This is a genomic window from Streptomyces sp. NPDC000151 (assembly GCF_040301705.1).
GTDB lineage: Bacteria > Actinomycetota > Actinomycetes > Streptomycetales > Streptomycetaceae > Streptomyces.
Genome location: NZ_JBEPFC010000031.1, coordinates 1 through 55,119 on the forward strand (window position 1 = coordinate 1; position 55,119 = coordinate 55,119).

At 73.6% G+C, this 55,119-nt stretch carries 51 protein-coding genes and 1 pseudogene; 19 read left to right on the forward strand and 33 right to left on the reverse strand.

Annotated features, from left to right (window positions below; genetic code table 11):
• The coding region (locus ABT381_RS12225) for a helix-turn-helix domain-containing protein (RefSeq protein WP_351591741.1) at window positions 1–341 on the forward strand (341 nt) is incomplete at its 5' end.
• Window positions 342–382: 41 nt separating this feature from the next.
• Here the strand turns inward: ABT381_RS12225 and paaE are convergent.
• From paaE to paaN, 9 genes are all read right to left on the reverse strand, one after another.
• Window positions 383–1,498, reverse strand: coding sequence for a 1,2-phenylacetyl-CoA epoxidase subunit PaaE (gene paaE / locus ABT381_RS12230; RefSeq protein ID WP_351591744.1), 1,116 nt, complete (start codon window positions 1,496–1,498; stop codon window positions 383–385).
• On the reverse strand, window positions 1,498–2,046 hold the full coding sequence (gene paaD / locus ABT381_RS12235; protein ID WP_351591747.1) for a 1,2-phenylacetyl-CoA epoxidase subunit PaaD: 549 nt from the start codon (window positions 2,044–2,046) through the stop codon (window positions 1,498–1,500). Before paaD ends, paaE begins: the two co-directional genes overlap by 1 nt.
• Before the next feature lie 2 nt (window positions 2,047–2,048).
• Entirely contained in the window at window positions 2,049–2,936 is an 888-nt protein-coding gene (gene paaC / locus ABT381_RS12240; RefSeq protein WP_351591752.1) for a 1,2-phenylacetyl-CoA epoxidase subunit PaaC, read from the reverse strand.
• A 36-nt stretch (window positions 2,937–2,972) separates the two neighbouring features.
• Window positions 2,973–3,299, reverse strand: a complete 327-nt coding sequence (gene paaB / locus ABT381_RS12245; RefSeq protein WP_351591755.1) for a 1,2-phenylacetyl-CoA epoxidase subunit PaaB — start codon at window positions 3,297–3,299, stop codon at window positions 2,973–2,975.
• The gene (paaA, locus tag ABT381_RS12250) at window positions 3,296–4,303 is read right to left on the reverse strand and encodes a 1,2-phenylacetyl-CoA epoxidase subunit PaaA (protein ID WP_351591757.1); all 1,008 of its coding nucleotides are present in this window, start codon (window positions 4,301–4,303) and stop codon (window positions 3,296–3,298) included. Before paaA ends, paaB begins: the two co-directional genes overlap by 4 nt.
• A gap of 206 nt (window positions 4,304–4,509) precedes the next feature.
• Window positions 4,510–5,409 carry a 3-hydroxyacyl-CoA dehydrogenase family protein gene (locus ABT381_RS12255; RefSeq protein WP_351591759.1) on the reverse strand — a complete coding sequence of 300 codons (900 nt, stop codon included), beginning with the start codon at window positions 5,407–5,409 and terminating at the stop codon, window positions 4,510–4,512.
• On the reverse strand, window positions 5,406–6,305 hold the full coding sequence (locus ABT381_RS12260) for an enoyl-CoA hydratase/isomerase family protein (RefSeq protein ID WP_351591761.1): 900 nt from the start codon (window positions 6,303–6,305) through the stop codon (window positions 5,406–5,408). The genes ABT381_RS12255 and ABT381_RS12260 overlap by 4 nt, the downstream gene beginning before the upstream one ends.
• Window positions 6,302–7,537, reverse strand: a complete 1,236-nt coding sequence (locus ABT381_RS12265; RefSeq protein ID WP_351591763.1) for a thiolase family protein — start codon at window positions 7,535–7,537, stop codon at window positions 6,302–6,304. Before ABT381_RS12265 ends, ABT381_RS12260 begins: the two co-directional genes overlap by 4 nt.
• Before the next feature lies 1 nt (window position 7,538).
• Window positions 7,539–9,326 carry a phenylacetic acid degradation protein PaaN gene (gene paaN, locus ABT381_RS12270; protein ID WP_351591765.1) on the reverse strand — a complete coding sequence of 596 codons (1,788 nt, stop codon included), beginning with the start codon at window positions 9,324–9,326 and terminating at the stop codon, window positions 7,539–7,541.
• Window positions 9,327–9,426: 100 nt separating this feature from the next.
• On the opposite strand from paaN, the gene paaI reads away from it, so the two are divergent.
• The 5 genes from paaI to ABT381_RS12295 all read left to right on the forward strand — a co-directional run bounded on the left by paaI (window position 9,427) and on the right by ABT381_RS12295 (window position 13,092).
• The gene (gene paaI, locus ABT381_RS12275) at window positions 9,427–9,831 is read left to right on the forward strand and encodes a hydroxyphenylacetyl-CoA thioesterase PaaI (protein ID WP_351591767.1); all 405 of its coding nucleotides are present in this window, start codon (window positions 9,427–9,429) and stop codon (window positions 9,829–9,831) included.
• A 5-nt stretch (window positions 9,832–9,836) separates the two neighbouring features.
• Window positions 9,837–11,186: a phenylacetate--CoA ligase PaaK gene (paaK, locus tag ABT381_RS12280; RefSeq protein ID WP_351591873.1), complete on the forward strand. Its 1,350-nt coding sequence runs from the start codon at window positions 9,837–9,839 to the stop codon at window positions 11,184–11,186.
• Window positions 11,187–11,258: 72 nt separating this feature from the next.
• Window positions 11,259–11,876: a TetR/AcrR family transcriptional regulator gene (locus ABT381_RS12285; RefSeq protein ID WP_351591769.1), complete on the forward strand. Its 618-nt coding sequence runs from the start codon at window positions 11,259–11,261 to the stop codon at window positions 11,874–11,876.
• Between the two features lie 243 nt (window positions 11,877–12,119).
• Complete coding sequence (gene trxA, locus ABT381_RS12290; protein WP_467754662.1) at window positions 12,120–12,503, forward strand: thioredoxin; 384 nt, start codon at window positions 12,120–12,122, stop codon at window positions 12,501–12,503.
• Window positions 12,496–13,092: a histidine phosphatase family protein gene (locus tag ABT381_RS12295; RefSeq protein WP_351591774.1), complete on the forward strand. Its 597-nt coding sequence runs from the start codon at window positions 12,496–12,498 to the stop codon at window positions 13,090–13,092. The genes trxA and ABT381_RS12295 overlap by 8 nt, the downstream gene beginning before the upstream one ends.
• A 134-nt stretch (window positions 13,093–13,226) precedes the next feature.
• Here ABT381_RS12295 and ABT381_RS12300 read toward each other — a convergent pair whose 3' ends face one another.
• The 10 genes from ABT381_RS12300 to pgfA all read right to left on the reverse strand — a co-directional run bounded on the left by ABT381_RS12300 (window position 13,227) and on the right by pgfA (window position 26,110).
• Window positions 13,227–14,258 carry a rod shape-determining protein gene (locus ABT381_RS12300; protein ID WP_351591777.1) on the reverse strand — a complete coding sequence of 344 codons (1,032 nt, stop codon included), beginning with the start codon at window positions 14,256–14,258 and terminating at the stop codon, window positions 13,227–13,229.
• Window positions 14,259–14,388: 130 nt separating this feature from the next.
• A complete protein-coding gene (locus ABT381_RS12305; RefSeq protein WP_351591780.1) occupies window positions 14,389–15,033 on the reverse strand; it encodes a hypothetical protein in 645 nt (214 codons plus the stop codon).
• Window positions 15,017–15,850, reverse strand: a complete 834-nt coding sequence (locus ABT381_RS12310) for an FkbM family methyltransferase (protein ID WP_351591783.1) — start codon at window positions 15,848–15,850, stop codon at window positions 15,017–15,019. The genes ABT381_RS12305 and ABT381_RS12310 overlap by 17 nt, the downstream gene beginning before the upstream one ends.
• A complete protein-coding gene (locus ABT381_RS12315) occupies window positions 15,847–16,107 on the reverse strand; it encodes a Trm112 family protein (protein ID WP_351591786.1) in 261 nt (86 codons plus the stop codon). Before ABT381_RS12315 ends, ABT381_RS12310 begins: the two co-directional genes overlap by 4 nt.
• 88 nt (window positions 16,108–16,195) lie before the next feature.
• Window positions 16,196–16,978 carry a class I SAM-dependent methyltransferase gene (locus ABT381_RS12320; protein ID WP_351591788.1) on the reverse strand — a complete coding sequence of 261 codons (783 nt, stop codon included), beginning with the start codon at window positions 16,976–16,978 and terminating at the stop codon, window positions 16,196–16,198.
• On the reverse strand, window positions 16,975–18,414 hold the full coding sequence (locus ABT381_RS12325; RefSeq protein ID WP_351591791.1) for a condensation protein: 1,440 nt from the start codon (window positions 18,412–18,414) through the stop codon (window positions 16,975–16,977). The genes ABT381_RS12320 and ABT381_RS12325 overlap by 4 nt, the downstream gene beginning before the upstream one ends.
• Window positions 18,415–18,437: 23 nt before the next feature.
• On the reverse strand, window positions 18,438–23,039 hold the full coding sequence (locus tag ABT381_RS12330) for an alpha-(1->3)-arabinofuranosyltransferase domain-containing protein (protein ID WP_351591794.1): 4,602 nt from the start codon (window positions 23,037–23,039) through the stop codon (window positions 18,438–18,440).
• The gene (locus tag ABT381_RS12335; protein WP_351591797.1) at window positions 23,036–23,761 is read right to left on the reverse strand and encodes a class I SAM-dependent methyltransferase; all 726 of its coding nucleotides are present in this window, start codon (window positions 23,759–23,761) and stop codon (window positions 23,036–23,038) included. Before ABT381_RS12335 ends, ABT381_RS12330 begins: the two co-directional genes overlap by 4 nt.
• An 8-nt stretch (window positions 23,762–23,769) precedes the next feature.
• Window positions 23,770–24,954, reverse strand: coding sequence for a glycosyltransferase family 4 protein (locus ABT381_RS12340; protein WP_351591800.1), 1,185 nt, complete (start codon window positions 24,952–24,954; stop codon window positions 23,770–23,772).
• 106 nt (window positions 24,955–25,060) lie between these two features.
• The gene (gene pgfA, locus ABT381_RS12345; RefSeq protein WP_351591803.1) at window positions 25,061–26,110 is read right to left on the reverse strand and encodes a cell envelope lipid trafficking protein PgfA; all 1,050 of its coding nucleotides are present in this window, start codon (window positions 26,108–26,110) and stop codon (window positions 25,061–25,063) included.
• Window positions 26,111–26,313: 203 nt separating this feature from the next.
• Here pgfA and ABT381_RS12350 point away from each other — a divergent pair, with 203 nt between their 5' ends.
• Complete coding sequence (locus ABT381_RS12350; protein WP_351591876.1) at window positions 26,314–26,526, forward strand: hypothetical protein; 213 nt, start codon at window positions 26,314–26,316, stop codon at window positions 26,524–26,526.
• Window positions 26,527–26,604: 78 nt separating this feature from the next.
• On the opposite strand, the gene ABT381_RS12355 is transcribed toward ABT381_RS12350, so the two are convergent.
• Entirely contained in the window at window positions 26,605–27,228 is a 624-nt protein-coding gene (locus ABT381_RS12355) for a mycothiol-dependent nitroreductase Rv2466c family protein (protein WP_351591805.1), read from the reverse strand.
• Window positions 27,229–27,232: 4 nt separating this feature from the next.
• Window positions 27,233–27,730, reverse strand: coding sequence for a MarR family winged helix-turn-helix transcriptional regulator (locus ABT381_RS12360; protein ID WP_351591808.1), 498 nt, complete (start codon window positions 27,728–27,730; stop codon window positions 27,233–27,235).
• 96 nt (window positions 27,731–27,826) lie between these two features.
• Here ABT381_RS12360 and ABT381_RS12365 point away from each other — a divergent pair, with 96 nt between their 5' ends.
• The 6 genes and pseudogenes from ABT381_RS12365 (at window position 27,827) to ABT381_RS12390 (ending at window position 35,596) form a co-directional block, all read left to right on the forward strand.
• Window positions 27,827–28,846, forward strand: coding sequence for an NADP-dependent oxidoreductase (locus tag ABT381_RS12365; protein ID WP_351591811.1), 1,020 nt, complete (start codon window positions 27,827–27,829; stop codon window positions 28,844–28,846).
• Between the two features lie 160 nt (window positions 28,847–29,006).
• A complete protein-coding gene (locus ABT381_RS12370) occupies window positions 29,007–29,435 on the forward strand; it encodes an organic hydroperoxide resistance protein (RefSeq protein ID WP_103834187.1) in 429 nt (142 codons plus the stop codon).
• A gap of 497 nt (window positions 29,436–29,932) precedes the next feature.
• Window positions 29,933–31,006 (forward strand): LacI family DNA-binding transcriptional regulator, encoded by a 1,074-nt coding sequence (locus ABT381_RS12375; protein ID WP_351591815.1) that lies wholly within the window; start codon window positions 29,933–29,935, stop codon window positions 31,004–31,006.
• On the forward strand, window positions 31,003–32,616 hold the full coding sequence (locus tag ABT381_RS12380; protein ID WP_351591818.1) for a sugar ABC transporter ATP-binding protein: 1,614 nt from the start codon (window positions 31,003–31,005) through the stop codon (window positions 32,614–32,616). The genes ABT381_RS12375 and ABT381_RS12380 overlap by 4 nt, the downstream gene beginning before the upstream one ends.
• Window positions 32,606–34,575 (forward strand): annotated as a pseudogene (locus tag ABT381_RS12385) (ABC transporter permease/substrate-binding protein). Before ABT381_RS12380 ends, ABT381_RS12385 begins: the two are co-directional and overlap by 11 nt.
• Window positions 34,576–34,672: 97 nt before the next feature.
• Window positions 34,673–35,596, forward strand: coding sequence for a ribokinase (locus ABT381_RS12390; protein ID WP_351591821.1), 924 nt, complete (start codon window positions 34,673–34,675; stop codon window positions 35,594–35,596).
• 28 nt (window positions 35,597–35,624) lie between these two features.
• Here ABT381_RS12390 and ABT381_RS12395 read toward each other — a convergent pair whose 3' ends face one another.
• The 4 genes from ABT381_RS12395 to ABT381_RS12410 form a co-directional block, all read right to left on the reverse strand.
• Window positions 35,625–36,986, reverse strand: coding sequence for a nitrilase-related carbon-nitrogen hydrolase (locus tag ABT381_RS12395; protein WP_351591824.1), 1,362 nt, complete (start codon window positions 36,984–36,986; stop codon window positions 35,625–35,627).
• A 7-nt stretch (window positions 36,987–36,993) separates the two neighbouring features.
• Window positions 36,994–38,304 (reverse strand): PA0049 C-terminal domain-containing protein, encoded by a 1,311-nt coding sequence (locus ABT381_RS12400; RefSeq protein WP_351591827.1) that lies wholly within the window; start codon window positions 38,302–38,304, stop codon window positions 36,994–36,996.
• Between the two features lie 61 nt (window positions 38,305–38,365).
• A complete protein-coding gene (locus tag ABT381_RS12405; protein WP_351591830.1) occupies window positions 38,366–39,412 on the reverse strand; it encodes an aldose epimerase family protein in 1,047 nt (348 codons plus the stop codon).
• Window positions 39,413–39,468: 56 nt separating this feature from the next.
• On the reverse strand, window positions 39,469–40,392 hold the full coding sequence (locus tag ABT381_RS12410; protein ID WP_351591833.1) for an SGNH/GDSL hydrolase family protein: 924 nt from the start codon (window positions 40,390–40,392) through the stop codon (window positions 39,469–39,471).
• Window positions 40,393–40,718: 326 nt separating this feature from the next.
• Here ABT381_RS12410 and ABT381_RS12415 point away from each other — a divergent pair, with 326 nt between their 5' ends.
• Both ABT381_RS12415 and ABT381_RS12420 read left to right on the forward strand, forming a co-directional pair.
• Entirely contained in the window at window positions 40,719–41,213 is a 495-nt protein-coding gene (locus tag ABT381_RS12415; RefSeq protein WP_031055108.1) for a DUF3145 domain-containing protein, read from the forward strand.
• A gap of 51 nt (window positions 41,214–41,264) precedes the next feature.
• Window positions 41,265–42,140, forward strand: a complete 876-nt coding sequence (locus tag ABT381_RS12420; protein ID WP_351591837.1) for an NAD(P)-dependent oxidoreductase — start codon at window positions 41,265–41,267, stop codon at window positions 42,138–42,140.
• Window positions 42,141–42,228: 88 nt separating this feature from the next.
• Here the strand turns inward: ABT381_RS12420 and ABT381_RS12425 are convergent, their stop codons facing one another.
• The 5 genes from ABT381_RS12425 to ABT381_RS12445 all read right to left on the reverse strand — a co-directional run bounded on the left by ABT381_RS12425 (window position 42,229) and on the right by ABT381_RS12445 (window position 47,232).
• Entirely contained in the window at window positions 42,229–43,512 is a 1,284-nt protein-coding gene (locus ABT381_RS12425) for a beta-ketoacyl-[acyl-carrier-protein] synthase family protein (RefSeq protein ID WP_351591839.1), read from the reverse strand.
• A 76-nt stretch (window positions 43,513–43,588) separates the two neighbouring features.
• Window positions 43,589–43,837 (reverse strand): acyl carrier protein, encoded by a 249-nt coding sequence (locus ABT381_RS12430; protein ID WP_351591842.1) that lies wholly within the window; start codon window positions 43,835–43,837, stop codon window positions 43,589–43,591.
• 103 nt (window positions 43,838–43,940) lie between these two features.
• Entirely contained in the window at window positions 43,941–44,987 is a 1,047-nt protein-coding gene (locus tag ABT381_RS12435; RefSeq protein WP_351591845.1) for a ketoacyl-ACP synthase III, read from the reverse strand.
• A 14-nt stretch (window positions 44,988–45,001) separates the two neighbouring features.
• The gene (locus ABT381_RS12440; RefSeq protein ID WP_351591848.1) at window positions 45,002–45,958 is read right to left on the reverse strand and encodes an ACP S-malonyltransferase; all 957 of its coding nucleotides are present in this window, start codon (window positions 45,956–45,958) and stop codon (window positions 45,002–45,004) included.
• Window positions 45,959–46,047: 89 nt separating this feature from the next.
• Window positions 46,048–47,232: a PucR family transcriptional regulator gene (locus tag ABT381_RS12445; protein ID WP_351591851.1), complete on the reverse strand. Its 1,185-nt coding sequence runs from the start codon at window positions 47,230–47,232 to the stop codon at window positions 46,048–46,050.
• 168 nt (window positions 47,233–47,400) lie between these two features.
• On the opposite strand from ABT381_RS12445, the gene ABT381_RS12450 reads away from it, so the two are divergent.
• Entirely contained in the window at window positions 47,401–48,093 is a 693-nt protein-coding gene (locus ABT381_RS12450) for a pirin family protein (RefSeq protein ID WP_351591854.1), read from the forward strand.
• Window positions 48,094–48,117: 24 nt separating this feature from the next.
• Here ABT381_RS12450 and ABT381_RS12455 read toward each other — a convergent pair whose 3' ends face one another.
• A complete protein-coding gene (locus ABT381_RS12455) occupies window positions 48,118–48,942 on the reverse strand; it encodes a serine hydrolase domain-containing protein (RefSeq protein WP_351591857.1) in 825 nt (274 codons plus the stop codon).
• A gap of 113 nt (window positions 48,943–49,055) precedes the next feature.
• Here ABT381_RS12455 and ABT381_RS12460 point away from each other — a divergent pair, with 113 nt between their 5' ends.
• The 3 genes from ABT381_RS12460 to ABT381_RS12470 all read left to right on the forward strand — a co-directional run bounded on the left by ABT381_RS12460 (window position 49,056) and on the right by ABT381_RS12470 (window position 52,973).
• Window positions 49,056–49,535: a MerR family transcriptional regulator gene (locus ABT381_RS12460; protein WP_351591860.1), complete on the forward strand. Its 480-nt coding sequence runs from the start codon at window positions 49,056–49,058 to the stop codon at window positions 49,533–49,535.
• Window positions 49,528–50,544: an aldo/keto reductase gene (locus ABT381_RS12465; protein WP_351591863.1), complete on the forward strand. Its 1,017-nt coding sequence runs from the start codon at window positions 49,528–49,530 to the stop codon at window positions 50,542–50,544. The genes ABT381_RS12460 and ABT381_RS12465 overlap by 8 nt, the downstream gene beginning before the upstream one ends.
• Before the next feature lie 179 nt (window positions 50,545–50,723).
• Complete coding sequence (locus ABT381_RS12470; RefSeq protein ID WP_351591866.1) at window positions 50,724–52,973, forward strand: ATP-binding protein; 2,250 nt, start codon at window positions 50,724–50,726, stop codon at window positions 52,971–52,973.
• Window positions 52,974–53,010: 37 nt separating this feature from the next.
• Here the strand turns inward: ABT381_RS12470 and ABT381_RS12475 are convergent, their stop codons facing one another.
• Window positions 53,011–54,303 (reverse strand): acyltransferase family protein, encoded by a 1,293-nt coding sequence (locus ABT381_RS12475; protein WP_351591868.1) that lies wholly within the window; start codon window positions 54,301–54,303, stop codon window positions 53,011–53,013.
• A 26-nt stretch (window positions 54,304–54,329) separates the two neighbouring features.
• Window positions 54,330–55,119: alpha/beta hydrolase (locus ABT381_RS12480; protein WP_351591871.1), on the reverse strand; the 790-nt coding region annotated here is incomplete at its 5' end.

Genomic DNA, 55,119 nt, shown 5'->3' on the forward strand with positions numbered 1-55,119 from the left:
CCGGCGACGGGCCCGCGCGCCCGGCGGCCACGGCCGGCGACGTCCGCCACCGCATCCTGCTGGACCGCCTCGGGGACGAGCTGGACCGGGACCCCTGGCTGCGGCTGCCGGGCGTCACCGCGCTGCTGGCGCACGACCGCGAGCAGGGCACGGACTACGCGGCGACCCTCACGGCGTGGCTGGCCGCGGTCGGCGACGTGGCCTCGGCCGCGGCCCGCCTCACGGTGCACCCGAACACCCTGCGCCACCGCCTGCGCCGCATCCGCGAGCTGTTCCCGCTGGACCTGGACGACCCGGACGTACGGCTGGCGGCGTGGCTGGAGCTGAGAGCCTCTGTCTAGACACAGGCTCCGGGAGCCGCTCCGAGAACCGCTCCGAGCGGTCAGCTGTCGAAGTCGACCGTCAGGGTGTCGGAGGCCGGGAAGGTCTGGCAGGTGAGGACGTAACCGGCCTCGACCTCGGAGGTCTCCAGGGCGAAGTTGCGGCGCATGTCGGCCTCGCCATCGCGGATCAGCGCGCGGCAGGTGCCGCAGACGCCGCCCTTGCAGGCGAACGGGACGTCCGGGCGGACCTGTTGGGCGCCGTCCAGTATGGCGCGGTCGCGGGAGAGCGGCTGGGTCGTCGTCCGGCCGTCGAGGGTGATCGTGACCTCGCTGACCGGGCCGTCGGCCGCGGCCTCTTCGTGCCGCGCCTCGCGCACCGGCTCGTCGTCGGCGTAGAACAGCTCCTGGTGTACGCGGTCCTCGGGCACGCCGAGGCCGGCCAGTACCTGCTGGGCGTCGCGGACCATGCCGTGCGGGCCGCACAGCCACCAGTGGTCGGCGTCCGCGACGTCCACCAGCGAGCCGATGAGCGCGGACAGGCGGTCGGCGTCCAGGCGCCCGGAGAGCAGTTCGGCCTCGCGCGGCTCCCGGGAGAGGACGTGGCCGAGCTGGAAGCGGGTGGGGTAACGATCCTTCAGGTCGGCGAGCTCGTCCGCGAACATCACCGTGGCCGTGCGGCGGTTGCCGTAGAACAGCGTGACGCGCGAGCTGTCGTCCGCCGCCAGCACGGAAGCGGCGATGGAGAGCATCGGCGTGATCCCGGAGCCGGCCGCGATCAGGACGTGGTGGCCGGGGACGGTGAGGTCGGGGGTGAAGAAGCCGGTGGGCGCCATTACCTCGACGGTGTCCCCCGGGCGCACCTCCTCCACCAGCCAGGACGAGAAGAGGCCGCCGGGCACGACGCGGACGCCGATGCGCGGGGTGTCGCCCACGGGCGCGCAGATGCTGTACGAGCGGCGCTCGTCGCGGCCGTCGATCTCCCGGCGGAGGGTGAGCGACTGGCCGGGCGCGAACGCGAACTCCTCGGCCAGCTCCTCCGGTACCTCGAAGCCGACGGCGGCGGAGTCGTCGGTCAGCGGCTCGACCGCGGCGACGCGGAGGGAGTGGAACGCCGGACGCCGGCGGGCCGGGGCCGCCGCCGGGGCGGGCGAGGCGGGCGCGGTGGGGGCGGTCATCAGATCTCCTTGACGTGCTCGTACGGTTCCCGGCAGCTGCGGCAGCGGCGCAGCGCCCGGCAGGAGGTGGCGCCGAAGCGGGAGAGCTCCTCGGTGTCGGCGGAGCCGCAGCGCGGGCAGGGCACGGTCCGGCGGGTCGGCGACAGGTCCAGCAGGACCGGGCCTTCGGTGCGGCGCGGGGCCGGGCCGGGCGGCGCGATGCCGTGCTCGGCGAGCTTGCGGCGGCCCTCCTCGGAGATCCAGTCCGTCGTCCACGGCGGGTCCAGCACCGTTTCGATACGGACATCCGTGTACCCGGCAGCGCGCAGCCGCGCCGCGAGCGTGGCCCGCATCTCGGCCATGGCCGGGCAGCCCGAGTACGTCGGGGTCATGGTGGCGGTGACCGAGCCGTCCGGCGCCACCTCGACGCCGCGCAGAACGCCCAGCTCGGCGAGGGTGACCATGGGCAGCTCGGGGTCGACGACCTCGGAGGCGATCCGCCGGGCGCGGGCCGCGGCGGTCTCCGGCGCAGCACCGTTGTCGTGGAGAGAGTGCAGGGTCGCGGTCATCGTCACCACGCGGCTTCCGGGTGGGCGCGGGCGAGGCCCTGCAGCTCGGCGAGGAGCGGCGCCAGGTGCTCCGTGCGGTCGCCGGCCCGGCCCGCGCCCGGCACGGCCGTGACCTGCGCGGGAGTCGTCAGCCCGGCCGCCTCGGCCACCTGGGCGAGCACCGCGCGGGTGGCTTCGGCGACCTCCTCGGCGGGCGCGCCGAAACCCTCGGCGGTCCGGTCCGCGTACAGCTCGTCCAGCCAGGGGGCGAGCTCCGTCCAGGCGGCCTGCATCCGGCGGTGCGACTCCGCCGTGCCGTCGCCGAGCCGGACGACCCACTCCGCCGCGTACTGCCGGTGGTACGTCAGCTCCTTGACGCCCTTCGCCGCCACCGCCGCCAGCACCGGGTCGGCGCAGCCGGCCAGCCGCTCGAACAGGGCCAGCCGCCACGCGGACTGTGCCAGCAGCCGCCCGACGCAGCACGCGAAGTCGCCGCGGGGCAGCTCCGCCAGACGTACGTTGCGGAAGTCCGCCGCGTCACGGAAGTAGGCGTACGCGTCCTCGCCGCGGCCCGTGCCGTCGGCCTGCCCGGCGCGGGCGTACAGCAGCCGGGCCTGGCCGAGCAGGTCGAGGCCGATGTTGGCGAGCGCCATCTCCTCCTCCAGCTCGGGGGCGCGGGTGCACCACTCGGCCAGCCGCTGCGCGCCGATCAGCGCATCGTCCCCGAGGGCCACGCACACCGCGGCCAGCGCGGCGGCGTCCACGCCCTCGGGCAGCGCCGTCGGCACGCCGTGCAGCGGGTCGGCGAAGCCCGTGCCGAAGGCCCAGCGGGCGTCACCGTCCGCACCCCCGGCCTCGGCCAGGGACATGTACACGTGATCGTCGAGATCGTCGTGGACGCCTTCACTCATTTCTGCTGCTCCTGGTCAGGCCGTGGGTGCCGTGGGCTAGATGTGCGGGACATCCGCCGGGATGTCGTAGAAGGTCGGGTGGCGGTAGACCTTGTCGCCGCTGGGCTCGAAGAACGGGTCCTTCTCGTCGGGCGCGGAGGCGGCGATGTTGTCGCTGCGCACGGCCCAGAGGGAGACGCCTTCGTTGCGCCGGGTGTAGAGGTCGCGGGCGTGCGTGAGCGCCATCCGGTCGTCGGCGGCGCGCAGCGACCCGACGTGCACGTGGTTCAGGCCGCGCTTGCTGCGTACGAAGATCTCGTACAGCGGCCACTGGCCCTTGGGGTGGTGCTGTGCCGCCTCCGGGTGGCCCTGGGTCTCGCTCATGCCGCGTGCTCCTTCTCGTCCTCACGGGCCCGCTCGGCCTGCTTGGCGGCGTGTGCCGCCGCCGCTTCGCGCACCCAGGCGCCTTCCTCGTGGGCCGTGCGGCGCCGGGTCATCCGCTCGGCGTTGCAGGGCCCGTCGCCCTTGATGACCCGCATCAGCTCGGTGAAGTCGGGGGTGCCGAAGTCGTGCTGGCCGCGCTCCTCGTTCCACTTCAGCTCGGGGTCGGGGAGGGTGACGCCGAGCTTCTCGGCCTGCGGGACGGTCATGTCGACGAACTTCTGCCGCAGCTCGTCATTGGAGTGGCGCTTGATGCGCCAGGCCATCGACTGCGCGGAGTTCGGCGAGTCGTCGTCCGGCGGGCCGAACATCATCAGGGACGGCCACCACCAGCGGTCCACCGCGTCCTGCACCATGTCGCGCTGCGCCTGCGTGCCCGCCATCATCGTCCGCAGCAGCTCATAGCCCTGCCGCTGGTGGAACGACTCCTCCTTGCAGACCCGCACCATGGCCCGCGCGTACGGGCCGTACGAACTGCGGCACAGCGGCACCTGGTTGCAGATCGCGGCGCCGTCCACGAACCAGCCGATCACGCCCACGTCGGCGAAGGTCGGGGTGGGGTAGTTGAAGATCGAGGAGTACTTCTGGCGGCCCTCGATCAGCCGGTCGGTCAGGTCGTCGCGGTCCGCGCCCAGGGTCTCGGCCGCGGAGTACAGGTACAGGCCGTGGCCGGCCTCGTCCTGGACCTTCGCGAAGAGGATCGCCTTGCGGCGCAGCGAGGGGGCGCGGGTGATCCACGCGCCCTCCGGCTGCATGCCGATGATCTCGGAGTGGGCGTGCTGGGCGATCTGCCGGATCAGCGTCCTGCGGTACCCCTCCGGCATCCAGTCCCGCGGCTCGACGCGCTGGTCACGGGCGATCGTGCGGTCGAAGTACGCCTGGAGCCCGGGCTCCGGGGGCGGCGCCGCCGCGGTGTCGCCCGGTGACGAGGATGCAGAGCTTGGCATGTCCATCCTTCCCAACCGACCGTTCGTTCGGTTACTCAGTCTCGTGTATTGCGGCGTGTATGGCAAGAGGCGGCCGTGAATCGGTTACGAGGGGCGGGTGCGCGCCTTCGGGGACGGGGCCGGCTTCCTGGGGGCGAGCCCCGCCCCGGCGGTGGGGGCCTCGGCCGTAGCCCCTCGCGCGGCGACCGTCACCGTCGCTCAGCGGCTCACTCCCATGTGTAGAAGCCCTGTCCCGTCTTCCGGCCCAGCTCGCCGCGGGCGACCTTCTCGCGGAGCAGCGCGGGCGGCGCGAACCGCTCGCCCAGCGTGGCCTGCAAGTACTCCGCTATCGCGAGGCGGACGTCCAGGCCGACCAGATCGGTCAGCTTCAGCGGGCCCATGGGGTGCTTGTATCCGAGGCTCATCGCGGCGTCGATCGCGGCGGGCTCCGCCACGCCCTCCTCGACCATCCGCACCGCCTCCAGGCCGAGCGCCAGGCCCAGCCGGCTGCTGGCGAAGCCGGGGGAGTCCTTGACCACGACGTCGGTCTTGCCGAGCGCGTGCGTCCAGGCCAGCGCCGACTGCAGGGTGGCGTCGGCGGTCTCCGGGGCGACGACCAGCTCGATCAGCGCCGAGGCGGGCACGGGGTTGAAGAAGTGCATGCCGAGGAAGCGGGCCGGGCGCCGGAGCGCGGCGCCGAGCTCGGTGACCGACAGGGAGCTGGTGTTCGTCGCCAGTACGGTGTCGTCGGAGACCGCCTGCTCGGCCGCGGCCAGCAGCTTCGCCTTGAGCGCGGCGTTCTCCGGTACCGCCTCGACGACCAGCTCGACGCCGGCGGGCAGCTCCTCGGGGGAGGCGACCGTGGCGACCCGGGCCAGCACCGCGTCCGCCGGCTCGGCGAGCTTGCCGCGCTCGGCGGCGCGCGCGAGCCCGGTGGCCACCCGGTCCAGCGCGGCGGCCGCGGCCTCGGCCCCGCTCTCGACGACCGTGACCCGCGACCCGATGGCCGCGAACGACTGCGCGATACCGGCGCCCATCCGGCCGCCCCCGATGACGGCCACGGCCGCCGGCGCGGCGGCACTCGGCACGGCGGCGCTCGCCGCCGCCCCCTCCACTCCCGAACTCACGACCGCTTTCCCTTCTTCTCCTGGCCCCTCTTCTCGAGGCCCCTCTTCTCCAGGCCCCTCTTCTCCAAAAAGTGCGTCATCCGGTCCCGCTTGTCCTGTCCTTCGAAGAGCACCGCCTGCGCGAGATCGTCGGCGACCGGATGCGCGCCGGGCGCGTCCATGACGAGCTTGGTCAGCCGCAGCGCGGTCGCCGAGGAGCGCGCCATGCGGTCCAGTACGGCATGTGCCCTGTCCAGCAGCTCGTCGGCCGGGACGACCTCCATGACCAGGCCCGCGGCGAGCGCCGCCGGCGCGTCCAGATTCCGCCCGGCGAGCAGCACCTGCTTGGCGACCGACTCGCCGACCAGCTCCGGCAGCCGCCAGGACGCGCCGGCCGCGGCGAGGATGCCCAGCCCCGGCTCCGGATTCCCGAACACCGCGTCCGGCCCGGCGATCCGGAGGTCGCAGGCGTAACTCAGCTCGGCGCCGCCGCCCAGCGCCCAGCCGTCCACCGCGGCCAGCGTCGGCATCGGCAGCCGCCGCACCCGCTCGAACAGCCGGCTGTTGATGCCGCGCAGCGCGTCGTCCCCGCCGCGGCGCAGCAATTCGGAGATGTCCGCGCCGCCCGCGAACACGCCGCCGTGCCCGGTGAGCAGCAGCAGCCTCGGGTCGCGCTCCAGCAGATCGCAGACGGCGTGCAGCTCGGAGATCATCCGGCCGCTGATGGCGTTGCGCGCCTCGGGGCGGTACAGCGTCACCACGACCCGGTCGTCCCGCTCCTCCACGCGCAGCGTCTCGTACGACGCGTCCACCACCGCGCCGCTCGCGCCGCCCGCGTCGGCCGCCGTGCGGTCCGGGGCCGTCGTCGTGCCGGGTCTCCCGGCCGCTGCCTCGTCGCTCATATCCGCTTCGCTCATATCCGCTCCACCAGCATCGCGACGCCCTGGCCGACGCCGACGCACAGCGTGGCCAGGCCCTTGCGGGCGTCCTCGCGCTCCAGGCGGCCCAGCAGCGTCAGCAGGATGCGGGCGCCGGAGCAGCCGAGGGGGTGGCCGAGGGCGATGGCGCCGCCGTCGGCGTTGACCTTGCCCTCGTCCAGGCCGAGCCGCCGGGTGACGGCCAGGGACTGGGCGGCGAAGGCTTCGTTCAGCTCGATCGCGTCCAGCTCCGAGATCTTCCAGTCCGCGCGGGCCAGCGCCTTCTCCGTGGCCGGCACCGGGCCCAGGCCCATCAGGTTCGGCTGGAGGCCCGCTGAGGCGGAGGTGACGATGCGGGCCCGGGGCGTCAGGCCGTACCGCCGCACCGCCTCGGCGCTCGCCACCAGCAGCGCGGCCGCGCCGTCGGAGAGCGGCGAGGAGGAACCGGCGGTCACGACGCCGTCCTTGCGGAAGATCGTGCGCAGCGTGCCGAGCTTGTCGAGGGTCGTGCCGGGGCGCGGGCCCTCGTCGCGGGTCACCTCGGTCTCCTCGCCGCGCTTGGCCTTGACCGGGACCGGAACGATCTCCCGGTCGAAGTGGCCGGCCTCCTGCGCGGCGACCGCCCGCTGGTGGCTGCGGAGCGCGAACGCGTCGGACTCGGCCCGCGTGATGCCGTCGAGCGCCGCGACCTCCTCGGCGGTCTCGCCCATGGAGAGCGTCAGCTTGGCGGTCTCCGGACCGGACCCGGCCACCTCCCGGTCGGCGGCCGTGAACGCCGGGTTGGTGAACCGCCAGCCCAGCGACGTGTCGTGCACCTCGCCCGGCTTGGCCCAGGGCGTGCCGGGCTTGGCCATCACCCAGGGCGCGCGGGTCATCGACTCCACGCCGCCCGCCACGACCAGGTCCGCCTCGCCCGCCCTGATGGCCTGCGCGGCCGAGGCGACGGCGGTCAGGCCGGACGCGCACAGGCGGTTGACGGTGTACCCGGGGACGGTGTGCGGGAGGCCGGCCAGCAGCACGGCCATCCGCGCCACGTCGCGGTTGTCCTCGCCGGCCTGGTTGGCCGCGCCGAGTATGACCTCGTCGACAGCCTCGGCCGGGGCGCCGGCGCGGCGTACCGCCTCGCCGACCACCAGGGCGGCCAGATCGTCGGGGCGCACGGAGGCCAGCGCGCCGCCGTACCGGCCCTGCGGCGTACGGGCGCCGTCGACCAGATAGACCTCGTCGGACACGTCAGCTCTCCTCGGTGGCGGTGGCGGTGGCGGTGGCGGTGGCGGTAGAGGTGGTGGTTTCCGGGGCGATGTGGCGGCGGGACTGGAGCACGTCGAACCGGCCGGTGATGAAAGCCGAGTCGGTGAGCGTGGCCGAGGCCGCCGGGTTCGCCGCGCTGCCGTGGAAGTCGCTGAACGCGGCGGTCTGATTGGGGAAGACCGCACCGGTGAGGTTCTCGGAGAGGTGGACCCCGGCCTCCAGGGCGGCGGCCCGGGCGGCCTCCAGTACGTCCTCGCCGGTGGCGTGCACGGTGGCGGTGAGCGCGCCGTGCGCCCGGACCGTTTCGGTGAAGAGCCGCAGGCTGTGCTCGGTGGAGTCGGTGGCGATCACGAACGAGACCGGGCCGAACCACTCGCGGGTGTACGTCCCCGCGTCGGCGGCCGCGTCCAGCAGCGCGACGTGCGGCGTGCTCAGCGTGGCGCCGTCGTACTCGGGGTGGTCAACGGTCTGCGAGGGATGTATGGCCTGCCCCAGGCCGGCCGCCTCCGAGAGCCGCGCCCGCACGCCGTCGTTGACGAGCGCGCCGAGCGTGCCGGCCGCCCGCTGCGGGTCGCCGAGCAGCTTGTCCAGCGCGCCCGCCAGGTCCTCGGCGAACTCGGCGGCGGTGCGGGCGCCCTGGTCCGTACGGATGCCGTCCCGCGGCACGAGGAGATTCTGCGGGGTGGTGCACATCTGGCCGCTGTACAGGGAGAGGGCGAAGGCGAGGTTGCGCAGCAGGCCCTTGTAGTCGTCGGTGGAGTCCAGCACGACCGTGTTCAGACCGGCCTTCTCCGTGTACACGACGGCCTGGCGGGCGTGCTCCTCCAGCCAGTTGCCGAATTCCTTGGAGCCGGTGAAGTCCACGACCCGGACGTCCGGGTGGAGCGCCAGCTCGGCGGCGGTGCGCTGGTCGGCGGTCTCGGCGGCGAGGAGCACCACGTCCGGGTCGAAGCCGGCCTCGGCCAGCACCTCGCGGGCGATCCGGACGGTGATCGCCAGCGGGAGTACGGCGCCCGCGTGCGGCTTGACGATCACGGGATTGCCCGTGACCAGGCCGGCGAAGAGGCCCGGATAGCCGTTCCACGTCGGGAAGGTGTTGCACGCGATGAGCAGGTTCACCCCGCGGCCCACGGGGGTGAAGGTCTTCTCCATGACCAGCGGCTCGCCCTTGCGCTGCGGCTTCGCCCAGCGCGTGACCGCCGGGAGCTTCTTCTGCTCGGCCCAGGCATACGCCACCGCCTCCAGGCCGCGGTCCTGCGCGTGCGGCCCGCCCGCCTGGAACGCCATCACGAACGGTTGGCCCGTCGTGTGGTGCACGGCGTGCGCGATCTCGAAACTCGCGGCGTTCAGCCGGGACAGGATCTCGGCGGCCACTCCCGCGCGGACGTCGGGCGTGGCCGCGCGCCAGGCCGGCGCCGCCGCCTTCGCCGCGGCCACCGCCTCCTCCGGCGTGACCCGCGGATAGTCGATGTCCAGCGCCGGGCCGTACGGAGAGCGCTCGCCGACGGCGACCGTGCCGCTCTGCGGATGGCCGGGGAGCTTGAAGGCGGCGCCGAGGTGGGCGCGGAAGGCGGCCTCGCCGCCGGGCGCCGCCTCCGGGCCGTACACCTTCGGGCTCGGCGACTCCGGGTGCGGCGACCAGTGGTCCCGGTCACCGGCCGCGGCGACGGCCCGCTCCAGCAGGTACTTGTGGCGGGCGAAGAAGTCGGCTCGGTCAGTGGCGCGACCGGAGGATCGGTCGTCGGCTCGGTCAGTGACGCTCTCGGACAAGGCAGTCCACCTCTTGACAGGCACTTCAGATGCTGATTGTTTAACCGCGTCGTAACGCTAACCGAATGTTCGGTCGGGCAGCAAGGGTGGTTGATGGCCTGTGGAAAACTCCGGACCTGCACAGCGGATCTTCGCCGCGGACCAGGCATCACAGCGGCTCGGCATCGAGCTGCTGGAGGCCGACGAGGGGTCGGCCCTGTTGCGTATGACCGTGTGCGAAACCATGGTCAACGGGCACGGCATCGCCCACGGCGGCTACCTCTTCCTGCTCGCCGACACGGCCTTCGCCTGCGCCTGCAACAGCCATGGCCCGGTGACCGTGGCCGCCGGTGCCGACGTGACCTTCGTGGCCCCGGCCAGGCAGGGCGACGTCCTCCTGGCACGGGCCGAGGAGCGCACGCGGTACGGGCGGAGCGGCATATACGACGTGAGCGTCCGGCGGGGCGAGGAAGTCATCGCGGAGTTCCGGGGGCGGAGCCGCGTGATCCGAGGTGTGGAGGAATGAGCAGCATGGGCAGCAATCCGACGGCCGCGGCGGCCGAGCGCCGGAAGACCGGCACCCCGCTCCCCGACGAGCTCCTGGACGCGGGCGAGCGGCTCAGCCGCGACGAACTGCGGGCGCAGCAGCTCAAGAACCTCCGAGCCACGCTGCGGCACGCGTACGACAACGTCGAGCTGTACCGCACGAAGTTCGACGCGGCCGGCGTCCGGCCCGAGGACTGCCGCAGCCTGGCGGACCTGGCGCGCTTTCCCTTCACCACCAAGGCCGACCTGCGCGACACGTACCCCTTCGGGATGTTCGCCGTGCCCATGGCGGACGTCCGGCGCCTGCACGCCTCCAGCGGGACGACGGGCCGCCCCACCGTCGTCGGGTACACCGAGGCCGACCTGGACATGTGGGCGGACGTGTTCGCCCGCTCGATCCGCGCGGCCGGCGGCCGCCCGGGCCACAAGGTGCACAACTCCTACGGGTACGGCCTGTTCACCGGCGGGCTCGGCGCGCACTACGGTGCCGAGCGCGCGGGCTGCACGGTCATCCCCGCCTCCGGCGGCATGACCGCCCGTCAGGTCCAGCTCATCCAGGACTTCCGGCCCGAGATCATCCTCGTCACGCCCTCGTACATGCTCACGCTCCTCGACGAGTTCGAGCGGCAGGGCGTCGATCCCCGTACGACCTCCCTGCAGATCGGCATCTTCGGTGCCGAGCCGTGGACCGAGGAGATGCGCCGCGAGATCGAGGAGCGGATGGACATCCACGCGGTCGACATCTACGGCCTGTCCGAGGTCATCGGCCCGGGCGTGGCACAGGAGTGCGTGGAGACCAAGGACGGGCTGCACGTCTGGGAGGACCACTTCTTCCCCGAGATCGTCGATCCGGTCACCGGAGAGGCGCTGCCCGACGGCGAGGAGGGCGAGCTGACGTTCACCTCGCTGACCAAGGAGGCGCTGCCGGTCATCCGGTACCGCACCCGCGACCTCACCCGGCTGCTGCCCGGCACGGCCCGCCCGAACTTCCGCCGCATCCAGAAGGTCACCGGGCGCTGCGACGACATGATCATCCTGCGCGGGGTGAACCTCTTCCCGTCCCAGATCGAGGAGATCGTGCTGCGCACCCCCGCGGTCGCCCCGCACTTCCAGCTGGAGCTCTCCCGGCGCGGCCGGATGGACCACCTGACCGTACGGGTCGAGGCGCGCGCCGACGCCGGTACGGATGCCCGCGCGGCGGCCGCGGCCTCGATCGCCAAGGGCATCAAGGACGGCGTCGGGGTGACCGTGGGCGTCGACATCGTCGACCCGGAGACGCTGGAGCGCTCGGTCGGCAAGCTCAAGCGCATCGTGGACCTGCGCGAACGGGACTGACGCCCCGCACGCCCCAGTACGGGGCGCCCGCCCGCCACCCGTAGCGGGCGCACCCCGTGCCACAGTGAGGGCATGATCAGACCACCCGACCGGAACCCGGGGGCACGGCAGGGCCGGACCACCTACGACCGCGACTCCCTCGTGGAGGTCGCGGTCGCGGTGTTCAACGAGCGCGGCTACGACGGCACCGGCATGGAGGAGCTGGCCCGCAGGCTGGGCATCAGCAAGTCCTCCATCTACCACCACGTGTCCGGCAAGGAAGAGCTGCTCGACCTGGCCGTCGGGCGGGCCCTGGACGCGCTCTTCGCGGTACTCGACGAGCCGTGCGGCGCGCACGCGGACGCCACGGCCCGTCTGGAGCACACCGTGCGGCGCAGCGTGGAGACGCTGGCCGCCGAGCTGCCGTACGTGACGCTGCTGCTGCGCGTGCACGGCAACAGTGCGGCGGAGAATCGGGCCCTGGAGCGGCGGCGTGAGTTCGATCACCGGGTCGCGGAGCTGGTGCGGCAGGCGGCGGCCGAGGGCGGGGTACGCGGTGACATCGACCCGGCGCTGATCAGCCGGCTGCTGTTCGGTACGGTCAATTCCCTGATCGAGTGGTACCGCCCGGACGGCGGGCTGTCCGTACCGACGATGGCCGGTGCGCTGGCCACGATGGTCTTCGACGGCCTACGGGCGCAGCGGGACTGACCACCCCAGGGCGCGGGGCCGACCATCCGGTGCCGGGTCCGCGACACGCCCGGGCGGCGGCCCGTTCCCGATCAGGCGGAATGTGTATGTCTAGGACGGCGCAACCTGGGCAGGGGTGCCGGACGGCCGCGTGGCGCGGGATGCGGAGCACGGTATGTGGGACACCCTGGTGGAATACGTCCCTCCGCGTCTCCCGTTGACGCGGCTGAACACCGACGACCGGACCGGAAGCAGGGAAAGCACATGAGCACGGTAGAGCTCACCAAGGACAACTTCGACGAGATCGTCTCCGGGAACGATTTCGTCCTCATCGACTTCTGGGCCGAGTGGTGCGGTCCGTGCAAGCAGTTCTCGCCGGTCTTCGAGAAGTCCTCCGAGAAGCACGAGGACCTGATTTTCGCCAAGGTCGACACCGAGGCGCAGCCGGAGCTGGCCGCGGCCTTCCAGATCCAGTCGATCCCCACGGTGATGATCGTCCGGGACAACATCGCGGTCTTCTCGCAGCCCGGCGCGCTCCCCGAGGAGGCCCTGGAGGACGTCATCGGCCAGGCCCGCAACCTCGACATGGACGACGTCCGCGCGTCCGTCGAGGAGGCCCAGAAGGAGCAGCAGGGCGGCGGTGAGTGAGCTCCTGCTGATCCGGCACGGTGAGACGGAGTGGAGCCGTTCGGGTCAGCACACCAGCTGGACCGACCTCCCCCTCACCGAGCGCGGCGTCGAGCAGGCCCGGGAGCTGCGCCCGCTGCTCGCCGGCCGGACCGTGGCGCTGACGCTGGTCAGCCCGATGGTCCGGGCCCGCAGGACCGCCGAGCTGGCCGGGCTCACCGACACCGAGGTCGATGCCGACCTGGTGGAGTGGGACTACGGCGGCTACGAAGGCGTGCGCACGGCGGACATCCACCGCACCCGCCCCGACTGGTTCCTGTTCACCGACGGCGTCACCCCGGGCCCCGAGGGGCATCCGGGCGAGACGCCCGAGCAGGTGGGTGCGCGCGCCGACCGCGTACTGGCCCGGCTCGCGCCGCGGCGGGCGGCGGCCGACGGGGACGTCGCGCTGGTCGGGCACGCGCACTTCCTGCGCGTGCTGGCGGCCCGGCAGCTGGGGCTGCCCGCGTCCGCAGGCGCGCTGTTCACCTTCGAGACGGGGGCGATCGGCGTGCTCGGCACGGAACACGACCGCCCCGCGGTGGTGGCCTGGAACACCCGGACGCCCTAGGGAGTGTCCGCGGACGCTCCCCAGAGGCCGACGGCGGCCTCTCCTACGGGGGCGATCCTTCCCGCATACGTACGGAGCCCGCGAGCCTTCCGGCTCGCGGGCTTCTTACGTATGCGCTTGAGGCCGTGTGCTCTTCAGGGGGTCAGCGGCGCCAGCTCCAGAGGGGAGACATGGCCCTCGATCATCGCGGCCAGCCCCTGTACGGCGCAGGTGTCCGGGCGCTCGGCCACCTGGACGGGCATCATCGTGCCCTGCCGGATCATCGGCTCCAGGCCCGGGATCAGCGCGCTGCCGCCGGCCAGCATGATGCCGCGCTCGGCGAGGTCGGCGACCAGGTCGGGCGGGCAGCGCCGCAGCACCTCACTGATGCCGTCGAGGACGCCGGTGAGCCGGGCGGCGATGGCGCGCCGTACGCGTTCGGGCTCCACGAGGACGCAGCGGGCCTCGCCGCTGGCCACGTCCCGGCCGTGCACCTCCACCGGGGCCGGCTCGGGCCCGTCGTCACCGGCGAGCGCCAGGTGCAGCGGGCGGATGTTCTGGCTGGCCACCATCAGCTCGTGGTGCAGCCGCAGATGCTGTACGACGGCGTGGTCGACGGCCTCGCCGCCCACGGGGACGGTCTCGGAGGCCACGATGGACCCGAGGGACAGCACGGCGACCTGCGTCGTGCCGGCTCCGCAGACCACGATCATCGTCGCTTCCGGCTGTTCGACCGGCAGCCCGCAGCCCACGGCGGCGGCCACCATCGTGTCGACCAGTTCCACCCGCCGGGCGCCGAGCCCGGTGAGCGTCTCCACGGCGGCCCGCTGGGTCAGCGGCTCGCTTCCCGCGGGCAGGCAGACCGCCGCCCGCATGGTGGGTTTGCGCCGCCACGCGCGGCGCAGTTTGTCGCCCACGAGCTGCCGCAGCAGCCGTTGGGCCATCTCGATGTCCACGATCGTGCCGTGGCAGACCGGGCGGACCACCCGGATGTGGTCGGGGGTCCGGCCCGCCATGTACTCGGCGCGGCCGCCGACGGCTATGAGCGCGCCGGTACGGCTGTTGACGGCTGTGACGGTCGGTTCGTCCACGATCAGGCCGTGGTTCTTCACGTACACCCGGGTGCGCGCCGCGCCGAGGTCGACGGCGACCGAGCAACGACGCAGCTGCCCAACGCTGGTGGTCATGGAGTTCCTCCGCGGGTGGGCCGGTAGGGGCAGGAGCGGCAGCACACCTCTCGACCGTCATCCTTCTGCCGCACGCGTCCGGCTGCCCGCTGAACGGGGCCGTGTGAGGGACCCACGGCCGTCCGCCGCCCTACTCGGTCACCCGTTGCAGCAGGCCCCAGGTGAACTCCGCGACCCGCGGTTCCGGGCCTCCGGACGGGCCGGGAGCGGTGAAGGCGAGGCGCCAGCGGGTGGGCGCAGAGCCCTCCATCGGGCGGGCCGGGGGGAACGCGCGTGCGACCTCGTCGACGGTGCAGGACCACGGCACCAGGTCGTCGGCCGTACGGAGTACCGGACCCGGCGCACCCGGGGCGCGGATCAGCCACTCGTTCCACACCGCGCCCCCGGGCGCGGCCAGCACCTCGAAGCGCAGACCCGGCCAGAGCGGTACCGGCCAGGTCAGCGCCCGGCACGTCAGGTCGCCCAGTCGGCGGGCGGTGTCGGTCTCCGGAGGGCCCAGGACCGAGCGGTACCGCTGCAGGGCGCCGCGCGACCGGGGCGAGCGGCTCATCGCCTGCCAGCGGCGGTTGGCCTCGCGCATCTCGGGGCGGGTCGCGCCCAGGGTGCGCAGCGCGTCCTCCACCAGGCCCGGCTGGTGATCGGCCATGCGGCGCAGCAGGACCAGCTGGAAGCCGAGCCGGCCCGGCACGCCGAGCGGGCCCTGCGGCCCTCCTCCGGGCTCCTCCAGCCGGCTCCGCGGTGCGCGGGGGGTTCCGGGCTCATCCGTAGGGCTCATGCCGCACATCGTCGCGCAGAACGGGTCGGGTGGCGGCCGGGTTCGTACGGTACGCGGGGTCCCCGGGGCCGCGGCCGCGCGGCAGGAACAGCACCGAGTTGACGTAGCGGCGGTGCGGCACCAGTGTGCGGCGCAGCAGGCCGTGCTCGGCCACGTAGGACGTGCGGGCCTGATGCCCCGGAAGGTCGAAGGCGGCCAGGGGGAGCCAGCGGTCGCCGGGCAGCACCCAGCCCCTGTAGTCGCGCGCCGCGATCCACTCCAGGACCGGCCCGAGCGGCTGGATACGGGTCTCCAGTTCCACGAAGAGGGCGGGCCGGTACCGCTCGACGGTGCGTTCGGCACCGCGCAGCACCGCCGGTTCGCCGCCGTCCACATCGATCTTGATGAGCGTCACGTCGGACAGCTCCAGATCGTCCAGGGCCAGGCAGCGCACCTCCAGGGCGCTGCGGTGCAGCCGGCGGCGCACCAGTGAGGAGACGCCGCGGTCGCCGCGCCCTCCAGAGGCCAGCCACAGCGTGGCGGTCCCCGAGCGGTCGCCGGCCGCGGCCCGGATCACCTCGACGTTGTCGGGCGTCACGGCCGCCAGGAGCCGCGCCAGGTGCGGCACCGGCTCCAGCGTGACGACCCGGTCGGAGCGGCGCGCCAGATGCCGCGCCCAGGGCCCGTACCAGCCGCCCACGTCCACGGCGGTGCCGCCGGGTCGGCAGAAGTCGGAGAGCCGGTGCAGCTCGGGCTCGAAGCGCGGGTAGAGCAGCGTCGCGGCGGCGGAGACCAGCCGTGGCGGCAGGTGCGGGGCGAGCCGCGCGGCGAGCGTCACGGCCGGGCCCCGCCTTCGGAGGGGCCCGCCGCGCCGTGCGCCCCGCCCGCCGCCTCCATACGGGACAGCAGCCGCTCGTGCTCTTCGGGGGAGACCTGCTCCCCCGAAGAGGGCAGCAGCTGCGGCACGCCGTCCAGGATCGGATAGCGGCGGCGTAACCGGGGGTTGTAGAGCACGCCCTCCGGGGCAATCAGGGCCAGCGGCCCCTTGTCGAGCGGGCAGGCGAGAATCCGCAGCAGCGGGTCGTCCGGCTTCATCCATCAGCTCCCTCGTACGAATGCGGTGGTGGGACGGCGCCGACCGTCGTCCGCCGGCGGATGCCGGTCCACGGCGCGCGCGGCACGGCTACCGCCCCGCCTTGCGGGCGTGCACCAGCAGGATGGACGCCAGCGACGGCACCCGGCAGGCCGCCCGGTCCAGTGGCCGCAGCGGGCGCGGCACGTCGTGGTACGGCGCCCCCGCCATCCGTACGACCTCGAACCCGGCAGCCGTCAGGAAACCGCGCAGCGCACGGGCGGTGTAGAGCCGCAGGTGGCCGACGACCTGGCTGCCCGGGCGGCCGTGGATGCCGCGCAGGCTCACCTCCGAGAACACCGGCTGCACGCCGGCCAGCAGTAGGCCGCGGTTGTACCAGGCGGCGAGGTTGGGCGTGGAGAGCAGCAGATGACCGCCCGGGCGCAGGACGCGGCGCAGCTCGTCGAGGGCCGCGTCGGGCTCCACGAGGTGCTCGACGACCTCGCTGAAGAGCACCGCGCCGGCCACCCCGTCCCCGAAGGGCAGCCCGGCACCGGTGAGTTCGCCGCGCACGGCATACGGGATGCGGGTCGCCGCGCGACGCAGCGCGCCCTGTGACCAGTCGACGCCCACGAGGCGGTGACCGGACAGGTACGGCGCGGCGGTGGCCGCGGCCGACCCGTCGCCGCAACCGACGTCCAGCACGGTGGCCGGGGCCCGCCCGCTGCCGACCTGTCCGCCACCGGCCTGCTCGCCGCCGGCCGGGCCGAGCGCCCGTGCCAGCATCTGCGCCTGCCGCCGGGCCCGTTCGGCCCCGGAGGCGACGGGCACCAACGGGTTCTCGTAGAAGGACCGCAGGCCCCCGGGGCCGTGCCGCGCGCCTGCCGTGGTCATGCGCCGCTCCAGGAGGTCGCCGCCAACGACTCCTCGAAGAGCGCGCACAGGGCCGCGCCCGCCGCGTCGTCCAGCAGCGCCCGGGACCACCGCAGCGTGAGCTGGATCCGGCCACCCTCTCCGCTGTCCCCGCCGACGGAGACGGCGGTGAGCGACAGTCCGCGCGGCATCCGGGCCGGCGCGGAGAACCACACCCCGGTGGCCCGGCCCGCGTCGCCGAAGTCGAACGGGTACGGCACCCGGCCCATGTTGGAGAGCAGGGCGGTGGAGGTCCAGGGCGCGGCGGCGGCACGCACGCGGCGGGTCACGGCGGCCCGTACGCCGACCGGCAGCACGGGGGCGGTCAGGACCGAGCCCGCGAGCCCCAGTTGGCGGCCGGGCGTGGCCTTGAGGACGCGGGTGCGGGCCGCGGTGCGGCGCAGCAGCCGGGCGACCGCCGCCGGGTCCGGCGTCCCGGAGACGGCGGCCGGCGCCGCGTCCCGGAGGTCCGCCGGCCCGAAGCACACCGATACCAGCCGTGTCCCGTTGCCCAGCGGCATCTCGGTACCGCGTGGCCGGTCGTCGACGGGCATGGTGAGCACCACGGGAGCGGCGCGGGCTCCGTGGAGGTGGTTCCAGCGGGTCACCATCAGGAAGGCGGCGACGAGGAGTTGGTCGTTGACCGTGTGCGCGGACCGGGCCGCCCCGGGAGCGCGGGGCGGCCGGTCCGGTACGGGCAGTTCGGTCAGGAGCATGCCGTTGCCATTGCTGCTGCTGTTGTTGCCGGGGGCCGCGTCACCGTGGTCGGCGGTGACACGGGCCGGATGGCGCAGCGCGGTGCTTACGTGCGCCGCGCTGCTCCTACGGGCGTGCCGGACGGCCGGCTCCGGGGCGCGTACGGGAGGCGGCGCGGGGGAGTTGTCCGCGCCGCCGTACAGCTCGGCGGTGGTCGCCAGCAGACGCAGGCAGGACGGGGCGTCCAGGGCCGTGTGGTGGGCGGTGAGGAGCAGCACGGAGCCGGTGCCCGTACCGGTGGCCCGTTCGATCACCGCCAGGCGTACGGGCGGGCCGGCGTCCAGGGGCGGGCACTCGGCAAGTGCCCGCTCCCGGTCGCGGCGCAGCGCCTCCGGACCCGGCCCAGGGAAGGACACCGGGGGCAGGCCCGGTGCGCCGGCCGGCTCCCATACGTACCGCCGGTGCCACCAGCGCACGGGGGCCTGCCGCAGTAGCGCCCTCGGGTGCCGCGCCAGCGCCCGCCCGAATGCGGCGCGCAGCCGCGGGTGGTCCACACGTTCCGGCAGGTGCACCTCCACGTGCACGGTCTCCGGTTCGGCCTCCTGGGCGCAGTGCCGGGCGATCTCGTCCACGAGGGGGAAAGGGACCGGGCGGGGAGGTGGAACGGTGGTGCGCAGCGCCGTGGGTGGGCGCAGGGGCGTCTTGGCTGGCGTGGGGGGCATGGGGGCCATGGGGGTCTTCGGAGTCATGGGCCGGGTTCCTCCCCGTCCTTCTCCTCGCGCGGCTCGCTGTCGCGCTTCTGGCTGTTGGGTTTCTCGTTGATGGGCTTGTCGCTGTTGGGCTTCCTCCGGCGCGGCAGCGGGGGCCGCGGCGTCTCTTCTTGGCGGGGCGGGGCCTCCTCCTCGGGAGGCGGTGTCTGCTCCTCGGGAGGGGGCGCCTGCTCCTTGGGAGGCGGTGCCTTCGTCTCGCGGGGCGGGGTCTCCGTCTCGGGAGGCGGTGCGGTCTCGCGGGGCGGTTCCTCCGCGGGTACGGGTGGCAGGACCGCCGTGTCGTCCTCGGAGCCGGGCGGGACGCCGCCGTCGGCCGGGAGCGGTCGCGTGGGGGCGGGTTCCTGGCCGGGCGCGGCCTCACCAGGAGCCCCCTCCTCAGCCACCCCTTCCTCCGGTGCCGGCTCCGGCGCCGTCCGCTTGCGTCGCAGTCGCCACGACGCCGGCCACAGCCGTCCCGGCGGTACTGTCACCAGCGCCGCCGCCAGGGCGAACAGGGCAAGGGCCTGGGCCGGGGCGCTGAACGGGCCGCGGCCGAGTGAGGCCGGGAGGCCCGCCCCGAAGGACGCGACGACGCCGGCCGCCGCCATCGAGAGGAAGGCGAGCGGCGCGAGGACGCCCGGGCGGGCGCGCGCGAGCAGCGCGAGCACCGGTACGGCCGCGGCGTACGGTCCGGTGGCGAGTGCCAGTACGGCGGTGAGCACGACGACGCCGAGCACCCAGGAGGGCGCGGGCGGCGCCACCGGTACCGGCGCCTCGCCCGCCCCGTTGCGCCGCCGTACCAGCGCGCACGCCGCCACCAGGAGCACGCCGACGGCCCCGAGGATCAGCCCCAGCCGGTACTGCGCGGCCGGCGCGTAGTACAGGTGGACCGTGCCGCCCCCGCCGGCCGGGATCAGGAACGCCTGCTGCCAGCCGTCCACCCGCAGCGGGGTGAGCCGGCGGCCGTCCAGGGTGGCGCGCCAGCCGTCGTTGGCGTTCTCGTACGTCTGGAGGTAGACGGCGCGCCCGGGGCCGACGTAGGCGTCCCGGCTGTCGCCGGACCAGTCCGCGCCCGCGATGACCCGGCGCGGCGCGACGACGGTCGGCGCCGCGGTGCCGCGGCGGAGCGTCACGTCGGTCAGCGCGAGCGGCCCGCGGTCACCGGCCTCCACGCGGTGCCGCCCGGCGGGCAGGGCGACCCGGCCGCCCTCCGGACGGCACAGCTCGACCCTGACGGGGCGGCGCTGCACCAGATCGCGGACCAGGCCGGAGGACTTGGTGGCGTGCGGGACGCCGTCGATGGTGAGGTCCGGGCCCCGGCCACAGGGCAGCGAGAAGCGCGCGTCCCGTTGGGGCGGCGGGGTGCGGTACTTCTTGAGCGCCGGTACGTAGATCTCGCTGAGTCCCACGGGCAGTTGGAGCGGCTGGCCGGCGACAGGGTTGTGCAGGGTCAGCGGCGCCACTCGGGAGACGGTGATGTCGAGGCGGTCGGTGGTGATCGGGTCGAAGCGGGCCGCGCCGTTCTCGTCGACCCCGGCGGTTGCCGCCCCGTAGGGCGAGTCGATCAGGATCTGTTCTGGGCGCGAGGAGATGCCGCCGGCGGCGGGCAGCACGAGGGTGTCGATCTTCTTCTTGCCGGGCCAGCGGAGATGGACCGTGGGGGTGTCCCCGGCGATCCAGGCGGTGGTCAGATCGCCGTCCACGAGGTTGCGCGGACTGAGCGACTGCCCGGTGCCGCTGGTGGAGTCGGCGGTGACGGTGATCCGGCGGCGCTGTTCGGGCGCGGCCTTCGTGAGCAGCGCGTCCAGGGCGCGGCCGGGTACCGCCAGCGCCTCGGCGGAGACCCGGTACGAGCCGTCGGCCCCGGTACGGAACTGGCGGTGCAGCCCGGACTCCGCGGAGCCCGGGGACAGTCCGCCGGGGTCGCTGCCCCGGTGCAGCGCGTACGTCGTGGCGGGCGCGTCCGGGTACGTGGAGTCCGCGGGGAGCCGGAGCAGCCGGGTGACCCGGACGCCGGGGATGGCGACCTCCGAGATGCCCGCGCCGGAGACCCCGGGGCGCGGCTGTTCCGCCCCCACGAGGGTGAGCTTCAGCCACTTCGCCCGTCCCGGTGGTGCCTTGACCGGCTGCCGCCGCCCGTCGGTGCGCAACTGGCTGACCGCGCTGCCGCGGTCGGTCGTGACGCGGACGGCCGTGGGTGCGGCGCGCAGCCCGTCCCCGGGCAGCGGGGTGAGCGAGAGCGTCGCGGGGAGGTCCACGGGGCGGCTGAAGGCGATCCGCAGCCACTGGCCCACCGGGTCGCCCGCACTGCCCTCCGCCCAGGCGGTGTCCGGGTCGCCGTCGAAGGCGTGCACCGGGTCGTACTGCGGGAGGTGGAAGAGCCAGCTGCCGCTGGAGGACGCGGTGACCGCGCGGGCGCCGCGCAGCACGGCGGTGGTCTGGTGCTCGATGCCATGGACGGGCAGGATCTGGCGCGGCGGACGGCCGGGATCCTGCACGCTGTCCGGGCCGTTCCGCTCGCCGGCGGTGTACGTGTAGGACGTGTTGGTGTTGACCAGGCCGAAGCGGGTATCGGCGCGGCGCAGGCCGTCACCGGTGAGCTGGAGTGCCGGGCTGTCCACACCGGGGTGCGCGTCGCCGGTCAGTACGGCCGGGCGGTCGCGCAGCCCGGGGTCGGCGGCGAACTGCAGCAGCGCTTCGGGGCCGCCGCTGAGCTGTGCCGTGTCGGCCGCGGCCTTGACGGTGACGGGCCCGGGCCGCGGGGTGCCCACCGGCTCGTAGATCTCCACCGCGCGCTGCCTCGGGTACAGCCCCTGCACCCGGACCGGGGTGCCGGCCGCGATCCGGCCACTGGTGGTCAGTGGCCCGAAGGAGGCCACCTTGCGGTAGCCGGACGCCACGAGGGTGCGCCGGACGGTCTGCGGGGGGACGTACCCGATCTGGTCGGGGTCCAGGTCGTTGCGCACCACGACGTCGTAGAGGCCCGCCCGGGTGAGGAAGCCGCGCAGGCCCGGTACTTCGGCGCCGGTCATCAGGGCCTGCTCCACGGCGTCCATCGTGCGCCGCGAACCCTTCGTCCCGAAGGGGACGAAGTCGCGCTGTGCCCAACGGGATTCGGCGAGCACGTCCAGCGGCTGGTCGATGGGGGAGCCCCAGGTGTACAGGCCGTGCGCGGTGGCGGGGACGACCAGCGCGCGGTCGTCGGGGCTGTGGTCCTTCAGCCAGTCGGCGGTGCGCTGCCAGTGGGCGGGCAGCCGCGTGAAGGCGCCGGACTGCAGGACCGTGCCGTTCAGGTAGGGCAGGGCGAGTGCCGGGAGCAGCAGGAACGCGACGAGCAGCGGCGCGTACCACCGGCCGCCGCGTACCGGACGGCTGCCGCGCGGCCCGTATGCCACGCCCGTGAGCTGTGCCAGCCCGTACGCCAGCGCGAGGGCGAGGCCCGGCGCGAACTTGTAGACGTTGCGGAACGGCCGCAGCGGCCCGTCCAGCCAGCCGCGCACCTGCTCGTGCAGCGGGCCGCCCAGCGCGCCCCCGTACCCGGCCAGCGCGACCGCCGCGACGGCCAGCACGGTCAGCAGCAGCCAGCGCCGCTCGGGCAGGTCCCGGCGGGCGAGCCCGGCCAGCCCCAGCGCGGCGGCGAGTGCGGTGCCGAGCACCGTGAAGGCCCCGGCGACCAGCGTCCAGCCGGCCGGCAGCCAGGGCTCGCCGAAGTTCAGGTACGCGACCCAGTTCCCGGCGCCGCGCAGCAGTTCGGTGGCCGACATGGTGGCGGTGGTGGTGTCGGCCTGCTCGATGTACGGCATGAAGTTCTCGCCGTGCACGCCCAGGAGGAGCAGCGGTATCGACCACCATGCGGTGGCCAGCAGCACGCCCGGCAGCCACCAGGCCAGGAGCCGCCACCTCCGCGAGCCGGTACGGGTGAGCACGTACAGCAGCGCGGGCAGCAGCGCGGCGAGTGTGCAGGCCGCGTTGACGCCGCCCATGAAGGGGATCAGCACCGCCGAACGGGCCGCGGACAGGCGCGCGGTGCGGCGCGGGTCCGCCAGCGGCAGCAGGACCCAGGGGAGCACCGCGCCGGGCAGCGCGGCCGCGGACGTCGAGCCGATGACGATGGTGAAGGCGGGCCACAGCGCATACGTGGCGGCGCCCAGCAACCGGGACGGCGGACTGCCCACCCTCAGGCGCTCGGCCAGCCGCAGCGCGCCCCAGAAGGCGGTGGTCACCACCAGGGACAGCCACAGCCGTTCGGCGATCCAGACCGGCAGGTGCGCCAGGTCGGCCAGCGCGTAGTACGGGAGCATCGGGAAGGCGTAGCCGACGTACTGGTCGGCGAGGCCGCCGAACCCGGCCCGGTCGTGCCACAGGCTCCCGAGGTCGACGAGGAAGCGCCACGGGGCCAGCGCCACACCGAGCTTGGTCTCGAAGGTCATCCGGCCCGGCGACGGCGCCAGGAAGGCGACGAAGGCGGCCGCCCAGAAGGCGAGCAGCCAGCTCCGCCGCCGTGGCCGCTCCGGTGGCGGCCCGCCGGGCACGGGCGTCGGGGTGCTCCCGGGATCGGGGGAGCCCGGAGAGCGCGAGCTGGCGAGCGTCTGGGTCATGGCAACCGCCGGAGTATGAGAAGGAGGTTCCAGGTGGCGACCTCGCGCACGCCGGGCAGGCGGGCGACGGCGCCGGCCAGGAACGGCGCGTAGCGGGACCGGGCGGCGAGCACCTCGACGTCCCGGCGGGCCCGTACCTGGCGCAGCGTGGGCCCGACATGGAGAGCGAAGAGGTTCTCCCCGAGGGTGTGCTTGGGGCTGCGCCCGGTGCGCCGCCGGTAGCGGTCGCGGGCCCGGCGCGCGCCCAGGTAGTGCCAGGGCGCCGTTTCGTGGCCGCCCCAGGGGGACAGCCAGTTGGTGAAGGCGACGTAGATCAGCCCATCGGGGCGGGTGACCCGCACCATCTCACTGAGGAAGGTGCGCGGGTCGGCGACGTGTTCGAGGACGTTGGAGGAGAAGCAGATGTCGGCGACGCCGTCCGCGAGCGGCAGCAGGTAGCCGTCGGCGCGCACCGCGCCTTCGGGCGCTGCGCCGCGCGTGTACAGCTCGGCCGGGTCCGGTTCGAGGAGCACCGCGAGCGCGCCGCGGCGGCGGAACTCCTCGGTGAAGTGCCCTGCGCCGCCGCCGACATCGGCCACCACGGCCCCGGCCAGCGGGACGTACCGTTCGAGCTGGTCGGCCGCGTCCCGGGCGAGCAGCCCGTAACAGCCCTCGGGGTCGGTCTGCTCGTGCCGGAAGGCCCGGAGGAGGGCGAGGGACCTGCGTAACGAAGGATCGCGCACCGCCCGCTTCACCGCCCCCGTGCCGTGTACGCGGCCTCCGCGGCCACCGCGCGGAAGCTGCTGACCGTGGCGCTCCACCGGAAGCGCGCGGCGCGCAACTCGGCCGCACTGCCCAGCGCGTGGCGGCGCTCCGGGCTGAAGGCGAGCGCGCACCAGTGGGCGGCGAACGCGCTCTCCCCCCGTGCGAGCAGCCCCGTCACCCCATCCTGTACGGAGTCGCGCAGGCCCGGTATGTCGAAGCCGAGGGCCGGGGTGCGCCGGGCCGCGGCCTCCATGACCACCAGGCCCCACCCCTCGATCAGCGAGGGGTGCAGCAACAGCCAGGAGCGGCAGAGCAGCTCGTGCTTCTCGCGCTCGGTGACGCGGCCCGTGAAGCGGACGCCGGGGCCCGCCAGGGCCTCCAGGCGGCGCCGTTCGGGCCCGTCCCCGACGATGACCAGGCGGCCCCCGGTGACCGGCCGTACCCGCTCCCACAGCCGCAGGAGCAGGCCGATCCGCTTGTACTCGACGAGTCTGCCCATGGCCAGGAACAGCGGTTCGGGGGACTTCGGGAGCAGCGGACCCGGCTGCTCGACGCCGTTGTGGACCAGCCGGACGCGGTCCCGCGGCACGCCCAGGCCGTGCAGCGCCTCGGCGGTCGACCCGGAGACCGCGACCATGAGGTTGCCGCGGTGGGTGCCGGCCAGCGCCCACCGCTCCAGGCGGCGGCCCAGGAAGGCGGCGGGGGCCGGACAGCGCAGCCCCCACAGGTCGGTGTGCACGTGGTTGACCAGGCACAGGGTGGGGCCACTGTGCCACAGGGGCGCCAGGTACGGCATGCCGTTGCAGACCTCCACCAGCAGGTCGCAGCCGCCGATGTGGCGGGTGAACCGGCCGCGGGCGCGCAGGAAGTGGCTCGCGTCGCCGCCCGCCGAGACGACCCGGTAGCCGCGGTGTGCGGCCGGTCCGCCGCACAGCAGGGTGACCTGGTGGCCCAGTGCGGTGAGCCCGTCGGCGAGGCGGTCGACGAGCAGTTCGGAGCCGCCCGCAGCCGGGTTGCCGAGGTCCCGGCGGGCGAGGAAGACGATGCGGCGCGGAGCGGCCTGTGGCGCCGTACGGGGCGGTCTGCGGGCGTGCGGGCGCAGCGGCTCGTGCCAGGGGCGTACGGGCTCCGGGGCAGGGGCCTGCGGCAGCGGTGGCACGTGCTGGGGCATCTGCGCTCCCACTCGTCTCAGGGTGCGGTACCAAGGGTGGGGGACGTACTGCGTACTGAGCCGTGCGGAACGAGCCGACCGGAAAGCGCCGGTGGCCCGAGGGTGGTCAGTGTGCGCCGCGTCCTCCGTCGTGGCCAGTCACCGGAGCGAGGAACTCCGGCCCCGCGCCCTCTGGTTCGTCCGCACGAGGGGCGTCCGCACGACGGGCGTCCTCGGGACGCGGCCGCCGCCCGATGGCGACCAGTACCGCGCCCGCCAGGGCCAGTACGCCGCCCGCCCGGGCCGCCCACAGCGGAACCGTCTCACCGGCCAGCTCCCGCTTCGTGGCGTCCGCGTCCGCCAGGGCCGCCTGGGCGCGGCGGGTGGCGGGCGTGAAGCGCAGCCGGTGGCCGTCCAGCAGCGTGACCACGTCCCGCTGCCCGCCGGGCGGCCGCAGCGTCCTGCGCGGCGAGGACACCGCGTCGATGATCCGGCCGGTCAGCGGGTCGACGACCAGCTGGATCCCGGCGTTGGCGTACCACTCCTCGGCCTGGATCTGCGGCTGCCGCGGCCGGTCGACGAACTTCCCCGGCACCTGGCGGGTGCCGGTCCTGGCCGCCGGCACCGATCCGGTGAAGACGTAGCCCCGGTACCCCGCCACCCACCGCGTACCGGCGTACCGGAGCGGGACCGCGTCCCGGAGTGTGTCGTCCCACCACCGGTAGGTGCGCCGCTGCACATCGAAGGGGAACTTCAGGTACGCCTCGCCCTCGTAGCGCGCCGGGGACTCGGCACAGCAGTGCACCGGCTCGTTCGTCCGCCGGTCGGTGACCCAGCGCCCGGTGGTCCAAAGAAGCGCCTTACGGGGGTCCTTCAGGCGCAGCGTCCGCGGCGTATCGATGGTCGTGGACACGTCCCAGACGGCCCGCCCGGTGCGCTCGCTGTCCGCCACGTCACCGAGCACGTGCCGGGTGATCGTGAGCCGGCCCTTTCTGGTCTCCAGGGCCTCGGTCTCAAAGTAGCGCCCGGGCCCGGTGAGCACCGTGGTGACGTCGACGTCCACGGGAGTCCGCTTCGCCCGCGGCTCGACGTACCAGGTCAGCATCGCCGCCAGTACCAGCAGGAACACGCCGCTGCCGAGCAGGGCCAGGGACAGGGGTGAGGCAGTCTTCCGCATACGGGCACTCCTGGAGGCAGACGCGGGGCACTCCCTGAGAGCCCGTGCCGGGCTCCGAGCGGCACACCGTAGCGGCGCGCCCGCCGGGCCGGGCGCCGGTGCCCGGAGGTGGGCCGAACGGGCACGGAAGCGGGCCGAAACCGTACCGGCGGTCGTACCCGGCCCTGGGCCTGGCGCAGTAGGCGCGCCTTGACTCCCCGTCAGTGCCCGCCGAGACTCTGGGCGCCGCACACGGCGGTGAGGTACGACGACGAAGGGCCCGCCGCGCCATGCCACGACTGCTCGCCGCCGCCCTGACCTGCCTGGCCGCCGCCGCGCTGGCCGTCGGCGCGGGCCTCGGCGCCGTCGCCGTGCTGCACGCCACCCCGGAGCAGCCGAACGTTCCGCTGGTCACCTTCGAACGGACCGGCGGGTAGGCGGGCGGTTCCCGTAGGGCGGCGCGGCGCCCTACGGGGCGGCGGCCGTGCCTCTGGGGCGGCTGCCGCACCTTCGGGTCAGCTGAAGTCCAGGTCTCCGGTGCGTGTCCGCTTCAGCTCGAAGAACTTGTCGTAACCGGCGAGCAGGCGGGCGCCGTCGAAGACCCGTACCGCCTCCTCGCCGCGCGGGATCGCGGACAGTACGGGACCGAAGAAGGCCACGCCGTCGATGTGGATCGTGGGCGTGCCGACCTCGTAGCCGACCGGGTCCATGCCCTCGTGGTGGCTCGCGCGCAGCGCCTTGTCGTACGCGGTGCTGTGGGCCGCCTCGGCCAGCTCGGCGGGGAGCCCCACCTCGGCCAGCGCCTCCGCGATCACGGCGTCCGTCTCCTCGCCACGCCCCTCGTTGTGGATGCGCGTGCCGAGCGCGGTGTACAGGTCGCGCAGCACCTCCCCGCCGCGCTGCTGGGCCGCGGCGATGCAGACGCGCACCGGGCCCCAGCCCCGTTCGAGCAGCTCTTTGTACTGTTCGGGGAGGTCCTCGCGGCCTTCGTTCAGGACGGCCAGGCTCATCACCCGGAAGCGCAGGTCCAGGTCGCGGTGGCGCTCCACTTCCAGGATCCAGCGGGAGGAGATCCAGGCGAAGGGGCAGAGCGGGTCGAAGTAGAAATCGACGGTGGCGCGGCCGTTTTCGGTACTCATGGCCTCACCGTAGAGGCGCGGCGCCCTCTCCGGGACCGGTCTCGGCAGCGCCGGCCGTGTCGTCCGCCTCGTCGTCCGCGTCCATCCCCAGCATCCGCCGCAGCAGCTCCTTGAGCACCGTCCGCTCGGCGAACGTCAGGCCGCCCAGGGGCTCGCGCGCGAAGCCGAGCGCGGCCCGCAGCTCCTCCGCCGTGCTCCGGCCCTCCTCGGTCGGCGCGGCGAGCTTCACGCGGCGGTCGGCCGGGTCGGGGCGGCGCTCGACCAGGCCGCGGGACTCCAGTCGGTCCACGATCCCCGTGACGTTCGACGGCTCGCACTTCAGGCGCTGCGCGATGCGGCGCATGGGCAGCGGCTCGCGCGCGAGGATGCCCAGCACCCGGGCCTGGGCACCCGTGAGTGCGTGGTCGGCCGCCGCGTGCTCGTACTCCTCGTGGTAACGGGCGACGACGGTGCCGATCAGTTCCACGACCTCGAGGGTCAACGGGTCGGTGCGAGGCGTCATACAGATGAGGATACCCGGTTGCTTGACAACATGAAATATCGAGGAGCATGGTTGTTTCAGTACATGAAGCATCTGCCGCATCAGGAGGCTCCGGGCATGTCCGCACTCCCCACGACCGGCCGCGAATGGCACCTCGTCGCCCGCCCGCAGGGCTGGCCGACCCCGGCCGACTTCGCCTTGCGCGAGGCCCCGGTCACCGAGCCCGGCGAGGGCCAGATCCTGGTCCGTAACATCCACTTCTCCGTCGACCCGTACATGCGCGGCCGGATGAGCACGGCGAAGTCGTACGCCGAGCCGTTCGAGCTGGACAAGCCCATGCAGGGCGGCGCGGTCGGCGAGGTCATCGCCTCCAACGCCGAGGGGTTCGAGGTGGGCGACCACGCCCTGCACTTCCTCGGCTGGCGCGAGTACGCCACGGTCAACGCGAAGACCGCGGTGAAGATCGACTCCGACACCGCCCCGCTGAGCACCTACCTCGGCGTGCTCGGCATGCCGGGCCTGACCGCCTACGCCGGCCTGCTGCGGGTCGCCGACTTCAAGGAGGGCGACTCGGTCTTCGTCTCCGGCGCGGCGGGCGCGGTCGGCGGCCAGGTCGGCCAGATCGCCAAGCTCAAGGGCGCGTCCCGGGTGATCGGCTCGGCCGGTTCGGACGAGAAGGTCAAGGTCCTCCTGGAGGAGTACGGCTTCGACGCGGCGTTCAACTACAAGAACGGCCCGGTGAAGGACCAGCTCAAGGAGGCCGCGCCCGACGGCATCGACGTCTACTTCGACAATGTCGGCGGGGACCACCTGGAGGCGGCCATCGCGGCGCTGAACCTCCACGGCCGCATCGCCGTCTGCGGCATGATCTCCCAGTACAACGCGACCGAGCCGACCCCGGCCCCGCGCAATCTGGCCCAGATCATCGCCAAGCGCTTCCGCATGGAGGGCCTGCTCGTCGGCGACCACTACGACCTCCAGCCGAAGTTCGTCGAGGAGGTCTCCGCCTGGGTGCGGTCCGGCGAGCTGAAGTACCGCGAGACGTTCGTGGAGGGCATCGAGAACGGCGTCGAGGCGTTCCTCGGCATGCTCCGCGGCGAGAACACCGGCAAGATGGTCGTCAGCCTGCCCGCCTGACGCGTCACGGCGGCTGCGGGAGATCGCCCTCGCCCTACCGGCAGCTGCGCAATCCGTCAAGCCCCCTTGCCCGCAGGCCCCTTGCGGTCGCCCGTTAGGCTCGGGGCAAGCCGTCGCGATCGTGGGCGCGAGTCGCGGCGTACGTACAGGAGGAATCCGTATGTCCATCCAGCCCGTCGACGTCGTCTACACCGCTGTCGCCACGGCGGAGAACGGCCGTGACGGCCGTGTCGCCTCCGACGACGGCAAGCTCGACGTCGTCGTCAACCCGCCCAAGGAGCAGGGCGGCAGCGGCGCCGGCACCAACCCCGAGCAGCTCTTCGCCGCCGGGTACAGCGCCTGCTTCCAGGGCGCGCTGAGCGTCGTCGCCCGCCAGGAGAAGGCGGACGTCTCCGGCTCGCGGGTGACCGCCAAGGTCGGCATCGGCAAGACCCCGGCCGGCGGCTTCGGCCTCAAGGTCGAGATCTCGGCCTCGATCCCGAACGTCGACGCGGACACCGCGAAGGCGCTCGTGGAGAAGGCGCACCAGGTCTGCCCGTACTCGAACGCCACCCGCGGCAACATCGAGGTCACGCTGACCGTCGCCTGACCCGTGACGCGCGGCGCACGCCGCAAGAAGGGCCGCACCCCTGCCGGGGGTGCGGCCCTTCGCCGTCCGCGGCGGCCGGGCCGACTCGCCCTCATGCCCACGTCGGGTGGCGCTTCCCGTCCCCCCGATACCGGCCCCGCTTCCGCCCGCACCGTGCGCCGGGCCCGTTGCCCCCGGCGGCCCCGCTCCCCGCCCGCACCTTTCGCCGCGCCCCCCCCGCGCCCCCTCGCGCCCCCCCGCGCCCGCGCGCCCTGCCGCGCCCGCGCTTCAGCCGCGCCCGCCGCACCCGGAGTCCTCCGCCGCGGCAGCCCCCGCGCCCGCCCATACCGCCCACACCCCCCACACCGCCCACACCCCTCACCCCCCGTGACACAGGCCACACTTACGAAACCTTGACGCCGCACCCGTGTAATCGATTACGTAGCCCCCACGACAGCGCGAGTAATCGATTACACGCGGATCACCGGTCGACGACGAACGGGGAGGGCGAGGGCGCCTTGGCGAACATCAAGGACGTGGCGGAGCGGGCAGGCGTTTCCGTGGCCACCGTCTCGCGCGTGCTCAACGGGCACTCGCCGGTGGCGGCCACCCGCGACCGGGTGCTCGCCGCCGTCGCCGAACTCGGCTACCGGCCCAACAACGTCGCCCGCGCCCTGCGCACCGCCCGCACCGGCGCGCTCGGCCTGCTCATCGGCGACCTCACCAACCCGTTCTTCACCGAACTCGCCGACGCCGTGGAGGACGAGGCCCGCAGCCTCGGCTACAGCCTGGTCATCGGCAACGCCGGCGAGAGCCCGCAGCAGCAGGACGACCACATCCGTACGCTCATCGACCGGCGGATCGACGGCCTGCTGGTCAGCTCGGCCGGCACCGGTTCGCCCGTACTGCGCGAGATCGCCGCGGCCGGCACCCCGCTGGTCCTGCTCGACCGCGCCGTGGACGGGCTCGACGTGCCCTGCGTACGGGCCGACGGCCGCGCGGCGCTGGCCGACCTCGCCGCCCACTTCGCCGCGCTGGGCCGCCGCCGCCCCGCGATCATCGTCGCCCCGGCCGGCACCCGCACCGGCGCGGACCGGCTGCGCTTCTTCCGGGAGGCGCTGCGCCCGTACGGCATCGAGCTGCCCGACGAGCGGGTCGGCTCCACGCCCGACCTCCAGCACACCGGCGGCCGCCGGGTCATGCGCGACTTCCTCGACCTCCCCGAGCCGCCGGACGCCGTGCTCGCCACGGACAACCTGATGGCGCTCGGCGCGATGGACGAGATCCGGGCGCGCGGCCTGCGCGTACCGGACGACGTGGCGCTGGTGGTCTACGACGACGTGCCGTGGTTCACCCACACCGACCCGCCGCTGACCGCCATCGCGCAGCCCACCCGCGAGCTGGGCCGGGCCGCCGTGCACACCCTGCTGGAGCGGATCGAGGGCAGGCCGGCCGAGTCCGTCCTGCTCCCCGCCCGCCTCGTACCGCGCCGCTCCTGCGGCGAACCCGACCCGGCGGCGAACCCCCCGACCACCGGCGACACGTACACCGACACGTACACCGACACCCACAACGAGAGGGGCAGCGCATGACCGGCGTCAACGACGACGTACCGGGCGGCCGCGAACTGCTGCGCGTGGAGGGGGTGACGAAGTCGTTCCCCGGTGTGCGCGCCCTGGACGGCGTGGACATGAGTCTGCGCGCGGGCGAGGTGCATGTACTCCTCGGCGAGAACGGCGCGGGCAAGAGCACCCTGATCAAGATGCTCTCCGGCGCGCACCGCCCCGACGACGGCCGCATCCTGGCCGACGGCGGACAGGACGGCGCGCACGACGGCCTGCACGAGGTGCACATCCGCTCCGCGCAGGACGCCGAACGGCTCGGCATCGCCACCATCTACCAGGAGTTCAACCTCGTCCCCGGCCTCACCGTCGCCGAGAACATCTTCCTCGGCCGCCAGCCGCGCACCGCGCTCGGCCTGGTCGACCGGAAGACCATGCGGGCCCGCGCCGCCGAGCTGCTGAAGCGGGTACGGCTGGACGTCTCCCCGAACACGCCCGTCGCCGAACTGGGCATCGCCCGGCTGCAGATGGTCGAGATCGCCAAGGCGCTCAGCCTCAAGGCGCGCATCCTGATCATGGACGAGCCGACCGCCGTCCTCACCTCCGAGGAGGTGGAGACGCTCTTCGGCCTCGTCCGCGAGCTGCGCGAATCCGGTGTCGGGATCATCTTCATCACCCACCACCTGGAGGAGATCGGCGCGCTCGGCGACCGGGTCACCGTGCTGCGCGACGGCCGGTCCGTCGACGAGGTGCCCGCATCCACCGACGAGGACGAGCTGATCCGCCTCATGGTCGGCCGGGACATCGCCGAGCAGTACCCGCGGCAGCGCCCCGAGGAGCCGGGCGCGCCCCTGCTGCGGGTGCGCGGGCTGACCCGTAACGGCCCGAAGGGCGGGCCGGTGTTCCAGGACGTCGGCTTCGAGGTGCGGGCCGGGGAGGTCGTCGGCCTCGCCGGGCTGGTGGGCGCGGGCCGTACCGAGGTCGCCCGGGCGATCTTCGGCGTGGACGCGTACGACGCCGGCACGGTCGAGATCGACGGTACGGAGCTGGCGCGCGGCGACGTCCGCGCGGCCATGCGGGCCGGGCTCGGTCTCGTACCCGAGGACCGCAAGGGCCAGGGCCTGGTCCTGGACGCGTCGCTGCAGGACAACCTGACCCTGGCGCGGCTGGACCGGGACACCCGCGGCGGTTTGGTGGACCGCGGTGCGCAGCGGCGCGAAGCGGCCCGGGTGGCGGGGCAGTTGAAGGTACGGATGAGCGGCCTCGGGCAGAGCGCCCGCACCCTCTCCGGCGGCAACCAGCAGAAGATCGTCATCGGCAAGTGGCTGCTGACCGACACCCGGCTGCTGATCCTCGACGAGCCGACGCGCGGCATCGACGTCGGCGCGAAGGTCGAGATCTACCAGCTGATCAACGAACTGACGGCGTCCGGACGGGCCGTCCTGATGATCTCCAGCGATCTGCCCGAGGTGCTCGGCATGAGCGACCGGGTGCTGGTGATGTCCCAGGGCCGGCTGGCCGGCGAACTGCCGGCGGCCGAGGCCACCCAGGACGCGGTGATGGAGCTGGCGCTCCAGGCCGCCCCCCACAACACGACGAACAATGACGAGAGCGCGATGGAGGGCTCCGATGTCCGCTGAGGTGAAGACGGGAGCCGCCGCCGAGGCGGTGGGTGAGGCACCGGACCGGGACGGTTTCGGGCCGTGGTTCTCCCGCGCGGTGCTGCGGAACGGGCCGCTGGGCGGCCTGATCGCGCTGGTCGTGGTGATGGCGGTGCTGTCCAGGGACTTCCTGAACGGACAGAATCTGCTCAACGTCGGCGTGCAGGCGTCGGTCACCGCGATCCTGGCCTTCGGCGTCACCTTCGTGATCGTCTCGGCCGGCATCGACCTGTCCGTCGGCTCGGTCGCGGGCCTGTCGGCGACGGTCGTCGCCTGGGCGGCCTCGAACGAGGGCCTGCCGGTCGTCGTCGCCGTACTGCTCGGCCTGGTGGTCGGCGCCGCCGCGGGCCTGGTCTCCGGCGCGCTCGTCGCGTACGGCAGGCTGCCCGCCTTCATCGCCACCCTCGCGATGCTCTCCGTCGGCCGCGGCCTCGCGCTGGTGATCTCCGGCGGCTCGCCGATCGCGTTCCCCGCCTCGATCGGCAAGCTCGGCGACACGCTGGGCGGCTGGCTGCCGGTGCCCGTCCTCGTCATGATCGTGATGGGGCTGATCGCGGCGCTGATACTGGCCCGTACGTACACCGGGCGCGCGATGTTCGCCATCGGCGGCAACGAGGAGGCGGCGCGGCTCTCCGGCATCCACGTCAAGCGCCGCAAGCTGGTCATCTACGCGCTGTCCGGGCTGTTCGCCGCGGTCGCCGGCATCGTGCTGGCGGCGCGGCTCACCTCCGCCCAGCCGCAGGCCGCCACCGGTTACGAACTGGACGCCATCGCGGCCGTCGTCATCGGCGGCGCCAGCCTCTCCGGCGGCTCCGGCAAGGCGTCCGGCACGCTCATCGGCGCGCTGATCCTCGCGGTGCTGCGCAACGGCCTGAACCTGCTGAGCGTCTCCGCGTTCTGGCAGCAGGTCGCCACCGGCCTGGTCATCGCCCTCGCGGTCCTGCTGGACACGCTGCGGCGGCGGAGCGCGCGATGAGGGGCCGTACGAGGACGGGGCGCGTGATGAGGGGGCGTGCGATGAAGGGGCGCATAGGAGCACTCGGGGTGGTGGGGACCGTACTGGCAGCCCTCGCCCTCAGCGGCTGCGACCGCGGCGGGAACACCGACCTCGGCCTCGCCCTGTCCACCATGAACAACCCGTTCTTCGTGGGCATCAAGGAAGGCGCGCAGGCCGAGGCGGACGCCCGCGGGCTGAAGATCAACATCACCGACGCGCAGAACGACCCCACCCAGCAGATCAACCAGCTGGAGACGTTCACCAGCCAGAACGTCAAGGCCGCGATCATCAACCCGGTCGACTCCGACGCCGCCGTACCGGCCGTCGGCGTCGCCAACCGTGCCGACGTCCCCGTCATTTCTCTGGACCGCGGCGTCAACGGCGGCACGGTCGGCTCGACCATCGCCTCCGACAACGTCGCGGGCGGCCGGCTCGCCGCGAAGACGCTCGCCGAGTCGCTCGGCGGCAAGGGCAAGGTGGCGTTCCTCGAAGGCCAGGCGGGCACCTCGGCGGCGCGCGAGCGCGGCCAGGGCTTCGAGGAAGGCATCAAGAAGTACCCCGGCATCCAGGTCGTCGCGCGGCAGCCCGCCGACTTCGACCGGACCAAGGGCATGGACGTGATGTCCAATATGCTCCAGGCACACCGCGACATCGCCGGCGTCTTCGCCGCCAACGACGAGATGGCGCTCGGCGCGTCCAAGGCGCTCGGCGCCAAGTCCGGCTCGAAGGTGCGGGTCGTGGCCTTCGACGGCACGCCGGACGGCATCAAGGCGGTACGGAATGGGACGCTGACGGCGACCGTCGCGCAGCAGCCGAAGCTGCTCGGCAAGCAGGCCGTGGACTGGGCGCTCAAGGCGGCCCGGCACCAGCCGCTGCCGAAGCAGATCAAGGTGCCGGTGGTGCTCGTGACCAAGAAGAACGCCGCGCAGTACGACGGATGACCGCCGCACGGTACGGCGGATGACCACCGTGCGGCAGCAGGACACCGGGCAGCGGCAGACCGCTGCCCGGCAGTGACAAAGGATGGAAACGGCGGACGTGGACGCACACAACGACGACTACGACTACGACGTACTGGTGGTGGGCTCGGCCAACGCCGACCTGACGGTCCGGGTGGACCGGCGGCCGGACGCGGGCGAGACCGTGCTCGGTACGGACCTGGTCGAGTCGGCGGGCGGCAAGGGCGCCAACCAGGCAGCCGCCGCCGCCCGGCTCGGCGGCCGGGTCGCGCTGCTGGCGCGGATCGGCGGGGACGCGTACGGCGAGCTGCTGATGAACGCCCAGCGCGCGGCCGGCACCGATGTACGGCACGTCATCGCCGACCCGGAAGCCCGCACCGGCACCGCGATGATCATCGTCGGCACGGACGGCGACAACAGCATCGTCGTCTCGCCCGGCGCCAACGCGGCGCTCACCCCGAAGGACGTCGCCGCGGCGCGCGAGGTCATCGCGGGCGCCGCCGTGGTCTCCCTCCAGCTGGAGATCCCGATGGAGTCCGTGGAGGCGGCCGCCGCGGCGGCGCGCGAGGCCGGCACCCGGGTCGTGCTCAACCCCTCCCCGGCACCCGAGAGCCTGTCCCCGGCGCTGCTCGCCGCCGCCGATCCGCTGGTGGTCAACGAGCACGAGGCACGCCGGCTCTCCGGCGCCGCGGACGGCGGCCCGGCGGACTGGGCCCGCGCGCTGCGCGACCTGGGCGCGCGGACGGTCGTCGTCACCCTCGGCGGCGACGGCGCGTACGTCCTGGACGCGGACGGCGACGCGTCCGTACCGGGCGTGAAGGTGACGGCCGTGGACACCACGGGCGCGGGCGACGCCTTCACCGGCGCCCTCGCCACCCGCCTCGCCCGCGGCGAGACCCTGGCCACGGCCGCGCACTACGCCGTACGCGTCGGCGCCGCCGCCGTCACCAAGCCCGGCGCCCAGCCCTCCTACCCGACACCGGAGGAACTCCCGGCGGGCTGAGCCGGCTGGAACGAATGCCACAGCCGTGTCATGCGCTCAGCTCCTTCGGGCCGTACAGGCAGTGGTCCGCACCGGTCATCAGTGCCCAGTACCGGTCGCCGTACGACCAGTGCCACCACTCCGTGGGGTAGTTGACCAGGCCCGCGCCGCCGAGTGCCGCTGCCAGCAGGCGGCGGTTGGCGCGGGCCTCGGTGCCGAGCCCCGGCGCGTGTGTGTAGCAGGCGCCGCCGCTCTCCTCGGGGCTCGCGTTGATCGGCGAGCCCATGTCGAGCTCCGTGCCGCCGTCCGTGACGAGCAGCAGGTCCACCGCGCCGCCCGCGCTGTGCGGGGCGATCTCCGGCGGCGAGACGTACCGGCCGGCGGCGTCCCGGATGCGCGCGGGCGGCCACTCCGGATGTGCGGCCCGCAGCTCGTCGGCGTACTCCTCGAAGTACCGGCGCTGCAGGGCAGGCGGGCGGTATCCCTCCACCAGCTGCAGCCGCAGGCCGTCGGGCAGCGAATCCTGGGCGCGCAGCAGCCGCTCCACCACGCCCGCGCGCAGATACGCGAAGGCGCCCGGCGCATCCTGCCGTATCCCGGAGATCCGCAGCTCCGGCGCCGCCGTCCGCACGTCGAGCAGCGGCTCCCCGCACTCCACGACCGGTACGGCCGCCACCGCCGGGTCGGACATCAGCGTGATCCGCTCCCGGAGGTCGGCGAGCACGAGCCCCTCCTCGGGACCGGCGTCCGCGAGCCGGCCGGCCTCCGGCGACCACGCGCCGCTCAGCCCGCAGGCCGGGCCCGGGCTCCCGGGGCCCAGACCGTTGGCCAGCAGTACGTGCAGACGGTGCTCCCGCGCGGCCGCCGCATACTCCCCGACCCGCTCCGCCGTGCCGTGGAACGCGCTCGCCACCAGCACCCCGCAGCCGTCCGCCGCGGCCCGGTCCCACACCTCCGGATGCGCGGTGTCGTAGCACGTGGCCAGGGCGATGCGCAGGCCGCCGAGGGTGCACCGGCCGTCGGCGCGGCCCGGTGCGAAGACCGCCTTCTCCGGGCCGTACAGATGCCGCTTGTCGTAACGGGTCAGCAGCGCGCCGTCCGGGCCGTAGACGTACGACGTGAGCGTCAGGGTGCCGTCCGGCGCGGGGGCCGGGCAGCCGACTATCGCGGCCGTGGCCGTCGCCCGGCAGGCCGCCGCGATCGGCGCGAGGGCCGGGTCGTCCGGCGCGTACGCATACCGCTCCGGCGCGGCGGCTATCGCGTCCAGCTCGTACCCCGTCAGGGCCAGTTCGGCGAAGGCGACGAGCCCGGCGCCGCGGTTCGCGGCCTCGGTGATCAGCCCGGCCATCCGCGTCGCGTTGGCGGCCGCGTCCAGCGGAACGGGGGTGAACTGTGCTGCTGCGAGGATCATTTGGCCATCATGCACCCGGCCACTGACAACCGGCCTCGACCGCCGTCCGCAGCAGCTCCCGCAGCTGGCCGACGATGGTCAGTCGGTTGTGGACGAAGGCCGGGTCGGTGACCGTGCCGGTCTTCGGGTCGGTGTTGCCGGGGCCGAATTCCAGTACCGGCGTGTGCAGATGGCCGCCGGTCAGAGACGGGGCCACCGCGTCCCGTAGGAGCGTTGCCCGGTAGGCGATCTCGTTGGAGAGGTAGTCGCCGCCCCCGCCCGCGCGGGCCGTGGAGCCCGGGGTCGGGCCGTCCGGGCGCTCCACGGGCGCGCCGCCGCCCGCCGGGATCTCGGTGACGGCGGTGTTGTCGTGCACCGGGTACGGTCCGGTGTCGCCGCCCGCGAGCGCCTCGTACGGCAGCGTCGTGCGCGTCCACTGGGGCTGCGGCCGTACGGTCGGTACGCCGTGCGGGATCGGCACCGTCTCCGTGCGCGACTCCCGGGCGTTGTCCGGATAGCCGCCACGCCAGGCCCCGTTGGTCCGCTCCACGTCGAAGCGGCCGGGCCGCCCCTGGCTGACGGTCGTGAAGAGGTCGACCTGGCGCGGCCCCGGCCGGAAGTGCGGCAGCAGGGTGCGCTCCACGGTTCCCGCGGCGAAGTCCGACCAGCGGACCGGGAAGACCGCCGTCTCGATCCGTACGGCCCGCCCCGAAGCGGTACGCACCGTCGTCCCGTCCAGCGCGAGCGCCGACGCGCCCGACGGGTTGCTGCGGCGCGCGTCGGCGTCCAGCTGGAACGGGTCGAAGCCGGTCACCAGGACGCGCGTCACGTGCCGGCCCGCGGGCAGGTCGATCGAGTCCTCGCCCCGGGACGCGCGCTCCAGCGCCCCGGCCAGCGCCGCGCGCCGCCCGTCGGACAGCCCGAAGGACGGCTGCCACTCCCGCAGCGCCCGGGTCATCTCCAGCCGCGCCCAGTACAGCGGCCGGTCGTCGTCCCGGCTGAGATCGCCGCCCGCCGGGCCGTGCCCCTGGACCCGGTCCACGGCCCGCTCCCACAGGGCACGCGCGGCGTGTTCGACGTACCGCTTCGCCGCTCCCTCCGAGCGCGTCGCGGCCAGCCCCCGGGCGAACTCCGGCCCGACCTCGTCGAAGCCGCTGCGCCGCAGGATCTCCCGCGGCGCGGCCAGCGACAGCCGCTGCTCCTCCACGGCGACGGGGGACTGTTCGGTGTCTGCGGCCCGGTCGTGGGCGGCCGCCGGAGCGGTCAGCGCCAGAGGGAGCGCGGCGGTCAGCGCCGCCCCGAGAGCGATGAGCCTCAGCCTGGTACGTATGCGTCTCATGCGGCGAGTAAAGCGGGAGGGGCCCGTGTGCCGGTAGGGGGCGGCGGGCCCGGCCCGGCCGCTACTCCGCCCCGAACCCGTAAACCGTCCGCGACCGGAACACCTGCCCCGGGCGCAGCGCCGTGCCCGGGAAGTCCGGGCGGTTGGGGGAGTCGGGGAAGTGCTGGGTCTCCAGGGCGAGGCCGGCGCCCGCCTCGTAGGGACGGCCGGTGGTGCCCGTATACGTACCGTCGAGGTGCTCGGCCGTGTAGAGCTGGATGCCCGGCTCCGTGGTCGACAGCCGTACGACGCGCCCGGAGGCGGGCTCGCTCAGCTCGGCCACCGGACGCGGCTCTGGAGCCCGGTCCTCGGGGTCGCCGATCGTCCCGGAGCCGTCGCCGACCACGAAGGTGTGGTCGTACCCGCGGCCGACGGTGCGGCGCGCCCGGAAGTCGAAGCGGGTGCCGGCGACGGGGGCCGGGGCGCCGGCCGGGATCCCGGCCGCGTCGACCGGGAGGTAGTGGTCGGCCGCCATCCGCAGCCGGTGGGTCTCCGCGCCGCCGCTGCCGTCGCCGCTGAGGTCGAAGTACGTGTGGTTGGTGAGGTTGAGGACGGTCGGCGCGTCCGTGGTGGCGAGGTAGTCGACGGCCAGCTCGCCCGCTGCGGAGAGGGTGTACCGGACGCGGACGTCCAGCGCCCCGGGGAAGCCCTCCTCGCCGTCCCTACTGGTGCGGCGCAGCTCCACCCCTCCTGGGCACGGCGCGGCGTCCCACAGGGCCGTGGAGAAGTTCGCGACGCCGCCGTGCAGGCAGTTCGGGCCGTCGTTGGCGGGCAGCGCGTACCGCCGCCCTTCGAGGGTGAACGCGGCGCCCCCGATGCGGCCCGCGTACCGGCCGACCAGCGCCCCGAAGTACGACTCGCCGTGCGCCTCGTACCCGGCCGCGTCCGGGAAGCCGAGCGCGATCTCGCCGCGCGCACCGTGCCGGTCGGGTGTCTCGATGCTCTGCACGATGCCGCCGTACGTCAGGATCCGTACCCGGACTGCGCCTGCTTCGAGTGTCCAGCGGTGGACGATACTGCCGTTTTTCAAGGTGCCGAAGGGCTCTTCGGCGACGTGGGTCGCGCTCATGGCGGCGAGCCTATGCCCGCGCGTCCATGCCCGCGCGCCCCGAAGGCGGCGCCCGGTCAGCCGCGGCCCTCGGGGCGGGTGACGGTGCGGTAGGCCATCCCGGCCAGTTCCCGCTGGCCGCGCTTGCTCGGGTGGAACCAGTCCCACTCGCTCAACTCCCTGCCGGTGAAGCGGTAGTCGAAAACCGCCTGGTCGAACCGGCAGTGGCGGTCCTGCTCGCACACCTCGCGCAGCGCCGTGTTGTAGGCCACCACCTGGTCCCGCACACCTTCCCTGCGGTCACTCGCGGCGCGTGAGACGTCGTCGGCGTCGTGCAGCATCGACTGGCAGATCCCGAGCTGCCACACCTGCTTGCCCACCGGGTTCCGGCGGCCCTGCGACCACAGCCGCATCAGGTCGGGCACCGCGGCGACGTAGACCTGCGTACGGGGCAGCGCCTGGCGCAGCCTCTTCAGGGACGTCCGGAAACCGGCGCGGAAATCAGCCGTCGGTGTCATGGCGGAGGCGTTGTTCCGGCAGGCGTCGTTGGCGCCGATCAGGATCGTGACAAGTTGGGGTTTGTGCGGAATCGCGCGGTCGATCTGGCGCGGCAGATCGTCCATGAGGGCACCCGTGCGGGCGTAGTTCCAGGCGTGTCCCGAGGGGTGCGCCAGCAGGCGTTCGGCCAGGCTGCGGACGGCCGGATCGGTGCCCGTGGCCCAGGAGGCGGCGGCGCAGTCGGCCAGCAGTCCGCAGGCGTCGAAGCCGGCCGTTATCGAGTCACCCAGCGCGGCCACCGAATCCGGACGGGTGTCCCAAACCGGTGGGGGCGCCGAGTGCGGACGGGCGGATTCCGTGCGGCCGCGCGAGGCCGGGGAGTTGTCGCCACCGTCGCCGGAACCGCAGGCCGGCACGGCGAGGAGCAGGGCGGCGGCGAGCGCCGCGCGCAAAGTGAACGGCCGCCGGCGGAGGCGGCCGGAGGTCCAGTTGATCTTTGCCATCCCCTGTCCCCCTCCGACGTGCGAGTGATATCTCTTCCGTGAGCGACGGTACGTCACTCCTCGGCGGTCACAGCGCGATAGCTTTGCCCCGTGGCCGTCGGGCGGCGACCTGGAGGAGTAGCGCACTCCCGTACGAACAAATTACAACACGTCATTTCCTGTCCCTTTTGTGGCGAATTGAGCCCCATGGTGTTTACTGAAGGTAACCTCGCGTGCTGGTGCCGAAGTGATCATTGGGGCAGAATGTCAGCAGCTGTCCCGGCCGCGACCGGAACGGGCACGAGGCCGCTGGGGAAGGCGAACCTCGAACCGTACTGGAGGTCCCGGTGACGACACGTGGAGTTCTGTACGTCCACTCCGCTCCGCGCGCGCTGTGCCCGCACGTCGAATGGGCCGTCGCGGGCGTCCTCGGCGTGCGCGTCAATCTCGACTGGATCCGGCAGCCCGCCTCGCCCGGCACCTGGCGCGCGGAGTTCTCCTGGCAGGGCGAGTCCGGCACCGCCTCCAAACTCGCCTCCGCGCTGCGCGGCTGGCACCTCCTGCGCTTCGAGGTGACCGCCGAGCCCTGCGCGGCCGCCGAGGGCGAGCGCTACAGCTCCACGCCCGACCTGGGCATCTTCCACGCCGTCACGGGCATCCACGGCGACATCCTGATCCCCGAGGACCGGCTGCGGGCCGCTGTGGCCCGCTCTGCGCGCGGCGAGACCGACCTGGCGGCCGAGGTCGCCCGGCTCCTCGGGAAGCCCTGGGACGACGAGTTGGAGCCCTTCCGGTACGCGGGCGAGGGCGCCCCGGTCCGCTGGCTGCACCAAGTCGTCTGAGGCGCGTGGCGTGGTTGTCGTCGAGCCCGCTCGAACGCCTAGCGTTCCCCCATGGCTGACAACATCTCAGTAGCAGTGCTGGGCACCGGGATCATGGGTGCCGCGATGGCCCGCAACCTCGCCGGGGCAGGCCTGGACGTCCGGGTGTGGAACCGCACCCGCGCCAAGGCCGAACCGCTCGCCGAGGACGGCGCACGCGTCACGGACACCCCGGCCGAGGCCGTGGACGGCGCCGACGTCGTCCTGACGATGCTGCACGACGGCCCGGCCGCCCTGGAGACGGTGCGCGCCGCCGGCACCGCGCTGCGCCCCGGTACGGTCTGGGCGCAGTCCACCACCGCAGGCCTCGAAGCGCTCGGCGAGCTCGCCGGCTTCGCCCGGGAGCACGGCCTGGTCTTCGTCGACGCGCCCGTGCTGGGCACCAAGGAGCCCGCCGAGGCCGGGAAGCTCGTGGTCCTCGCGGCCGGGCCGGGCGCCGCACGCGAACTGCTCGCGCCCGTCTTCGAAGCGATCGGCAGCCGGACGGCCTGGATCGGCGAGAACGGCGACGAGGGCGCCGCCACCCGCCTCAAGCTCGTCATCAACAGCTGGGTGCTCACGGTCACCCACGGCGCCGCCGAGGCGCTGGCCCTGGCCAAGGGGCTCGGTGTCGCCCCGCAGGAGTTCCTGGACGCCGTCGAGGGCGGCCCGCTGGACATGGGGTACCTGCGCGCCAAGACCCACGCCCTGCTGGAGGGCGACCTCACCCCCAGCTTCCAGACCCGCACCGCCGAGAAGGACGCCCGGCTCATCGTCGAGGCGGGCAAGAGCGCGGGGGTACGCCTGGACGTCACGGCGGCGGGCGCGGAACGCTTCCGCCGCGCGACGGCGGCCGGACACGGCGACGAGGACATGGCCGCTTCGTACTTCGCGAGCTTCGAGGACTGACGCCTGCGAGTTCTGACGCCTTCGCATACGTGACGAGGCCCGCCCCGGAAACACCCGGGGCGGGCCTCGTCACGTACGACGGCAGGGGCTAGCTCGTGCTGCGGAACGCCAGCACCACGTTGTGCCCGCCGAAGCCGAACGAGTTGTTGATCGCCGCGATCGTGCCCTCCGGCAGCTGCCGGGGCTCGTCGCGGACGATGTCCGCGTCCACCTCGTCGTCGAGGTTCTCGACGTTGATGGTCGGCGGGGCCTGGCGGTGGTACAGCGCGAGGACCGTCGCGACGGTCTCGACGCCGCCCGCGCCGCCCAGCAGGTGGCCGGTCATCGACTTGGTACCGGAGATCGCGATGTGGTCCACATCGTCGCCCAGCACCCGGCGCAGCGCCTTGATCTCGGCGACGTCACCCTGCGGGGTGGACGTGGCGTGCGCGTTGAGGTGCACCAGCTCGGCCGGCTTGAGGTCGGTGGCGTCCAGCAGGTTCTGCACGGCCGCCGCGATGCCCCGGCCGGTCGGCTCGGGCTGCGCGATGTGGTGGCTGTCCGCGGACAGGCCCTGGCCCAGCACCTCGCAGTACACCTTGGCGCCGCGCTTGGCCGCGTGCTCCGCCGACTCCAGGATCACCACGCCCGCGCCCTCACCGAGGACGAAGCCGTCCCGGGCGGTGTCGTACGGGCGGGACGCCTTCTCCGGCTCGTCGTTGCTCTTCGACATCGCCATCATGTTCGCGAAGGCGACGATGGGCAGCGGGTGGATCGCCGCCTCGGTGCCGCCCGCGACGACCACATCGGCACGGCCGGTGCGGATCATCTCGACGGCGTACCCGATGGCCTCGGCGCCGGAGGCGCAGGCGCTCACGGGGGTGTGCACGCCCGCCTGCGCGCCGACCTCCAGGCCGACGTTGGCGGACGGGCCGTTGGGCATGAGCATGGGCACGGTGTGCGGGGAGACGCGGCGTACGCCCTTCTCCTTCAGCACGTCGTACTGGTCGAGCAGGGTGGTCACGCCGCCGATGCCGGAGGCGATCACGGTGCCCAGGCGGTCCGGGTCGATCAGGGCCGAGCCGTCCTCGGCGGTGTCCTCGCCGGCCGGGCCGGTGTAACCGGCGTCGGCCCACGCCTCACGAGCGGCGATCAGCGCGAACTGCGCCGAGCGGTCGAGCTTGCGGGCGACGGGGCGCGGCAGGACCTGGTCCGGCTCGACGGCCGCGGTGGCGGCCATCCGTACGGGCAGGTCGGCGAAGCGCTCGCCTTCCAGAGGCCGCACGCCGGAGCGGCCCGCCAGCAGACCTTCCCAGGTCGAAGCGGAGTCGCCACCCAGCGGTGTGGTTGCGCCGATACCGGTGACGACCACGGTGCGATTGGTCGCGTTCACGGGAATTCTTGTCTCCACAGGTAGAGGGGTCGAGAATCGACGGCGCCACCGCGGGGTGGCGACATGCGGGCCTGGATCAGGCCTGGTGCTCGAGGATGTACTTGGTGGCGTCGCCGACCGTCTTGAGGTTCTTGACGTCGTCGTCGGGGATCTTCACGTCGAAGCGCTCTTCGGCGGCGACGACGACCTCGACCATGGACAGCGAGTCGACGTCCAGGTCATCGGTGAAGGACTTGTCCAGCTGGACGTCCTCGGTGGGGATCCCGGCGATCTCGTTCACGATCTCGGCGAGACCGGCGACGATCTCTTCCTGAGTGGCGGCCATGATGGCGCTCCTTCGGTGTTTTTCGAGTGAAACTGTGCTTTGCGGTGAAGTTCCAGTACAGCCGCCGGATCGTACGGGGACGTCGGCGCTGCGTAGATCTTGCCTAGGGGAGAGTAACGACCGTGGCGGCGTACACGAGACCCGCCCCGAACCCGATGACGAGCGCGGTGTCGCCGCTCTTGGCCTGACCGGTCGCCAGCAGCCGCTCCATCGCGAGCGGAATCGAGGCGGCCGAGGTGTTTCCGGTGGTCTCCACGTCACGGGCGACCGTGACGGACTCGGGGAGCTTGAGCGTCTTCACCATCGAGTCGATGATCCGCATGTTGGCCTGGTGCGGGATGAAGACGTCCAGGTCCTCCGGGGCGACGCCGGCCACGTCCAGCGCCTCCTGGGCGACCTTGGCCATCTCGAAGACCGCCCAGCGGAAGACCGCCTGGCCCTCCTGGGTGATCGCCGGGTAGCGGATCTCGTCCAGGGCCAGCTGGTCGCCGGGGCCGTTGCCGCCGGGCACCGGGGTGCGGCGGTACGCGTCCCAGCCCACCGTCTGCTTGATGGTCTCGGACTTGTCGCCCTCCGAGCCCCAGACCGTCGGGCCGATGGCCGGCTCCTGCGCGGGGCCCACGACCACGGCACCGGCGCCGTCACCGAAGAGGAAGGCCGTCGCGCGGTCCTCCAGGTCGGTCAGGTCCGAGAGCCGCTCCACGCCGATGACCAGCACGTACTCGGCCGAGCCGTCGGTGATCATGCCCTTGGCCAGGGTCAGGCCGTAACCGAAGCCCGCGCAGCCCGCGGAGATGTCGAACGCGGCCGGCTTGCCCGCCCCTATCCGGTGCGCGATCTCCGTCGCGACCGCGGGGGTCTGCTTGAAGTGCGAGACCGTCGAGACGATCACGCCGCCGATCTGCTCCGGCGTGAGCCCGGCGTCGGCGATCGCCTTGCCCGCGGCCTCCACCGACATCGCCGCGACGGTCTCTTCCGGACCGGCCCAGTGGCGCGTGGAGATGCCCGAGCGCGACCGGATCCATTCGTCGGACGAGTCGATGTACTTGAGGATCTCCTCGTTCGGCACGACGTTGACGGGGCGGTAGCCGCCCACGCCCATGATCCGCGCGTACGGGGCGCCCTGCGCGGGCTTGATCTTCGAGGTCATGCTCTTCGGTCTCCTTATCCGGCCGAGTTCTCGGCAGCGGGAGAAGCGTGCTCGGCGATCAGCTCGCGGGCAGCGTCGAGGTCATCCGGGGTCTTCAGCGCGAGGGTCTTCACACCGGGCAGCGCGCGCTTGGCCAGACCCACCAGGGTCCCGCCGGGGGCCGCCTCGATCATCGCGGTGACGCCCAGCTCCTTGAAGGTCTCCATGCACAGGTCCCAGCGGACCGGGTTGGCCACCTGGCCCACCAGCCGCTGCACGACCTCCTGGCCGCCGGTGACGACCTGGCCGTCCTTGTTCGAGACGTACCGGGTGTGCGGGGCCGCGGGGGACAGCTGTGCCACCGCGGACTCCAGCGTGGCGACGGCCGGGGCCATGTGCACCGTGTGGAACGCGCCGGCCACCTTCAGCGGGACGACCCGCCGGGTGCCCTCCGGCTTGTCCTCGGCCAGCGCCGCCAGCTGCTCGGCGGTGCCGGCGGCCACGATCTGGCCCGCGCCGTTCACGTTCGCCGGGGTCAGGCCCAGCTTCTCCAGGTGCGGCAGTACCGTCTCCGGCTCGCCGCCCAGCAGGGCCGACATGCCGGTCTCGGTGATCGCGGCGGCCTCGGCCATGGCCAGGCCGCGCTTGCGTACGAGTCCCAGCGCGGCCTCGTCCGGCAGCACGCCGGTCAGCGCGGCGGCGGCGAGCTCACCGACGCTGTGCCCGGCCGCGGCGCCGACGAGCGACGCGAAGTCCTCCGGCGTGGCGAAGAGCTGCCGCGCGGAGACCAGCGCGGAAGCGACCAGCAGCGGCTGGGCGACGGCGGTGTCACGGATCTCTTCCGCGTCCGCCTTCGTGCCGTAGTGGACCAGGTCGAGGTCGATGGCCGCGGACCAGGCACGCAGCCGGTCCTCGACACCGGGGAGGTCGAGCCAGGGGGTCAGGAAGCCGGGCGTCTGAGCGCCTTGGCCGGGAGCGACGAGTACGAGCACTCTCACACTCTCTCTTGTGGGAGGTCCCGCCCGCCCGTGGGGACAGGGACGAAGAACCATCGGGGTAATTGTGGGTGTCCGACAAAAGCTTAGGGCTGGGCCTCACGGTCGGCCAGACGCCCCAGGATGAGGGCGATACGCAAGGTGAACGCCGAGCGGACATCGGACGGCGACCATCCGGTGACGTCCGTCACACGTCGCAGCCGGTAGCGCACGGTGTTGGGGTGCACGAAGAGCATCCGCGCCGCCCCCTCCAGGCTGCTCGCCTGCTCCAGGTAGACGCTCAGCGTCTCCAGGAGGGCACTGCCCGCTTCCTCCAGTGGTCTGTAGATCTCCTCCACCAGCTGATCGCGTGCGGCCGGGTCCCCGGCCATCGCGCGCTCCGGCAGCAGGTCGTCCGCCAGTACCGGCCGCGGCGCGTCCGGCCACGCCGCGCACGCCCTCAGGCCCGCCGCGGCCGCCTGCGCCGACCGCGTCGCCGCCAGCAGGTCCGAGACCACCGGGCCCGCCACCACAGGGCCCGCCGCGAACGGCCCGATCAGCGCCTTCGCCGCCTTCAGCGGATTGTCCGAACCCCCCGCGATCACCACCAGCCGGGTCCCGAGCACGCCCGTCAGCACCTGCAGCTTCGCGTGCCGCGCGGCGCGCCGGATCGCCTCCACCGTCAGCTCGCTGTCCCCGTCCGGGGCCGTACCGAGCACCACCGCGACGTGCTCCGGGGAGTTCCAGCCCAGCGCCGCGGCCCGGGACACCGCGCCCTCGTCCGCCTCACCGGACAGCACGGCGTTGACCACCAGCGACTCCAGCCGCGCGTCCCAGGCGCCCCGGGCCTCCGCCGCCTGCGCGTAGACCTGTGCGGTCGCGAAGGCGATCTCCCGGGCGTACACCAGCAGCGCCTCGCGCAGCACCGACTCGTCACCCGGAGCGGCGACATCGTCGATCGCCGTCTCCATGACCTCGATCGTGGTGCGGACCATCTCCACGGTCTGCCGCAGCGTGATCGCCCGGGTCAGCTCGCGCGGCGCCGTGCCGAAGACGTCCGTGGAGATCGCCTGCGGGGTCTCCGGATGCCGGAACCACTCCGTGAAGGCCGCGATGCCCGCCTGCGCCACCAGACCGATCCACGACCGGTTCTCCGGCGGCATCGCCCGGTACCACGGCAGTGTCTCGTCCATGCGGGCGATGGCATGGGCCGCGAGCTTGCCGGAGGACTTCTCCAGGCGGCGCAGGGTCGCGGAGTGCGGGTGGGCGTCGTGCGATGCGGGTTCAGACACGGGGACAAGCCTGCCTCATCGGGGCGGGGTGGTGGCGCGGTGGGGCTACGGTGGCTGAATGCTGTGTTGCCCGCGGGACGCCGCGCACGCCGGCGGCACCGCCGCGGGCGGGCCCCGGCCGGGCCGCCGGCCGGACGGGCCGGAGCGGATCAGGAGAGGTGGACACGCGTGATCGAGGTACGGAGAAGCGACGAGCGGTACCGGGGCGGGGACGCGGACGCCGGCATCGACACGCGGCACGCCTTCTCCTTCGGACCGCACTACGACCCCGGCAACATCCGCTTCGGCGCGCTGATCGCCTGCAACGAGGAGCGGCTGGCGCCGGGCAGCGGCTTCGACGAGCACCCGCACAGCAACACCGAGATCCTCACCTGGGTCGTCGAGGGCGAACTGACCCACCGCGACACCACCGGACACGAGACGCTCGTACGGGCCGGGGACGTGCAGCGGCTCAGCTCGGCCGGCGGCGTACGGCACGTGGAGCGCAACGACGGCACCGAGCCGCTCCGCTTCGTCCAGATGTGGCTGGCGCCCACCGCCTTCGGCGGCGAACCGGACTACGAAGTGGTGCGCGGCATCGCCGACGGCACCCCGTACGCCGTGCCGCGCGCCGACGCGATGCTGCACGTACGGCGGCTCGCGCCGGGCGACCGCACGGCCGTACCGGACGGCGCGCGGGTCTACGTCCACGTCGTGCGCGGCGCGGTACGGCTCGGCGACGCGCTCACCGACGGCGGCCCCGCGCTGCTGGAGGCGGGCGACGCGGCGCGCGTCACCGACGCCAAGGAGCTGGAGCTGACCGCGGAGTCGGCGGCGGAGTGCCTGCTGTGGGAGATGCCGGAGGAGCCGGCGTACGGCTGACGCGTCCCCGGCGGGGAGGGCGGCTCAGGCCGCCCGCAGGTCCGCCAGTACCGCGTCCGTGAAGGGCGGCCACGCCTCGATCGCCCACGGGCCGAACGCGCGGTCCGCGAGCGCGGCGCAGGCGGCGCCCGCGTCCGGGTCCACCCACAGGAACGTTCCGGCCTGCCCGAAGTGCCCGAACGTACGCGGCGAGGACGCGGCACCCGTCCAGTGCGGCGACTTGCCGTCCCGGATCTCGAAGCCCAGCCCCCAGTCGTTCGGCTTCTGGTTGCCGTAGCCCGGCAGCACACCCGACAGCCCGGGGAAGACCACCGACGTCGCCGCGTCCAGCGTCTCGCGCGCCAGCAGTCGCGGCGCCAGCAGCTCGGCGCCGAAACGGGCCAGGTCGGCGGCGGTCGAGGTGCCGTCCTTGGCGGGCGAGCCGCCGGCCGGCAGCTCGGTCGCCGCCATGCCCAGCGGATCGAGCACGGCCTCCTTCAGGTACTGCGGGAAGGGGATGTCCGTGGCCTTCGCGAGGTGCTCGCCCAGCGCCTCGAAACCGGCGTTGGAGTAGATCCGCCGCGTACCGGGCGCGGCCATGACCCGGTCCTCGTCGAACGCCAGCCCGGACGTGTGCGCGAGCAGATGCCGTACCGTGGCGCCGTCCGGGCCCGCCGGCTCGTCCAGCTCCACCGCGCCCTCCTCCACCGCGAGCAGCGCCGCGTACGCGGCCAGCGGCTTGGTCACGGAGGCCAGCGCGAACCGGTGCTCCTGCGGCCCGTGCGCGCCGGCCACCGTGCCGTCGGCTCGTACGACGACCGCCGCAGCGGTGGGCACCGGCCAGTTCTCGATCATCCGCAGGCTCTCCATGGCGCCCAGCGTAACTTCCTCAAGATTCCGCCAAGTCTTCCCTTGCTTGGAGTGCACTCCAGCTCTCTAGCGTTGTCAGCGTCGTGAGCGAAACGGCGAACGGGAGAGACGGCATGACGGTCATGGAGAGCGCTCCGGTCACGGCCCCGGCGAAGCCGCGCAACTGCGCCGGCCTGCGGTCCGGACCGCGGCGGGCGGACGGCCGGGACCAGTACACGATCAGCGAGGTCGTCGGCCTCACCGGGCTCAGCGCCCACACCCTGCGCTGGTACGAACGCATCGGCCTGATGCCCCACGTCGACCGCACCCACACCGGGCAGCGCCGCTTCACCAACCGCGACCTGGACTGGCTGGACCTGGTGGGCAAGCTGCGGCTGACCGGCATGCCGGTCGCCGACATGGTCCGGTACGCCGAAATGGTCCGCGAAGGCCCGGCGACGTTCGCCGCACGGGAACGGCTCCTCACGGCACACCGCGAGGACGTCCGGCAGCGGATCGACGAGCTGCGCGACACGCTGGACGTCCTCGACTACAAGATCGACCTGTACGCCGACGCCCGCCGGGCGTCGGAGAGGGAGCTGGAACATGGCTGAGAAGATCGCGACCGTCGAGCTGGGCAACGGGGGACCGCGCGTCGGCGTCCAGGGCCTCGGCTGCATGGGCATGAGCTGGGCGTACGGCCCCGGCTCCGACGCCGCCCAGACCCGCGGCACGCTGGAGCGCGCCCTCGAACTGGGCGTCACGCTCTACGACACCGCCGACGTCTACGGCAACGGCGAGAACGAGAAGCTCATCGCGCCCTTCATCCAGGCGCACCGTGACGAGGTCGTGCTCGCCACCAAGTTCTCGATCATCAGCGACCCGTCCGACCCGTACAAGCGCGGCATCCGCAACGACCGCCCCTACATCCGCCAGGCCATCGACGCGAGCCTCGCGCGGCTCGGCGTCGAGACGATCGACCTGTACTACATGCACCGCCGCGACGTGAACGTGCCCATCGAGGAGACGGTCGACGCGATGGCCGAACTGATCGCCGAGGGCAAGGTCAAGCACCTGGGCCTGAGCGAGGTCACGGGCGAGGAGCTGCGCGCCGCGCACGCCGTGCACCCGATCGCCGCAGTGCAGTCGGAGTGGTCGCTCTTCAGCCGGGACGTGGAGGCCGGCGTGGTGCCGGCCGCCGCCGAACTGGGCGTCGGCTTCGTACCGTACTCGCCGCTCGGCCGCGGCTTCCTGACCGGCTCGTTCGTCAGCGCCGACAAGGAACTGACCGAGGACGACTTCCGCCGCACCCAGCCGCGCTTCACCGGCGACAACGCGGCCGCCAACGCCGAACTGCTCGCGCCCGTACGGGAGATCGCCGAGGCGCGCGGTGTGACGCCGGGCCAGATCGCGCTGGCCTGGGTGCAGCAGCAGGCCGGACTCCGCGACCTCGCCGTCGTCCCGATCCCCGGCACCCGCCGCGCCGCCCGCGTCACGGAGAACACCGCCGCGACCTTCCTCCGCCTCACCCCCGAAGAACTGTCCCGCCTGGACCCCATCGCCTCCCGAGTGGCGGGCGACCGCTACGCCGACATGGCGTTCACTTCGGCGGGACGGGAGTGATCCGGGGCCTCCGGGACGGCCTATAGGGGCGCCTCCCTCGGTCGGGTTCTTCTCCCGTACGGGCCACGAGGGCCGGCGTGCCGTGAGTAGCCTGGGCAAGTGGGCAGGGCGGTCACGACGCCGGGCGGTGCGACATGGCACGGGTTTTCGGTCGGCGCGGAGGCGAACTTCCCGCTGAGGTGACCGGCTTCGTCGGTCGCACGGAAGAACTCGCCCGGGTACGGGAGATGTTGGCCGGGGCTCGGCTGGTGACGCTCACCGGCCCCGGCGGCGTCGGCAAGACGCGGATAGCGCTGCGCGCCGCGGCCACCGTCAGGGAGGACTTCCCCGACGGCCTGTGCCTGGCCGAGCTGACCGCCCTGCGCGACCCGGAGCTGCTGCCGCACACCCTGTGTACGCTCCTGGGCCTGCCGAGCCAGACGGCCGAACCGCCGCTGGACATCCTCCTCGACCATCTGCAGGGTCGACGGCTGCTGCTCATCCTCGACACGTGCGAGCATCTGGTCGACGCCTGCGCGATGTTCGCGGACGTGGTGCTCGGCGAGGCGCCCGGCGTGACCGTGTTCGCCACCAGCCGGCAGCCGCTGGACGTGCCCGGCGAGCACATCTTCCCCGTGCCGGCGCTCCCCGTCGGCACGGCGGTCGAGTTGTTCCAGCAGCGCGCCGCCGTCGTCTGCCCCGGCTTCGCCGTCACCGACGGCAACCGCGGCGAGGTCGAAGCCCTGTGCCGCCGCCTGGACGGCATCCCCCTGGCGATCGAGCTGGCGACCGTACGGCTGCGCGCGATCAGCCTGGGCCAGCTGGTCACCCAGCTTGAGGACCGCTTCCGGGTGCTGACGGGCGGCCGGCGCACCGCGGTCCCGCGCCACCAGACGCTCCGTACGACGATCGGCTGGAGTCATGAGCTGTGCACCGACGTCGAACGGCTGCTGTGGGCACGGCTCTCGGTCTTCGCCGGCTCCTTCGACCTGGCCGCGGTGGAACGGGTGTGTGCGGGCGGCGCGCTGCCCGCCGAGTACGTGGTCGAGACCCTGATCGGCCTGGTCGACAAGTCCGTGGTGACCCGGATCGACGACCCCGATCAGCAGGATCCCCGCTACCGGCTGCTCGACACGATCCGCGAGTACGGGGCCGACCGGCTCACCGAGCTCGGCGAGGTGGACCCCTGCCGGGAGCGGCACGTGAACCACTACCGTGCGCTGGCCCGGCGCCTGGGGGACGGCTGGTGCAGCAGTGAGCAGGTCGAGCTGTTCCGGGCGGTGGACCGGGAGCGCGCCAATGTACGGGCCGCCCTCGAATACGCCTGCCTGCGGCCGGGAGCCGAACGGGAGGCGCTGGCCTTCGCGGTCACGCTCGGACACTACTGGGAGTGCGGAGCGTATTTCAGCGAGGGACGCCGCTGGCTGACGCGGTGCCTGGAGCAGGCGCCGGAGCCGGTGGCGGAGCGGGCGGACGCGCTGATCGTGCTGTGCTATTGCGCCTGCCGGCAGGCCGACCGCGGACCGGCGCTGGCCGCGGTCCAGGAGCTCCGCACCCTCGCCGAACGGCTCGACGACGAACGCCTGCTGGCCCACGCCGTCCATTTCGCGGCATTCCAGAGCTTCATCACTGGTGAAGTGGACACGGCCATGGCCCTCTTCGAAGAGGGCTATAAGAGGTTCCGGCGCCTCGGCGAACGCGCCATCCGGATGCGGGCCCTGTCGGAGCACGGCATGATGCACTCCATCGGCGGCGACCCCGGCAAGGGGCTGGTACTCATCGACGAGTTCCTGGATCTTCTCGCCGAGTATCCGGATGAGTGCTGGATGCGCGGCTACGGCTTCGTCGCGCGGGGCCTGGCGTACTGGCGTCGCGGAGACCTCGGGGCGGCCACGTCCGCCGTGCGGACGGCGGTCCGGCTGAAGTACCGGATGGGCGACAAGGACGGGACGGCTGCCTGCCTGGCCATCCTGACCTGGCTCGCCGCCGGCCAGGGACGGTATGTCCGCACGGCCTGGCTGGTGGGCGCTGCCGAGAAGCTGGGGGAGAACATGTCCGCCATCCTGCTCGGGTTCCCGAGCCTGACCGGGGCCTACGACGGCGCACGGGCCGAGGCCGCCCGGCAGCTGGGCGAGACGCATTTCGAGCGGCTGCTCCGCCGCGGCGCGGGGCTCTCCGTAGGGGAGGTGGTGGACCTCGTCGAGGCGGACGCCGAGCGCCCGGACGCGGGCGCGCCCTGCGACGCCGACCCGCACCCGACCCACACCCTGACGCGTCGCGAGCGCGAGGTCGCGGCTCTCGTGCGGGAGGGGCTGTCCAACCGTGAGATCGCCGAGCGGCTCGTCATCTCCAAACGCACCGCCGACGCCCACCTGGAACACATCCTCGGCAAACTCGGCTGCTCCTCCCGCGCGGAAATCGCCCCGGCTCTCGGGGAGGAGCACGCGTAGCGGATTCGCCGGGCGCTGAGCGGGGGGAGGGCCCCACTCAGCCCATACCCAGCGCGAAGAGGGTGAAGCCGGTGGAGAGGACGGTGGCGGTGGCGCGGCGGGTGCGGCTCGCGCCCCAGGGGGCCTCGAAGCGGCGGGTGAGCAGGCCGAGCGCGACCAGCGTCAGCGCGAAGAGCGGGAGCCAGGCGAGGCGGGTCAGCAGCCAGGCCCCTGAGTCGGGCGCCGTGGTCAGGCCGGGTACCGGGCCGAAGTACGACGACGGCACCGCCACCGTCAGCATCGCGGTCTGGTGCCAGCAGAAGACGGTCATCGCGCAGAGGTTGACGACCACGACCGGCGCCCACAGCGCCGGCCGGCGCAGCAGCGCGGCGATCCGGTCCCGCAGCAGGACGGCGGCCCCGCACTGCGCCGCCGCCAGCGCCAGGACCAGCAGCGACGGCGGGTGCGAGTTCGTCCGGGCCGTGCCCGGGACGCCGACCATGCTCGCGGGGTAGTGGAAGACCAGGAGGAGGGCGGCGAACACGGCCGCTCCGCCTGCCAGGAGTACCCAGGCGGTGCGGCGGCCGAGTCGCTTCTCGCCCCAGCAGACCCCGAGTTGGTACGCGAAGAGCCAGCCGGGGAGCAGGTTGAGCAGGGCGAGCCAGGACGGCACGGCGGCCGCGTACGGGCCGTAGCGCAGGAAGTCGACCACCGCGACGGCCGCGAACAGCGGCGCGGCCGCCCATGGCCCGAGCCGGCGCGCGGCGCGCACGCAGTACGGCGTGAGCGCCGTGACCCCGGCGTACACGCCCACGAACCACAACGGCTGCACGACCAGCGTCGCCCCCGTCCGCAGCGTCGCCTCGGGCACTCCGGCAGCGAACAGCACCCCGATCAGCAGCGCCCACACGGCCGTCACGGCGAGGACCGGGCGGCCCAGGCGGGCCAGCCGGCCGCCCAGCCAGCGCGCGGTGGACTCGCCGCGCCCGCTCGCGCGCCGGTAGGACAGCACCGAGGAGTACCCGCCGACCAGGAAGAAGATCCCCAGCAGTTGGAACACCCAGCTCACCGGCGCGAAGAAGCCGAGCGTGGACAGCGGGCTGGCGTTGTGCAGCGCGCCGTCGGCGTCCCGCGTGAAGCCGCCGACCAGCCAGTGCCCGGTCGGCACGGCGAGCAGCGCGAGCGCCCGCAGCCCGTCGATCGCGCGGTCGCGGTGCGCGGGGGTGCGGCCCTCGATGGCGGTCACGGCCCTGCGGAGCGGCCCGTGCTTCTCGGTCCGGTTGGCCCGCAGGCCGCTGCCGGCGGCACCGGCGGCCGGTCCGCCGCCGGGGTTCAGGAACGCGATGGTCATGGCGGTGTCCTTGGCTGAGGGCGCGCTCAGCGCCCGCGGGAGGGACGGCCGAGCACGATGTCGGCGAAGCCGTCCAGGGAGTCGGTGCCGGGCACGAGGTAGCCGGTGTGGCCCTCGGCGCGGTCGGCGGCGACGCGGCGCGCGCCGAACGCGGGGTCGGTCGGGTCGGTGCCGTGGCCCAGGCCCAGCACCTCGACGTTCGGGATGTCGCCGATCCAGTCCGAGGCGTCCCGGGCCGCCCACACCCGCCCGCCGGCGTGCAGGTCCGCGGCGCGCTCCGTGCGCGCCCCCGGCGAGCCGAAGAGGATCACGTCGCCGACCGCGCTCCGTCCGGCGCGGGGCGACGCCAGGCCGCAGACGACCGAGCCGTAGCTGTGGCAGAGCAGGGCGGGCGCCGGGGCGCCGGTCGCGGCGAGCCCCGTCAGCAGCCGGGCCAGCCGGGGCGCGCCGGCCTCCGCGAGCCGCCCCGTCGCGGCGTCCGGGCCGAGGCCGACCGGCGTGGTGTAGCCGGCCCAGGCGATCACCGAGGTGGGCGTCGCCGGGTCCTCGGCGGACATCCGGGCGCGCAGCGAGGCGGCCATGCCGGTCGGTGTGCCGTACCGGTCCCGCTCACGGTCGAACGTGCCGAGGTCGATGTCCGAGCCAGGCACGATCACGGCCGTGCGCCGGGCCGCGCCGAGGTCCCCGTACACCTCGGCGACCTGGCCCCGGCCGCGCGGGTCGAAGAAGAGGATCTGCCGCCCCGGGGCGAGGAGTTCGGTGCAGCGGGCGGCCAGCGCGCGGGCCCGGCTGCGGTCCTCGGCGGCGCGGGCGGGG

Bases quoted from the DNA above. Each gene is read 5' to 3' on its own strand.
- paaE (WP_351591744.1), bottom strand. From the start codon at position 1,498: ATGACCGCCCCCACCGCGCCCGCCTCGCCCGCCCCGGCGGCGGCCCCG.
- paaD (WP_351591747.1), bottom strand. From the start codon at position 2,046: ATGACCGCGACCCTGCACTCTCTCCACGACAACGGTGCTGCGCCGGAG.
- paaC (WP_351591752.1), bottom strand. From the start codon at position 2,936: ATGAGTGAAGGCGTCCACGACGATCTCGACGATCACGTGTACATGTCC.
- paaB (WP_351591755.1), bottom strand. From the start codon at position 3,299: ATGAGCGAGACCCAGGGCCACCCGGAGGCGGCACAGCACCACCCCAAG.
- paaA (WP_351591757.1), bottom strand. From the start codon at position 4,303: ATGCCAAGCTCTGCATCCTCGTCACCGGGCGACACCGCGGCGGCGCCG.
- ABT381_RS12260 (WP_351591761.1), bottom strand. From the start codon at position 6,305: ATGAGCGAAGCGGATATGAGCGACGAGGCAGCGGCCGGGAGACCCGGC.
- paaK (WP_351591873.1), top strand. From the start codon at position 9,837: ATGGGCAGCAATCCGACGGCCGCGGCGGCCGAGCGCCGGAAGACCGGC.
- ABT381_RS12285 (WP_351591769.1), top strand. From the start codon at position 11,259: ATGATCAGACCACCCGACCGGAACCCGGGGGCACGGCAGGGCCGGACC.
- trxA (WP_467754662.1), top strand. From the start codon at position 12,120: ATGAGCACGGTAGAGCTCACCAAGGACAACTTCGACGAGATCGTCTCC.
- ABT381_RS12300 (WP_351591777.1), bottom strand. From the start codon at position 14,258: ATGACCACCAGCGTTGGGCAGCTGCGTCGTTGCTCGGTCGCCGTCGAC.
- ABT381_RS12305 (WP_351591780.1), bottom strand. From the start codon at position 15,033: ATGAGCCCTACGGATGAGCCCGGAACCCCCCGCGCACCGCGGAGCCGG.
- ABT381_RS12315 (WP_351591786.1), bottom strand. From the start codon at position 16,107: ATGAAGCCGGACGACCCGCTGCTGCGGATTCTCGCCTGCCCGCTCGAC.
- ABT381_RS12320 (WP_351591788.1), bottom strand. From the start codon at position 16,978: ATGACCACGGCAGGCGCGCGGCACGGCCCCGGGGGCCTGCGGTCCTTC.
- ABT381_RS12325 (WP_351591791.1), bottom strand. From the start codon at position 18,414: ATGCCCCCCACGCCAGCCAAGACGCCCCTGCGCCCACCCACGGCGCTG.
- ABT381_RS12330 (WP_351591794.1), bottom strand. From the start codon at position 23,039: ATGACCCAGACGCTCGCCAGCTCGCGCTCTCCGGGCTCCCCCGATCCC.
- ABT381_RS12340 (WP_351591800.1), bottom strand. From the start codon at position 24,954: ATGCCCCAGCACGTGCCACCGCTGCCGCAGGCCCCTGCCCCGGAGCCC.
- pgfA (WP_351591803.1), bottom strand. From the start codon at position 26,110: ATGCGGAAGACTGCCTCACCCCTGTCCCTGGCCCTGCTCGGCAGCGGC.
- ABT381_RS12355 (WP_351591805.1), bottom strand. From the start codon at position 27,228: ATGAGTACCGAAAACGGCCGCGCCACCGTCGATTTCTACTTCGACCCG.
- ABT381_RS12360 (WP_351591808.1), bottom strand. From the start codon at position 27,730: ATGACGCCTCGCACCGACCCGTTGACCCTCGAGGTCGTGGAACTGATC.
- ABT381_RS12365 (WP_351591811.1), top strand. From the start codon at position 27,827: ATGTCCGCACTCCCCACGACCGGCCGCGAATGGCACCTCGTCGCCCGC.
- ABT381_RS12370 (WP_103834187.1), top strand. From the start codon at position 29,007: ATGTCCATCCAGCCCGTCGACGTCGTCTACACCGCTGTCGCCACGGCG.
- ABT381_RS12380 (WP_351591818.1), top strand. From the start codon at position 31,003: ATGACCGGCGTCAACGACGACGTACCGGGCGGCCGCGAACTGCTGCGC.
- ABT381_RS12395 (WP_351591824.1), bottom strand. From the start codon at position 36,986: ATGATCCTCGCAGCAGCACAGTTCACCCCCGTTCCGCTGGACGCGGCC.
- ABT381_RS12400 (WP_351591827.1), bottom strand. From the start codon at position 38,304: ATGAGACGCATACGTACCAGGCTGAGGCTCATCGCTCTCGGGGCGGCG.
- ABT381_RS12405 (WP_351591830.1), bottom strand. From the start codon at position 39,412: ATGAGCGCGACCCACGTCGCCGAAGAGCCCTTCGGCACCTTGAAAAAC.
- ABT381_RS12410 (WP_351591833.1), bottom strand. From the start codon at position 40,392: ATGGCAAAGATCAACTGGACCTCCGGCCGCCTCCGCCGGCGGCCGTTC.
- ABT381_RS12420 (WP_351591837.1), top strand. From the start codon at position 41,265: ATGGCTGACAACATCTCAGTAGCAGTGCTGGGCACCGGGATCATGGGT.
- ABT381_RS12430 (WP_351591842.1), bottom strand. From the start codon at position 43,837: ATGGCCGCCACTCAGGAAGAGATCGTCGCCGGTCTCGCCGAGATCGTG.
- ABT381_RS12435 (WP_351591845.1), bottom strand. From the start codon at position 44,987: ATGACCTCGAAGATCAAGCCCGCGCAGGGCGCCCCGTACGCGCGGATC.
- ABT381_RS12455 (WP_351591857.1), bottom strand. From the start codon at position 48,942: ATGGAGAGCCTGCGGATGATCGAGAACTGGCCGGTGCCCACCGCTGCG.
- ABT381_RS12460 (WP_351591860.1), top strand. From the start codon at position 49,056: ATGACGGTCATGGAGAGCGCTCCGGTCACGGCCCCGGCGAAGCCGCGC.
- ABT381_RS12465 (WP_351591863.1), top strand. From the start codon at position 49,528: ATGGCTGAGAAGATCGCGACCGTCGAGCTGGGCAACGGGGGACCGCGC.
- ABT381_RS12475 (WP_351591868.1), bottom strand. From the start codon at position 54,303: ATGACCATCGCGTTCCTGAACCCCGGCGGCGGACCGGCCGCCGGTGCC.